At 68.0% G+C, this 57,671-nt stretch carries 36 protein-coding genes (2 of these 36 running past the window's edge); 16 read left to right on the top strand and 20 right to left on the bottom strand.

Features of this window, described 5'->3' with window-relative positions:
- A protein-coding gene (locus BO221_RS10450; RefSeq protein ID WP_073560215.1) for an aldo/keto reductase crosses the window boundary here: on the top strand, positions 1–293 show its final stretch. Its footprint begins 538 nt before the window's first position; only the last 293 of its 831 coding nucleotides appear in the window; the start codon falls outside the window, past its left edge; it ends in the stop codon at positions 291–293.
- Positions 294–350: 57 nt separating this feature from the next.
- A complete protein-coding gene (locus BO221_RS10445) occupies positions 351–1,361 on the top strand; it encodes a hypothetical protein (protein WP_143195360.1) in 1,011 nt (336 codons plus the stop codon).
- Between the two features lie 2 nt (positions 1,362–1,363).
- On the opposite strand, the gene BO221_RS10440 is transcribed toward BO221_RS10445, so the two are convergent.
- The 10 genes from BO221_RS10440 to BO221_RS10395 all read right to left on the bottom strand — a co-directional run bounded on the left by BO221_RS10440 (position 1,364) and on the right by BO221_RS10395 (position 15,078).
- Positions 1,364–2,065: a hypothetical protein gene (locus BO221_RS10440; RefSeq protein WP_073560213.1), complete on the bottom strand. Its 702-nt coding sequence runs from the start codon at positions 2,063–2,065 to the stop codon at positions 1,364–1,366.
- Positions 2,066–2,188: 123 nt separating this feature from the next.
- Positions 2,189–3,598 (bottom strand): FAD-binding oxidoreductase, encoded by a 1,410-nt coding sequence (locus tag BO221_RS10435; RefSeq protein ID WP_073560212.1) that lies wholly within the window; start codon positions 3,596–3,598, stop codon positions 2,189–2,191.
- Between the two features lie 35 nt (positions 3,599–3,633).
- Positions 3,634–5,184 carry an Ig-like domain-containing protein gene (locus BO221_RS10430; protein ID WP_073560211.1) on the bottom strand — a complete coding sequence of 517 codons (1,551 nt, stop codon included), beginning with the start codon at positions 5,182–5,184 and terminating at the stop codon, positions 3,634–3,636.
- A 158-nt stretch (positions 5,185–5,342) separates the two neighbouring features.
- Positions 5,343–5,483 (bottom strand): hypothetical protein, encoded by a 141-nt coding sequence (locus BO221_RS55410; protein ID WP_198956082.1) that lies wholly within the window; start codon positions 5,481–5,483, stop codon positions 5,343–5,345.
- A 503-nt stretch (positions 5,484–5,986) separates the two neighbouring features.
- Entirely contained in the window at positions 5,987–6,919 is a 933-nt protein-coding gene (locus BO221_RS10420) for an L-tyrosine/L-tryptophan isonitrile synthase family protein (protein WP_073560210.1), read from the bottom strand.
- A 126-nt stretch (positions 6,920–7,045) separates the two neighbouring features.
- Complete coding sequence (locus tag BO221_RS10415; RefSeq protein WP_073560209.1) at positions 7,046–8,314, bottom strand: cytochrome P450; 1,269 nt, start codon at positions 8,312–8,314, stop codon at positions 7,046–7,048.
- A 382-nt stretch (positions 8,315–8,696) separates the two neighbouring features.
- The gene (locus BO221_RS10410; protein WP_073560208.1) at positions 8,697–11,216 is read right to left on the bottom strand and encodes a DUF5916 domain-containing protein; all 2,520 of its coding nucleotides are present in this window, start codon (positions 11,214–11,216) and stop codon (positions 8,697–8,699) included.
- 64 nt (positions 11,217–11,280) lie between these two features.
- A complete protein-coding gene (locus tag BO221_RS10405) occupies positions 11,281–12,531 on the bottom strand; it encodes an MFS transporter (RefSeq protein ID WP_073560207.1) in 1,251 nt (416 codons plus the stop codon).
- Positions 12,521–13,846 (bottom strand): ATP-grasp domain-containing protein, encoded by a 1,326-nt coding sequence (locus BO221_RS10400; RefSeq protein WP_073560206.1) that lies wholly within the window; start codon positions 13,844–13,846, stop codon positions 12,521–12,523. The genes BO221_RS10405 and BO221_RS10400 overlap by 11 nt, the downstream gene beginning before the upstream one ends.
- 80 nt (positions 13,847–13,926) lie before the next feature.
- Positions 13,927–15,078, bottom strand: coding sequence for a KamA family radical SAM protein (locus tag BO221_RS10395; protein ID WP_083680906.1), 1,152 nt, complete (start codon positions 15,076–15,078; stop codon positions 13,927–13,929).
- A 460-nt stretch (positions 15,079–15,538) separates the two neighbouring features.
- Between BO221_RS10395 and cml the strand changes: the two genes are divergently transcribed.
- The gene (gene cml / locus BO221_RS10390; RefSeq protein ID WP_073560205.1) at positions 15,539–16,783 is read left to right on the top strand and encodes a CmlA/FloR family chloramphenicol efflux MFS transporter; all 1,245 of its coding nucleotides are present in this window, start codon (positions 15,539–15,541) and stop codon (positions 16,781–16,783) included.
- Between the two features lie 56 nt (positions 16,784–16,839).
- On the opposite strand, the gene BO221_RS10385 is transcribed toward cml, so the two are convergent.
- The 3 genes from BO221_RS10385 to BO221_RS10375 all read right to left on the bottom strand — a co-directional run bounded on the left by BO221_RS10385 (position 16,840) and on the right by BO221_RS10375 (position 27,019).
- Positions 16,840–19,947, bottom strand: a complete 3,108-nt coding sequence (locus BO221_RS10385; protein WP_073560204.1) for an HYR domain-containing protein — start codon at positions 19,945–19,947, stop codon at positions 16,840–16,842.
- Positions 19,948–20,147: 200 nt separating this feature from the next.
- A complete protein-coding gene (locus BO221_RS10380) occupies positions 20,148–25,418 on the bottom strand; it encodes an AAA family ATPase (RefSeq protein WP_073560203.1) in 5,271 nt (1,756 codons plus the stop codon).
- A 53-nt stretch (positions 25,419–25,471) separates the two neighbouring features.
- The gene (locus BO221_RS10375; RefSeq protein WP_255408449.1) at positions 25,472–27,019 is read right to left on the bottom strand and encodes an amidohydrolase family protein; all 1,548 of its coding nucleotides are present in this window, start codon (positions 27,017–27,019) and stop codon (positions 25,472–25,474) included.
- A 285-nt stretch (positions 27,020–27,304) separates the two neighbouring features.
- Here BO221_RS10375 and BO221_RS10370 point away from each other — a divergent pair, with 285 nt between their 5' ends.
- Together BO221_RS10370 and BO221_RS10365 are read left to right on the top strand one after the other, a co-directional pair.
- Positions 27,305–28,141, top strand: coding sequence for a class I SAM-dependent methyltransferase (locus BO221_RS10370; RefSeq protein WP_073560201.1), 837 nt, complete (start codon positions 27,305–27,307; stop codon positions 28,139–28,141).
- Between the two features lie 126 nt (positions 28,142–28,267).
- Positions 28,268–28,969 carry a hypothetical protein gene (locus BO221_RS10365; protein WP_073560200.1) on the top strand — a complete coding sequence of 234 codons (702 nt, stop codon included), beginning with the start codon at positions 28,268–28,270 and terminating at the stop codon, positions 28,967–28,969.
- A gap of 813 nt (positions 28,970–29,782) precedes the next feature.
- Here the strand turns inward: BO221_RS10365 and BO221_RS10355 are convergent.
- The 3 genes from BO221_RS10355 to BO221_RS10345 form a co-directional block, all read right to left on the bottom strand.
- Positions 29,783–30,691, bottom strand: coding sequence for an alpha/beta fold hydrolase (locus BO221_RS10355; RefSeq protein ID WP_083680904.1), 909 nt, complete (start codon positions 30,689–30,691; stop codon positions 29,783–29,785).
- Positions 30,692–30,782: 91 nt separating this feature from the next.
- Complete coding sequence (locus tag BO221_RS57290) at positions 30,783–33,860, bottom strand: sensor histidine kinase (protein WP_158079813.1); 3,078 nt, start codon at positions 33,858–33,860, stop codon at positions 30,783–30,785.
- Between the two features lie 18 nt (positions 33,861–33,878).
- The gene (locus BO221_RS10345) at positions 33,879–34,511 is read right to left on the bottom strand and encodes a response regulator transcription factor (RefSeq protein ID WP_073560198.1); all 633 of its coding nucleotides are present in this window, start codon (positions 34,509–34,511) and stop codon (positions 33,879–33,881) included.
- A 229-nt stretch (positions 34,512–34,740) separates the two neighbouring features.
- Here BO221_RS10345 and BO221_RS10340 point away from each other — a divergent pair, with 229 nt between their 5' ends.
- The 6 genes from BO221_RS10340 to BO221_RS10315 all read left to right on the top strand — a co-directional run bounded on the left by BO221_RS10340 (position 34,741) and on the right by BO221_RS10315 (position 39,848).
- Positions 34,741–35,112, top strand: a complete 372-nt coding sequence (locus BO221_RS10340; RefSeq protein WP_073560197.1) for a hypothetical protein — start codon at positions 34,741–34,743, stop codon at positions 35,110–35,112.
- A 136-nt stretch (positions 35,113–35,248) separates the two neighbouring features.
- Complete coding sequence (locus BO221_RS10335; protein WP_073560196.1) at positions 35,249–35,908, top strand: hydrolase; 660 nt, start codon at positions 35,249–35,251, stop codon at positions 35,906–35,908.
- 89 nt (positions 35,909–35,997) lie between these two features.
- Positions 35,998–37,854 carry an amidohydrolase gene (locus BO221_RS10330; protein ID WP_233165859.1) on the top strand — a complete coding sequence of 619 codons (1,857 nt, stop codon included), beginning with the start codon at positions 35,998–36,000 and terminating at the stop codon, positions 37,852–37,854.
- Positions 37,844–39,469 (top strand): MFS transporter, encoded by a 1,626-nt coding sequence (locus BO221_RS10325; protein WP_073560194.1) that lies wholly within the window; start codon positions 37,844–37,846, stop codon positions 39,467–39,469. The genes BO221_RS10330 and BO221_RS10325 overlap by 11 nt, the downstream gene beginning before the upstream one ends.
- The gene (locus tag BO221_RS10320; RefSeq protein ID WP_073560193.1) at positions 39,466–39,693 is read left to right on the top strand and encodes a DUF1427 family protein; all 228 of its coding nucleotides are present in this window, start codon (positions 39,466–39,468) and stop codon (positions 39,691–39,693) included. The genes BO221_RS10325 and BO221_RS10320 overlap by 4 nt, the downstream gene beginning before the upstream one ends.
- A complete protein-coding gene (locus BO221_RS10315) occupies positions 39,690–39,848 on the top strand; it encodes a DUF1427 family protein (protein WP_073560192.1) in 159 nt (52 codons plus the stop codon). The genes BO221_RS10320 and BO221_RS10315 overlap by 4 nt, the downstream gene beginning before the upstream one ends.
- 12 nt (positions 39,849–39,860) lie before the next feature.
- On the opposite strand, the gene BO221_RS10310 is transcribed toward BO221_RS10315, so the two are convergent.
- Positions 39,861–40,481 carry a DUF1877 family protein gene (locus tag BO221_RS10310; RefSeq protein WP_073560191.1) on the bottom strand — a complete coding sequence of 207 codons (621 nt, stop codon included), beginning with the start codon at positions 40,479–40,481 and terminating at the stop codon, positions 39,861–39,863.
- A gap of 175 nt (positions 40,482–40,656) precedes the next feature.
- Here BO221_RS10310 and BO221_RS10305 point away from each other — a divergent pair, with 175 nt between their 5' ends.
- Positions 40,657–43,059 (top strand): lantibiotic dehydratase, encoded by a 2,403-nt coding sequence (locus BO221_RS10305; RefSeq protein WP_158079812.1) that lies wholly within the window; start codon positions 40,657–40,659, stop codon positions 43,057–43,059.
- A gap of 78 nt (positions 43,060–43,137) precedes the next feature.
- On the top strand, positions 43,138–45,882 hold the full coding sequence (locus BO221_RS10300; RefSeq protein ID WP_073560189.1) for an Ig-like domain-containing protein: 2,745 nt from the start codon (positions 43,138–43,140) through the stop codon (positions 45,880–45,882).
- 27 nt (positions 45,883–45,909) lie between these two features.
- On the opposite strand, the gene BO221_RS10295 is transcribed toward BO221_RS10300, so the two are convergent.
- Complete coding sequence (locus BO221_RS10295) at positions 45,910–51,633, bottom strand: ATP-binding sensor histidine kinase (RefSeq protein ID WP_073560188.1); 5,724 nt, start codon at positions 51,631–51,633, stop codon at positions 45,910–45,912.
- Positions 51,634–51,756: 123 nt separating this feature from the next.
- The gene (locus BO221_RS10290; protein ID WP_073560187.1) at positions 51,757–54,783 is read right to left on the bottom strand and encodes an ATP-binding protein; all 3,027 of its coding nucleotides are present in this window, start codon (positions 54,781–54,783) and stop codon (positions 51,757–51,759) included.
- A gap of 282 nt (positions 54,784–55,065) precedes the next feature.
- Between BO221_RS10290 and BO221_RS10285 the strand changes: the two genes are divergently transcribed.
- Genes BO221_RS10285 through BO221_RS10275 form a run of 3 tightly spaced genes read left to right on the top strand, consistent with a single transcriptional unit; the run spans position 55,066 to position 57,193 of the window.
- Positions 55,066–55,359 (top strand): hypothetical protein, encoded by a 294-nt coding sequence (locus tag BO221_RS10285; protein ID WP_073560186.1) that lies wholly within the window; start codon positions 55,066–55,068, stop codon positions 55,357–55,359.
- Positions 55,356–55,643 (top strand): hypothetical protein, encoded by a 288-nt coding sequence (locus BO221_RS10280; protein WP_073560185.1) that lies wholly within the window; start codon positions 55,356–55,358, stop codon positions 55,641–55,643. Before BO221_RS10285 ends, BO221_RS10280 begins: the two co-directional genes overlap by 4 nt.
- Positions 55,640–57,193: a PepSY domain-containing protein gene (locus tag BO221_RS10275; protein WP_073560184.1), complete on the top strand. Its 1,554-nt coding sequence runs from the start codon at positions 55,640–55,642 to the stop codon at positions 57,191–57,193. Before BO221_RS10280 ends, BO221_RS10275 begins: the two co-directional genes overlap by 4 nt.
- On the opposite strand, the gene BO221_RS10270 is transcribed toward BO221_RS10275, so the two are convergent.
- On the bottom strand, positions 57,181–57,671 hold the final stretch of the coding sequence (locus tag BO221_RS10270; protein WP_073560183.1) for a TonB-dependent siderophore receptor. Its footprint extends 1,633 nt past the window's final position; 491 of the gene's 2,124 nt are visible here — the last part of the coding sequence; its start codon lies off the right edge, out of view; the stop codon is at positions 57,181–57,183. The two genes, BO221_RS10275 and BO221_RS10270, sit on opposite strands and share 13 nt — an antisense overlap.

Genomic DNA, 57,671 nt, shown 5'->3' with positions numbered 1-57,671 from the left:
GGCACAACATCGTCACCCAGTCCTGGAGCCCGCTCGGCCAGGGCCAGCTGCTGTCCGATCCGGTGATCGGCCAGATCGCCGCGAGGCACCAGCGCACGCCGGCGCAGGTGGTGATTCGCTGGCATATCGACAGCGGCCTGGTCGTCATCCCGAAGTCGGTGACGCCCGCCCGCATCAAGGAGAACTTCGATGTCTTCAACTTCAGGCTCGATGCGGAAGACATGGCGAAGATCGCGAAGCTCGATAGCGCGAATGGCCGCATTGGCCCCGATCCGATGACGGCGAATTTCTGACGCCGCGACGGGAGCATCGGCGGAGACCCATTCGAGAGCAGTGCTACCGTGTGGTCCATGAGACCACGAGCGTTGCTCTTCTCGGCGAGCCTGCTGGCCGCCCTCTCCGCCCGGGCTGGAGACCTTTCGCTCGAGGCCCGCGTTGACTCTGGGCGCTGGATGCGTGGGTCGTCCATCTCGCCACGCAAGGGAGAGGCCATCTCCCTGCGTGTGGCTCCCCGCCCAGACGCCACCATTCGCTGGTACCTCATCTACGCGGACCTCTCGCGCTACTACAAGAACGCCAACCATCCCTGGGAGCCCTCCCCGTACGCGTGGGTGGGCTGGGGGAAGATTCCCTATCTCCGCGAGGAGCTCCGGAGCCTGCGCGGCCGCTGGGAGATCAACCCGCTCGACGCCTCCGGGCGAATCCTCCGTGGAGAGGAGCTGGAGCCGCATCCGGCCAAGGCATCCCACTACGTGGAAGACGTGGGCACCTTCTGGTTCCAGGCCGAGGTGGAGGCAGGCGGCGCCATCTCGCGCTCCCCGGGGCTCGAACGGAGCGATCACCGAGGTCTTTCACCCCAGGTGTTCCGAATCTCCATCCGCGAGGGGGAGGGGTACCTGGGCTACCTCACCTCCTTCTTCAATGTCCCGGGCCTGTTCGGCTCCGTTCCACACCAGAGCTACAACTACATCGGCGTGGACTGTGCGGACGTGCTCATGGCCGCGCGCGCGCGCTGGATGGGCAAGCCGCTCGAGCGCGACTTCAACGTCGCCTCATTGGTGGAGGAGCTTCCCAGGGCGGCCACGGTCCAGTTCCGCCAGGGCGCGCCGGACCGGGCTCTCTCCATTGGCAAGGACGTCCGGCCGGGCGATCTGCTTGCCGTGCGGTACACCGGTAAGAGGCAGTTCCAGCACGTGGGGGCCTTCTACTCCGACGGGAATGCGAACGGGCTCCTGGACGCGGACGATCTCGTCTTGCATGCGGGGCCAGAGGCGCTCCATCTCTCTCGCCTGGGAGAAGGGGCGTTCGATGGCGAGGTGGCGATCTTGCGCCCGGAGCGCGGCCGTCCGCCGGGGCGCTGAGCTCAGGGACCGCTGCCCCCCACCGCGGCGGAGTCCAAACGCCGGTGTCCGGAGATCTTCACCTGCGTGCGGAAGCGCACCTTGTAGACGAACACGCCGCCCGAGCCCGCGAACTGGAGCTGGGTGGGATGCCGCTCGCAGGGGGTATCCGCGTAGTCGAAGTCGACCTGGAATCTGTCGAGCATGGCGGGCAGTACCGAGGGTGACAGGTGCATGGAGATGAGCTGGGCCGTCCTCGAGTCCACCACCGCCGTGCCCTTCATCCGTTTCTCGTTCTTCTCGCGCGGGGTGATCTTCACCGTGACCCATCCCTCGCGAGGACCCGGGGATTGCTCGAACTGGTATTCGTCGCGGACCCTGGGGTGGAAGGGGGAGAGCTGCCCGCGTGGATCTTCATTCTGATTCTGATCCCTGGGCTCGGCCTTGAGCTGGCCGACCAGCTCTCCCTCTTCCTTCTCGGAGAGCTTCTTGCGCGACAGCACCTTCGTCCCCGCGCGGAGCACCTCGTAACTGCGAGTGAGCCGCCCAATGCTCTTCCCCTTCTTGTCCAACTGCTCCGTCACCGAGCTCTCCACGAAGAGGCAGGCGGGAACAGCCAGCTTCTTCTCCTCGGCTTCTCCGAGCCGGTCGAGGAGCTCCTGCAAGGGCAGCTCCGCTCGGGCGGAGGCGGCAACGAGCAACATCAGGACGAAGAGGGCGCGCATGGCACGCCAACCTAGTCACTTCCGCCCAATCCCAGAGCAGCCCCAACGGGCCCTCTGGACAGGAATTGAGCGGTGTAAAACGGATGGGGCGCGAATCAGTGGATGGACGACGTTCCCAACCGGTTACGGCTCGATGTTCTTGTTTCGGTGGAAGACGTTCTCTGGATCCCACGTGCGCTTCAGCGCCCGGAGGCGCTCGTGCTTCTCGCGCCCGAAGTAGTCCACCAGGCGCTCCTTCGGCTCGTCTCCTTCGAGGAAGTTCGGATGGCCGCCGCCCGCCGAGAAGGGCCGCATGGCCTCCCAGAACGCCCGTGTCCAGGCGATGTGCCGCTCATCCTCCCCCGGCTCGCTCCAGGCGCTCTGGATTGCAAGGAAGAGGTGCGCATCGCGTCGCGCGACCGCGGTCGCTTCGCTGGAGACTCGACGGACCACGTCTCCGTTGAAGTTCGCCATCTCGACGATGGACATCGGTGACGTGAGCTCACGCGAGAAGCGGGCGAAGACTTCAATCGCCTCGTCCGGAAGGCCCGTGAGGAACTCGCACCGCTGGTATTGGCGGAGCCGCAGCGCGAGCATTCCGTCGAACAGGTGCTGAAGCGTGTGGTAGGGCATCGGACCGACACCGTCGAGCACCGGCTTCAGGGCCCGCCAGGGGGCCAGCCACGTCGTGGCAGCGGACTCGGCGCTTCCATGAAAGACAGGCATGAGCGCGATCCCTGTCTGTCCCACCAGCTCGTCGGGGAGCCCCATCCCCGGGGGGAATACCCAGCTGAGGAGCTGCAGGAGGAGTGCGTCCGGTGCGGTGGCGCATTGAGCGCGGAAGAGGCGGAGCACTTCCTCGGCCCGGTCCATCGGCCAGGCCATGAGGCCCGAGACGATGTCCGGGACCGGGTAGAGCCGCAGCTCGAGCTCGGTGACGACACCGAAGTTGCCGCCGCCGCCGCGGAGCCCCCAGAAGAGCTCCGGGTTCTCTGTCTCGCTCGCGGTCACGAAGCGGCCATCCGCCGTGACGAGGTCGATGGAGAGGACATTGTCGGCGCCGTGGCCTCGGATCCGGCTCAGCGAACTGAGCCCGCCGCCCAGGGTGACGCCGACGATCCCCGTGGTGGAGCACTGCCCTCCCACGGGGAAGAGCCCGAACGCCTCCGTGTCATGCTCCAGTTCGCCCCAGGTGAGCCCGGCCTGCGCGCGTGCCACGCGGCGGATGGGATCCACCCGGACGCCCTTCATGGGGCGCATGTCGAGGACAATGCCGTCATCGAGCACACCATTGCCGGCGACATCATGCCCGCCTCCGCGCACCGTCAGGGGCAGGCCGCGCTCGCGTGCGAAGCCAAGGGCGGCCATCACATCCGCGATGCCCGTGCAGCGGGCGATGAGCGCGGGCCGCCGATCGACGCGCGCGTTCCAGACCTGTCTCAGCTCGTCATAGCCAGCTTCACCCGGGAGGACGAGCTCGCCGCGGAAACGTTTCTTCAGCTCGTCGCGCGACGACGCCTCGATTCTTCTGGGAGACTGTTCTCGTGGACCCATCGTATGCCCTCGTTCGCGAGTCTGGCGCGGTGACTCTACTGCGAGCACATTTCCGCGCCATCCCCGTTGACGAAGGTGTTGCCGTACTCCGCGAGCGTGAAATCAGTGGTCACCGAGAGGCCCACCGCCACGCCACAGCTGGAGGAGTCTTGGATGAGCGTGTGGGTCATGAAGGCCCCGAGCTCGCCGAACACGTTCACGCTGCCTCCGCCCAGGGCGTCATAGAGCTTCGAGCCGGCATGGGAGACGACCACGTGGTCGAGCCTGCTGCCCGTGGCGTTCGTGGAGAAGTGCAGCCCGGACCAGAAACCCTTCGCGGGCGTGGAGGCGTCGGACACGAATCGGATGGGCGCGGCCTCGGTCCCCACGGCCACGAGCGCCCCCGGCTCGGACAGACCGGCGGTGAAGGCCGAGCCCGCGGTCATCTGGATTTCCGTTCCCGCCGTCAGGGTGAGCACGGGCTGGGATGCGCCTTCCACGGCAACATGGGCGGGGAAGCCCTCCAGGACACTGATGAGCCGGTAGGGCTGTGTGAGCTTCGGCCAAGTCTGGGTTTGCGAGATCATGCCGGCGGTGACCAGCACCGGGCGAGGGCTGTTCGCCGTGAGGACGGTGTCCGTGGGAATCGAGCCCACCTGGTTGGCCGTGAACCAGAGGTCCGACTGTCCATTGTCATGCACGTTCAGCCCGGTCGATCCCGGGCCGAGTGCGCCGGAGACGGAGACGACACCATGCGCCCGGCTCTCGCGGACCTCGACGTGGTCGACGACGACGGTCGGCTCCGCGGAGTCCTGCTCGTCCGTGGCGCCGAACAGGACCAGTCCTCCCTGGGGAAACAACTCGGGGGGGGCCGGCACGCCGCCAACGAGCTCGAAGCTTCCCCCCGCGTACTCGATGACGGCATGGGCCATGCGGCTGCTGGTGCCGAATGCTGGGTAGAGCAACACGCCGCCCCAGTCTCCGGGACGGGGAGTGCTCGCGCGCGAGGTGAAGCGGATGGGCGCGCTTGCCGTTCCCTCCGCCACGAGGCGCCCCGCCTTCTCCTCGTTGGCGCCCACGATCAGCGCGGCACCGGCCGCGAAGCGCACCTCGACGCCGGCCTCGAGGGTGAGGGTAGGCTTGCGACTGCCGGAGACGTAGATCGTGCGGGTGACCACGTGGGGATTGTCCGACGCGCGCCAGGTCTCATCCGCGGAGATGGGCGACGCGTGGAGCTTCTCGGGGACGGGAGTGACCGTGAGGAGCGCGCTTCCTTGTTGGCTGTTGCCTCCCGCCGTGGCACTCGCGCGCACCTGGAGCGACCCGACGGCTCGCGCGGTGGCCTTGCCCTGCGCATCCACCATCGCGATGGCGTCATCACTGGATGCCCAGGTGTAACCCTCAATGGTGAAGGCCTTGCCGTCCTGATCCAGGGCGCTCGCCGTGCATTGCGCGCTCTTGCCAATGCTCACCGAGGTGGGCTCACACGTCACCGTGACGGTGGTGAGCCGGGGCTCGGGCGCGGGCTCGGGTGTGGGTCCCGGGCACCCGGTGACCATCACCAACGACATGAGACCCAGGGGAAGCATCGCGAACGGACCGCGCATGAAACCGACTCTCCGTGGACGGGGGGCTCGTCAGGACGACGAGTGCCATGCGGACGAAGGCCTGCTCGCTTTATTCTGGGCGCGGATCTTTTCCTGGAGTGGGTGATGCGACTCACCGGACGCCCGTGAGTTCCAGAATGGCAGGGAGGTTCCGCCGCTCACCACGTCACCGGCAGATGGGCGGGGCAGCGGGCGATCAGCCCGGGCTCCCACGGCACCTCGTCGCCAGGGACTGCGAGCCGCATGATCTCGGCGTAGCCGGTCAGCAGCCACGCTTCACCACCGAAGGGCATCCTCACGCGGGTGACCGGCTCCTCCCGGTACAGCTCCGCGTACCGCGGGTGGAGGTCCAAGGCCCGAACGGATAGGGAGGCGGTATAGTGGGGAGCGCCTGAGCATCCCCACCATCGGAGTTCTTCGTGCTCATACGTGGACGGAGTGATGACCGCGCTCCGTGTGACACGTTGGTGGCCGTGGAAACGTCCCGGAGTTCGTGGAGAGGCCCCGTCCTCGAGCCCGTCGGCGCCGTCAGGGCACCGGGCTCCCGGGCCGGCAGGCGCCCCCAGGCAGGAGAGAAGGAGGCGAGCGTAACGCTCCCTCCATGATGGCGCACCGGGCCGCTTGCCGGGTGGGGGCCGGACGTCCACCTCGTCCAGCGTAGCTAAGCCATCGGAACAAAGTCCTTTCAGGGGTGAGAGAGTCCGCCTTCCGGGCGCGCTCTTCACGAACTTGTCCAACAGTTGGACAAGTCTGGCGAGACCGTGCCCGGAGGGGTCCCTCCCGCTTTCGAGCTGAGGACAGATCAGTCCTGCTGGAAGTGGCTGGGTTTGCCGTCGAGGTGCACCAGACGCCCGAGTCCCGCGGCCTTCTCTCGCGGCATGAGGGTCCAGGTACCGTCCGCGCGGAGCAGGGCCGCCGAGTGCCAGGGCGTGGTCCAGGCGTCGGGGGCGTCGAGGAGGCGGATGCCGAGTTTGGCCGCGCCGACGGGCTGGGGGTGGATGGACAGTCGTACGGCGTTCGGGTGGTGCTCGGCGATGAGGTTGCCCCAGGCGCGGCTGCGCTGGATGACCCCGTAGGCGCGCCACCGGCAGGCGCGTTGGAGCGCGGTGCGGCTGCCAGTCCAGTGGGCGGTGTCCTCGACGAGGAAGCGGGTGATGCCCCGGTAGAGGGCGAGGGTGTTGTCGTCGGCGTGGATCTCGGCGCGCAGGTCGTCCAGGGCGGGGGCATAGCGGTCGTGGACGTGGGTGCGTTTCGCGGAGTGCGGGATGTTGCCGAGGACGTCGCGCAGGTCGAAGACACACAGTCTCTTCAGGCCCAATCGGCCTATCTCCGTGCGGAGCTCGTCGGTGTAGGCGTCGATGTGGTCGTCGGGGACGCCGATGAAGTCGCCGAAGATGTGGCCGTCGGAGCAGATGATCACGCGGGCGCCGGGCGGGTGGAGCCGTTGGATATCCGTGCACAGGTTGTCCAGGAAGGTGAGGGAGAGACGTTCTCCCTGGTCGGGCAGGTGACCCAGGACCTTGGCCGGGTTGGGGGACTTGCAGGGGAAGCCGGGCAGGGTGAAGACGACGGGTGCTCCCTCGCGTACGAAGGCGGAGATGTGGCGCAGTTGGTGGGGGAACGCCACGGCGGGGGAGGGGGTTGGGTCGGTCGTGCGGTGGTGACGGAGGAGGAGGTTCAGGATCGAGGTGCTGATGCTCGTGGTGAGGGCATCCGGTACGGTCGTCATCTGCATGGCGGTTCTCCTGGGGACATGGCGCCGTGGCGGGATGCGGCCGGGCGCCGTCGGGTATCGGGTGGATCCGGTGGGCCGGGGCCGGGTAGGGCGGTGGGGCCGGACCCGGTCCGCCGTGGGCCGGTGTCAGAGGCGCCGGTCGTAGCCGACGGGCAGGTGGTGGGTGCCGCGGCCGAGGACGGCCGGGATCCACTCGAGGTCCTCCTCTCTGAGGGTCAGGTGCAGGCCGGGCAGCCGGGCGAGCAGGGTGCCAAGGGCGATCTGGAGCTCGGTGCGGGCGAGGGTGGCGCCGGGGCAGAAGTGGATGCCGTGGCCGAAGGCGAGGTGGGGGATGGGGCCGCGGTCGAGATCGAGGGTGTCGGGCTCGGGGAAGCGGCGCGGGTCGCGGTTGGCGGCGCACAGGGAGACGATCACCGAGTCGCCGGCGGGGACGCGCGTGCCGTGCAGGTCGCTGTCCTGGTCGAAAAAGCGCCAGGTGGTCAGTTCGAAGGCGCTGTCGTAGCGCAGGAGCTCCTCGACGGCGTGGGGCAGCAGGTCCGGGTTGCCGCGGAGGCGGGCGAGCTGGCTGGGGTGACGGAACAGGGCGATCAGTGCGGTGGTGAGCTGGTTGGTGACCGGCTCCTGGCCGGCGACGAGGAGCTGGAAGATCATCGAGCCCAGTTCCTCCTGGGACAGTTCACCGCGGTCGCGGGCCACGACGAGGCGGCTGAGCAGATCGTCCTCCCCGTGCTCGCGTTTGTGGGCGACGACGCCGGCGATGTAGCGCTGCAGGCCGTGCAGGCGTGCCTCGTACAGCGGCCGGCCGGGGTCGGTGGGGCCAACGGGCTGGACGACCTTTCCCCAGTCGCGGTCGAAGCGGCCCGCCAACCCGGGGGGGAGGCCGATGACTTCGGCGAGGACCTGGAAGGGGAAGCGGGCGGCGAAGCCGGTGACCAGGTCCGCGGGGCCGTACTCGGGGAGCCCGTTGACGAGTGCGTCGGCCAGTTCCTGGAAACGGGGGCGGAGCTGTTCGATGCGCCGGGACGTGAATGCGTCCGTCACGAACCGGCGCAGGCGGGTGTGCCGGGGCGGATCCTGGTGGAGCAGGTGCACCTGGAGCTGCGAGTGCTGCGGCTCCGGCATGATCGCGGCGCGGGCCCGCCAGCGGTCGTTGCCCCGGTCGTGGTTCTTGCCGAGGCGGTCGTCGTTCAGCGCGGAGCGCGCGGCCTCGTAGCCGGTGACGAGCCAGGCCCGGACGCCACTGGGGAAGAGCACGCGGTGGACCGGGCCGGCCTCTCGCATCCGCTCGTACAGGGGGTAGGGGTTGGCCTTGTAGGGGCAGCCCATGAGCGGGACCGGGTCGGGCAGGGTGTCCGTGTCCGGCTCGGTGGCGGGCAGGGGCTCGTCATGGGTCATCACGGGTGCTCCTCGGAGGGCGGGTTCGGGCCGGTAGGGGTCCAGCCAGAGGGAGAGGCCGACGACGCGTTCGAGGCGCGGGCGGTGGCCAGGCAGGCTCGTCGCGGCCTACATGGGTAGAGATGAGAAATGGGTTTGTGAGGGCCGTGGGTGGATGGCCCTCCAGCCGACCCGGGTGCTCGGTATTCGGGCAAGGCACGCCCGGAGCTCGCCAGCGTCGGGAGGGCGCGAGCAGCGCCCCGGGTGTCAGAGGATTCGCAGGGGGAGAGGGAGGGGGTGGCACCCCAGCAACCGGGGCGCCACTCCCTCGACCTGTTCCGGGGTTGAAGCGCGGAGGCCCGGCGTCAGCCGCGTTTCCGCATCCCCACTCACCAACACCCGCTCAGACGCTCCACCAATAGGACCACTTGAGGAGCAATGCGTCGTTGGCGGGCCCCGAGAAGAGGTTGGCGGGCAGCAGTGTCGCGGGCGGAGTGACCCCCCTGGGGTAGGGGCCCTCGTGCTGCGCGCGGCTGTAGACGAGGAACAGGGTGGAGCCCAGCCGGTACTCCCAGCGCAGCACCAGGTTCAGATTCAGCGCCGCGTCGTGGAAGCCGGCGGGGCCCACGTAGCTGGACGGCGTCAGATCCCTGTCCACCCGGATGGGCGCGCCACTGGAGCGGGCCTCGTAGAAGGCGCCATAGCGGCCGAAATCCGTGAAGAGCTGCGCGTACGCCTGGAGCGTCAGCTTCGGGGTGACCACCCACTGCTGCCGCAGGGTGAGCGAGGCGAACTCCGAGTGCAGCTCCCCGAAGAAGTATTGCCCTTCCTCTCCGGGTGCCACGTAGCGAGGCCCATGCACGGTGCGGTCCACGTTGACGCTCAGCCGTGTCTCCAGCCAGTCATTCGGCCGGAAGATGGCGCTCACGGTGGAGCCGTAACCCAGCTTCACGCTGCCATCCATCTGCTTGTTGAAGCCGATGGCCGCGAAGGTGTTCACGAAGAAGGACTTGCTCTCGTCCGTATTCCAGAGGACCGCCATGTAGAGCTCCGGCCGGCGGTAGAAGCCGAGGCCCGTTCCGGAGATCTCCCGCACGTCGTATCCGAGCAGGGTCATGCCCACCTCGGTGCCCAGGGTGTACCAGCCTGGGAAGACGCCGCGGACGTTGAGGTTCACCGCTCCGTTGCGCGGCAGGAGGCGGCCATCCGTGGTCCAGGACTGCGACGCGGTGAAGTCCACGTCGAAGCGGTGGAGCATGCCCACGCCATTGGGCCGCGTGTAATGCAATCCCAGTCCGGCGATCTGCTGATTCTGGCTGCGGAGGAACCCCACCGCGTTGAGATCCAAGGTGGGCGAGGCGTAGCGGTAGTTGACGTCGAAGCGGAACGGCTCGCCGCCCAGCTTTCCGGCGGTGACGTAGCCGCCGAAGCCTCCTGCCCCTCGATCCAGCACGACGCCGTCCAGCAGCGTTCGCGAGGGGGGCCCGCCCACCACCTGGGAGCCCTCCAGTTGCCCCTGGAGCGCCCAGGTGCCGTCCGCGGTGTGGAGATCCCAGTCCAGCGCGGCCGCGTTGCCGCCCTGGGCGGTGCAGGAGGGCGGCGGGGTGGGCAGGGCGGCCTCCGCCTCGGTGCAGCGGCCGGTGAGGGGAACCGCCGAGCTGACGCGCCCACCCACGGTGGAGTTGGGGCCTACCGCGCCGCGCACCACGCCCATGAAGTAATTCTGCGGCACCGGCAGGGTGGCGGGCAGCTCGTGGTCCGGGCCCAGGTGCAGCGGCCGCATCAGATTGAACCGGAGGGTGCGATCCGGCCGCGCCTCGTCCAGGTTGTTCCGTTGCGCGCCCGCCACGAGCACGTCCAGAAAACCCACGTCCAGCCCCTTGCCCACCGTCCCTGTCAGCTTCGCAGCTCCGAGGATGGGCGCATTCAGGCCGATCCGTCTCGAGTAGAAGAGCTGGTGCGGCGAATCCGTGCCCAGCACGGACTGGAACAGATCCATCCCCTGGATGAAGAAGGGCCGCTTCTCCGGGAGGTACTGCTCGAAGGTGGAGAGGTTGAGGATGAGCTGATCCGCCTCCACCTGTCCGAAGTCCGGGTTGATGGTGGCATTGAGCGTCAGGTCGGAGGTGAGCGCGGCCTTCACGTCCAACCCCAGATCCGCGGAGGGATCCAACAGGCGTGGATCGGGGATGGTCGCGTCGGAGAACTGTGGCCGCAGCACCATGCGGGTCGCGACGTAGGGCGTGAGCTCCAGACGCCGCGTATTCTGGAGTTGCTCCAGCCCGGTGAGGTGGCCCAACCGGGACACCTTGCCGTTGACGTCACGAGGGATGAAGACGGAGAGGTTCTCCTCGTAGAGCCGGGCGATGGTGCGCTGGGCGGCGAAGCCCCACGTCTGCACCGGGGCGGACGGGAACCGGAGGATCCGCAAGGGGATGACGATCTCCGCCGTCCAGCCGTCGGGGGCCATGGAGGCGGCGCCGTCCCAGACGGCATCCCATTCCAGCGTCTCCTTGTTGTCCTGGAACAAGAGCGAGTCGGCCTGCACCCCGCCCGCGGTCACCTTGAAGGCATAACCGGTGCGATGGTCATGCGCCGAGTCGATGATCACCTGGATGGCGTCCGAGTAGGGCGGTTGATCCCTCCGCCCCAGCTTGCGGATGATCTCCTCCGGCTGCGAGTCCTGGAGGTGGAAGCCAAAGTAGAGATTGTTCTCGTCGTACAAGACACGCATCTGCGTGCGTTGGGACGGATCGGCATTGGCCTTGGGAAAGGTCTGCACGAAGGCGTCGAACACCGGCGCTTGCTGCCAGGCGGGCTCGTCCAACTTCCCATCCGCCCGGATCTGCGCCGTGGTGTGAGTGGCCTGGATGAGCTGCTTCACCCCAGGCCCCTCCACCGCCGCCAGCGCGGGCAATGCCATCCAAGCCGCTATCAATCCCGCGAGCCTTGACACTGTCTTGCTTCCTTCCTGGGTGCTCAACGAGTCAGGATGCTTCGACGCCGAGCTTCGGACGGCGCCCCGCCGTGAGCAGGCGCAAGCCGATGATCGCGACCGCCAGTAGCGGCAAGCCGTGGAACAGCGAAACCACTCCCGCCGGGCTCATCCACTCGAAGAACGGCGCGGAGATCAGCATGCCAATGCCAAACCCCACCATCTGCATGAGGGTGAGCAGGCTGAAGATGGGCAGCCGGAGCTCGTCACTCGTCCGCTGGGCGCGGGACACCAGCGACACCTCGGCCAGCCCGTCACCCAAGCCGGCCAATGCCGCGAAGGGCAGGAGCAGCGGCAGGCCGTCCTGGCGGAAACAGAGGATGAAGCCGGCGGACATCATCACCACTCCGGCGAAGAACATCCGTTCCAACCAGGACTCCGGCCGGGGGGCGCGCCGGCCGAGGCTACTGGCCAGCCGGGCCCCGATGAACTTGCCAATGGCCCAGCACGCCAGCAGGAAACCCATTACCCGGGCGGCGCCCTGTGCATCGATGAGCCTGGCGAGTACCGGGAAGCCGACGTTGTGGGCGGCGCTCCCCAGGGTATCGAACATCGTCACCAGCAGCATGGATGCCAGGACCGGCAGCGCTCGCAGGCCAACGCGCAACTGCCGCCACTCGTCCAGATAGCTGCTCCCTCTGCTCCGGCTGCCGGCAGCGCTCCCATCCAACCGCAGCGGAAGGATGAGCAGCCCCGCCACCAGATAGGTCAGCACATTGATGGCGAATACCGCCTGATAGCTGGCCAGGGCGATGAGCAGACCGGAGACCAGGCTGCCCAGCACCATGCCCAGCGACGACACGGAGGTCAGCCAGGCGTTCACCCTCATGAGCAGTTCTGGCCGCACCAGTCTTGGCAACTGGCTGTTGAGGCCAATGGAGAACAGCGAGTTGCACAGCCCCAGTGCCAGGGCGATGAACGGCAGCATGGGCACATGCAGCTCCGAGGGCAGCAGGAGCAACAGGGCAATGGCGCCGGCACGGATGCCATCGAGCACCACGAGCGGGGCGCGGCCGGGGAAGCGGCGGAAGAAGACCGTTCCCATCAGGCTGGCGGCAATGCCTCCACCGACGCGGCAGGCGAGGAATAGCCCCACCATGATGGCGTTCTGGCTCTGCAGGTAGACGTAGGTGGACAATGCCACCATGTTGAGGAAGGCCCCCACGTCGGAGACGAAGCGGGCCGAGACCAGCAGCAGCGCGTTGGAGGCCGGCGGAGGGGCGCCGGGGGATTCAGGCGCCAACGTCCACCTCCACCGCTACCAGCGCCCTGATCTGCTCATCGATGCGGCGGATGTCGGCCACCGATTTGCCCTTGAACCAGGCGTCCACCACGAACACCTCCTCGTAGTCACCCCCCACGTGATCTCCAGGCTTGGCATAGCCCGCGATATCCACCATGCCGGGAATGGCGGACGCCTGCTCCAACCCGGTGATGTGCCGGAGCTTGCCTCCACGGCGTGGGTAGAGGGCCATCATGCCGTACAGGCCCTCGGGCTTCTGGACGACGGGCTCGGCGACAGGCTGGCCCACCGTCTGCCGGATGAAGGTGTCCGCGTAGTCGACATTCGCGAGCGTCTTGAAGCTGTCGCTCACCCGCATGCCACCGATGCGCGGGTTGACCTCGATGACGCTCGGGCGCCCCTGGCTGTCGTAGCGCAACTCGACGTGGCAGAAGCAGTTCTTCAAGCCCAGGCTGCGGATGACGTCGACGGTATAGTCCCGGACGCGCTGTTGCATGGTCTCGTCCAGCCGCACGGGCGGAGTGACCAGCAGATTCTCATAGGAGCAATAGGCCTCTTGCGTGACGTCGAGCTTGTCATGGATGAGGACCGGGTAGGCCGTGTTCTCGGTACAGAGGAACTCCACGCTGAGCTCCCAGCCGTCGATGGCCTCCTCCACCAGCACCTGGGCCAGTGGGTTGAAGCGCCGCGTGCCATGCCGGGGGTCCTGGTACTCATGGGCCGCGAAGAAGTGCGCGTAGTAGCCCTTGTGCACGTTCTCGAGGTAGTGCCGGAGCACCTCACGCGCCTGCTGCGGCGTGGTGCAGCGGGAGATGAAGCTGGAGCCCACTCCGACGAGGGGCTTGATGATCAGTGGGAAGCCCACCGTGCGGATCGCTTCATCGAGCTCCGCTTCGTTGGCGGCCAGCGCATGCCGCACGGTATAGACCCCCGCCTGCTGCAGGGTCTGGCGCATCAAATACTTGTTGTTGGCCCGCAGCAGGGCATCCGGGTTGTTGTGTGGCAGGCCATGCTGGCGTGCCAGTTCAGCGACTTGCATGCCCAACAACCCCTGGCCCGTGAAGAAGCCCAGGATGGTGTTGATGCCCACGATGTGGCGTGTGCTGGCCAGCTCCTGGTAGATGGCACCCAGGTTGGCGGACGACCAGTCATCGGTCCGAATCACCTCGAACGGCTGATCCGCGACCAGATGCGCGGGGATCTTCGTCGGTGCCACGACCACCACGGCGAAGCCCATGTCCACCGCTCGGCGGGCGACCGCGCGGGTCGAATAGAAGGAGAACTTCTCCAGAAGGATGATTGTCGGTTGGGGCATGTGAGTCTCTCGCTGAAGCGCGGGCCGGCCACGCCGCCAATCCCTATCGGGCGGCGGGTGGCCAGCGGCCGGGCTCTTGCTCAGTAGGGCAGGTAGGTGTCGTTGCCGTCGAGGTAACGGGACACGATGTAGCCGTTCTCGTCCACTTCATGGAGCTCGGGCAGGCTCTTCTTGCCGGAGAACGCAAGGAAGCGCTCGGCCTTGTAGGGCGAGGTCCTGCGGATATACCGCTTGCCGTCGATCTCCTCGTAGTCCAGCTTCATGCCCGGCGACACGCGGTGCTTGCCAACGGGCGTGACGTAGACGTAGGGCACCGAGTAGGTCCCGGAGAACTCGGCCAATTGCGCCAGGATGTCCAGCCCCCGCTGCACGCTGGTCCGCATGTGGTAGGTGCCAACCACATCCATGCAGTGGAACAGGTAGTAGGGAACGATGCCGGTGGCCAGGAAGTGATCCAGCAGGTTCTTCAGGATGGCGACGTCGTCGTTGATGCCTTTCATCAGCACCATCTGGCCGCGCACCGTGACGCCGCGCTTGGTGAACTGCTGCACCGCGCGGATCACCTCCGGCTGCAGCTCGTCGGCGTGATTGATGGAGACACCGATGGAGATGTTCTTCGAGGCCAGGGGCTTCTCGGGGTCCACCCGGTTGTAGCTGGAAATGCGCTCGGCCAGCTCCGTGGTGATCCTGTCGGGCTGGAACAGGATGTGCCGGCTGCCGATGCGAATCTTGGTGATGTGCGGAATCGCCGAGAGCTGCTCCAGGATCTTGTACACCAGCGCGGGTTTGGCCAGTGGATCTCCGCCGGTGATCAACGCCGTCGTGATTCGCGAATCCGCGCGGATGTACTCCAACGCGGCATCGATGTTTTCTTCCGCCATCACCTTGTTGTCACCGCCAAGGGTGCGGGTCTTCTTGAAACAGTAGCGACAGTAGGAGGCGCAGCCAAAGTAGGGAGTAATGACGGCGCGATCTTCGTAGATGCGCTCCAGGCCATAGATGCCGGAGTTGTCCTTGCCTTCTTCGAAGGGCTGTTCCTTGCCGAAATCCATCAGCTCATAGAAGCTGGGCTCGAACTGCTTGCGCACCGCGTCGGATTGCTCCATCAGGTTCTTGATGTAGCGGGTGGTGGCATAGCGGAAACGGGACTTCACCTGGTCGACCATCTCGGCATGGCTCGACTCTGGAACGGCGGACACGGTCTCGGGTGTGAACTTCGTGGGCGCAGTCATCTACTGCCTCCTCGTTGAGTGTCGCGGTGCTTCCACGCGGTTGGGTTGATGGAGTGCGGAGCGGTCGAAGGAAGGGCCTCACGCGTTCTTGGGGGGGGGGCGTGGGCACTACCTGTGGCTGTATACGAGATGGGCCTGACGTAGCCCCGACGACGGGGCATCCGGGCCGGTGTAGGACCCCGGCAAGGGATTGAATTTCCTGGTGTGGGGCTGGGTCGCCTGGCGCTCAGCCACCCCCTGTCAGGAAGGGCTCGGCGTCTTCGTCCCGTCCGGCCACGGCCGGGTGCTGGTCTGGACCCAGATTCGGCCTTCGTGTTCTGATTCTACGCACTGAGGTGACAGCCCGATGGGAACCACCGCATCCGCAGATGAGTGAGCCGCGGCGACACGTCAACCGTTGCCGCGGCCATCTGCCCCAGCCAGCTCATCCAGTACCCGTGGAGAGGCAGAGCGCCGCCAGATGTTCCTCATTTGTGCGGATGCAATCGTGCCTGACTCGAAAATCCTGTCGTGGAATCACTCCGTGCCAGCAGCGCTGTTGCTGATGGCTCCCTTCGATCTCCTGGCCTCGCTGGCCATGGACATCTACCTCCCCGTGGTTCCGGCCATGCCCGGAATCCTCGACACGTCTCCCGCCATCATCCAGCTCACGCTGAGCCTCTACATGGCTGTGCTCGGGCTCGGGCAGATGGTGTTCGGCCCGGTTTCGGATCGCATCGGCCGCCGCCGGGTATTGCTGGGCGGTGCGCTGTTGTTCGCGGCCGCCTCGTTCCTGCTCGCGGGGACCTCCGATGCCGTGGTGTTCGTCGGCCTCCGGCTCATGCAAGCCGTGGGCGCGTCCGCGGCCCTCGTCGCCACGTTCGCGACGGTCCGTGATGTCTATGCGGAGCGGCCCGAAGGCGCGGTCATCTACAGCCTGTTCAGCGCCATGCTGGCCTTCGTCCCCGCGCTCGGTCCCATCGCCGGGGCCTTGCTCGCGAAACATTTCGGATGGCGAGCCATCTTCATCACGCTCGGCATCCTGGCGACGGCGGCGATGCTGAATGCCTTGCCACGGTGGCACGAAACGCGCTCGTCCGGTGGGCCTCACCGCGGCGTGGCGTTCCAGCCCATCCTGCGCAGCGCCGCGTTCTGGACGTACACCCTGGGCTTCAGCGCGGCCATGGGCTCCTTCTTCGTGTTCTTCTCCACGGCGCCCCGGGTCCTCATCGGCCAGGCCGGATTCTCGGAGCTCGGGTTCAGCCTGGCCTTCGCCACCGCCGCGCTCGCGATGATTCTGACGACACGCTTCGCGAAGCGCTTCGTGGCCCACTGGGGGCTGGCGGGAAGCCTCACTCGCGGCATGCTCATGTTGTTGCTGGGCGCGGCGTTGCTGACAGCCGGGCAGCTCCTCGCGGCCCCGTCATTCTGGACGTTCGTCGTGCCGATGTGGGTCATCGCGACCGGTATCGTGTTCGCCGTTTCCGTCACCGCCAATGGCGCACTTCATGCCTTCGGCACCGTGGCGGGAACGGCGGTCGCGCTCTACTTCTGCGTCCAGAGCCTCATCGTCGGCGTCCTGGGCACGTTGATGGTCGTCATGCTCGACGGCGACACCGCGTGGCCACTGGTGGGGTACGCCTCACTCATGGCGCTGGTGACGTTGACCGCCCTGCGGCTCCTCGAACGCCGTCACCGCGCCCAACTCGCGGGGTGGGCCGCCTGAGACCAGACCCCGCGCCGGTGCGCTCCCCGGGGCGGGGAGGCACCGGCCGGAAGGGTTTACAGCTGAGCGGGGCGGCGGCGCACGCTGGCCATGGCCAGCAGTGTCAGCAGGCTCCAGAAGGCGCTCGCCCCGGGCCCGCCGGAGGTGCACGCACAACCCTCGGGCTTCGGCTCGGGGGCTGGTGCCTCGTGCGTCACCGTCACCTCGAAGGTGCACTGGCCGCGGTTGCCGGCCGTGTCCGTCGCCGTCACCGTCACCGCCGTGGTGCCCACCGGGAAGATGCTGCCCGACGCCCGTCCATACTCGATGACGGGGGTATCCCGGTCATCCGTGGCGGTGGCCGGGGCGTAGGACACCGCCACGCCGTTCGCGTCCGGCGCCGTGGTGGTGAGGGAGGCCGGGCAGGTGAGGACGGGCGCGGTGGTATCGGGCTGGAGCTCCCCCAACGGGAGGACACGCGGCTCGTGGCCCGCGACGAGGTCCGTCGCCGTGAAGACGAGCTTCTCCCCCAGGAGCACGAGGTTCGCTGGCGCCGAGGAGCCCGCGCCGGGCACGAGATCCTCCACCTGGCGGGTGCCCGCGGCGGTACCGTCCGTCACCCACAGCTCCTGCCCACCCGAGGCATCCGTTCCCCGGAAGAAGGCGAGCCCCAGCTCCTCCATTCCCCACAGCGGCACCTCCGCCTTCATTCCCCACAGCGGCGCCAGCATCCCTGTTCCGGACTCGGAGCGCAGGCCGCTGTCCGGACCGGTCCACACGTCCGAGAGCAGCGCCGTGCCCGCCGGGGTGCCATCCGTCTTCCACAGCTCCGCGCCGTGCGCCGGGTTGCGCGCCATGAAGAGCACCGTGCCGCCCACGTGCGTGAAGCCCAGGGGCATCCCATCGCCCTCCCCGGGGTTCACGTCCGCGAGGAGCATCGTCCCCGCGGTGGTGCCGTCACTCACCCAGGGCTCCAGGCCGTGCACGCCGTCGTACAGGGACAGGTAGAGCCGCCCCCCCGCCACCGTCATCCGGGAGAGCGAATCTTCGATGCCGGGGTTCACGTCCTTGATGAGCACCGTCCCCTCCGGGGTGCCGTCCGTCTTCCACGGCTCCAGGCCGTGCTCGGCGTCCCTCGCGCCGAAGTAGAGCGTCCCATTCAGCGAGACCATGAGGGGCCGTCCCTCCTCGTACTCACCGAGGCCGCCGGCCGTGCCCGGGGCGAACTCCTTGAACAGCACGGTGCCGGACGCGGTGCCGTCGCTCGTCCACAGCTCCATCCCGTGCGTGCCGTCATCCGCCCAGAAGAACAGCCGGTTGCCCAGGGCCGCCCCCTGCGCGATCCGGGAGCCGCCGGGGCCGGGATTCACGTCCTTGACGAGCACCGTGCCCTCGGCGGTGCCATCCGACTTCCACAGCTCCAGGCCGTGCTCCGCGTCCTTGCCCGCCAGGAAGAGCGTGTCGCCCACGAGCAACAGCGGCCATTGTTCGACGGAGGTGCTCTCGAAGGCCTTCAGCCGCGACGTGCCGGCCCCGGTGCCATCCGTCCGCCACAGACTGCGCCGCAGGTCTCCTTCGGCTGTCACGTCCAGGGACATGAAGAAGGCCGCGCCCGCATGCACCACCCAGGGCTCATTCGGGTCCACGAGAATCAACGTCGAGCCCTCGCGGAGGTCCTTCACCCGCACGGTGCCGGCGGGGGTGCCGTCCGTCCTCCACAGCACCTGCCCCTGCTCGTCGAACGTGGTGAAGAGCGCGAGCCCCCCCAGCCGGGTCATCTGGCTGAGGTCGGGGCCACGGGGCTCGGGCCGGGAGGACTCGAGCCGCATGGTGCCGGCCTCCGTCCCGTTACTCACCCACGGCCGCCCCGCATAGGTGAAGAAGAGCCGGCCCCCGGCGCTCGCCATGCCGAGTCCGTAGGTGGCGTCCTCCTCGGAGGGCAGTTGCATCACCTTCACGGTGCCGGCCTCGGTGCCATCCGTCTTCCAAAGCTGGACGGCGCCCGGGGTGTCCGTGCCCATGAAGTACAGGGACCCGTCCAGGGCCGCCATCGCGGGCAGGGCGCCGTCCGCTGCTCCTGGGAGGAGATCCTTCACCCGCCGCGTGCCCTCCGGGGTGCCGTCGGTCGTCCACAGCTCCAGGCCGTGGCTCCAGTCGGTTCCCAGGAAGAAGAGCTGACTGCCCACGGTCACCGAGGGACCCCACGAGGCGTGCGAGACCGCGTGAAGCGCACGGGTGCCGGCTGCGGTGCCGTCCGTGCTCCACACCCCGGTCTCCATCCACATCACCAGCCGGTTGCCGAGGACGACGCTCTTGCCCACCCCGTACGGCAGGTCCACCACCTTCACGGTACCGGCCGCGGTCCCGTCGCTCTTCCAGAGAGAGGACACGGAGGTGCTGGAGGTGACCCGCACGAGCAGCGAGCCGCCCAGCTCGTTGACCTCCTGCACGCCGCCGGGCGAGGGAGGCGACCACACCTCCACGGTACCGGCCTCCGTGCCGTCCGACTTCCACAGGCTCCTGGGCCCGATATCCGAGGGGGATGCGGCGAAGTACAGCGAGGAGCCCAGCGCCGTGAGGCTGTAGGGGAACGAGCCGATGTCACCCGGGGCGATGTCCTTCACCCGCGCGGTGCCCGCAGGGGTTCCATCCGTCTTCCACAGCTCCTTGTTGCCGCTGAACTGGGCGGAGAAGAAGAGTGTGTTGCCCACGCGCGCCTGGTCGGTGATGGACACGTCGGTGGGAATCTCCCCGTTGGGCACGGAGAGCAGGCGCACGGTGCCGGTAGGCGTTCCATCCGTCTTCCACAGCTCGGTGCCCAGGGTGCTTCCGCGGGCGGTGAAGAACAGAGAGCCATTCAGCTCCCCGAACAGGGAGGGGTTCGCGCTCTCCCGGCCTGGCAGCACCTCCTTCACGAGGACGGTGCCTTCCGGGCTTCCGTCCGACTTCCACAGCTCCGAGCCCGTCAAAGTGCTCTGGCCGGCGAAGTACACGGTGTTGCCCAGGGCGGTGAGGGGACCGTTGGTACCCGGGGTGGCGTCGTGTCCGGGACGGAGGTCTTGCAGCAGCGTGGAGCCGGCGGCGTGAGAGGGCCGTCCGGTGAGGCTCAGCACGGCGAGCGCGAGGCACGCCAGTGGCCGGCCCATGGGAAGCCGGGAGCGGTACGAGGATGAGAAAGAGGCCATGAGAAATGCGGCGGGGGTTGGATGTGAGTGCTGTGTCAATCGAGCCGCAGCCGCTGAACCCACAGCAACCGGCATGCCAGAAAGGGGCCGTGTCCCCGCGCTGAGCGCCATGTGCATGCGCCTTCACGGCTTTCGTGAGGCGGCGCGCTCAGGTGCGCAGACGTTTCGGTGCGAGGAGTCTGCGCCAGTGGGCCGCCCTGTCAGCGGGAGTGCGAGACAGGGAGTTCGAGTGTGGCCGTGGCGCCCTGGCCGGGACCGTCGCTCTCCAGAAGCAGGCGTCCCCCCATCACCTGTGCCGCCAGCGCGCTCGAGTGCAGGCCAAAGCCATGCCCCTCCTTGCGTGTGGTGAAGCCCAGCGCGAAGAGCTGCTTGCGGAGCTCCGGCGTGAAGCCCTTGCCGTTGTCCACCACCTGAATGCGGGCCACATTCCCCTGGGCCGTGAGCCGCACGCACAGGTGCCGTTGTCCCTCGGGGACCTCGGCCATGGCGTCCTTGGCGTTGCTGAGGAGGTTGATGAGGATCTGCAGCACCTTGTGCTTGTCCACCTGCACCCTGGGAATGGAGGTGAACTCGCGCGTCACGGAAACGCCGTGGCGCTGCAGCGCGGCCATCTGGAAGCGCAGGCTGTCCTCGATGAGCTGGGCGAGGTCCCACTCACCGAGGAGGAGTGCCGTCTTGGCGTAGTCCTGCTGCACCCGGATGATGGCGTGGATGTGCTCGAGGTGCAGGCCCATCTCGTTCAGGCTCGTCTGGAGTTGGGTCCGCTCGTGGCGGAGCTCCTCGGTGAGGGCCGAGAGGTAGTTCGGCAGGACGAGGCCACGCGGGTCTCGCGTCAGGAACCCCACGAGATCCTCCTCGTGCTCCTTGAGCATGGCGGAGAGCTGCGCCGCCCGATCGAAGCGCGAGGCCGCGACCGCGGAGCGCATCTGCTCCAGGTTGATGACGGCGCTGGTGAGGACGTTGCCCACGTTGTGCAGCACATCCGAGGCGACCTCGGCCATGCCCGCCGCACGTGCCGTGTCCACCAACTGGGCCTGCGCCTGCTTGAGCTCGCGCGTGCGCTCCTCCACCCGCCGCTCCAGCCCGTCGTTGGCGCTGCGCAGGGCGGCCTCGGTGCGCTGGAGCTCGGCGTACAGCCGTGCGTTCTCGATGGAGATGGCGGCCTGCGAGGCGAGCTGTCCCAGCAGCGTGATGCGCTCGGGTGTGAACGCCCCGGAGGCGAACCTGTTCTCCAGGTAGATCACTCCCGACAGCGACTCCTGGCGCATCAGCGGCAGGCACAGCACGGACCTGGCTCCACTGTGCTCGAGGTAGGGCTCGCCCGAGAACGGGTGGGGTGCCGCCGCGTCGCCGATGAGGACATGCTCGTGCGTGCGCCGGACGTAGGAGATGATCGTCCAGGGCAGGGCGGCGCCCGATGCGCTCTCCGTGTCGGCCACGGCCTCGAGCTTGTCACCGCGCGGCAGCAGCAGGGCTCCACGCTGGGCCCCCGCGTTCTCGGTGGCGACCCGCATGAGCGTGGACACCAGCCGCTCGAGGACGATCTCGCTGGAAACGGCCTGCTGGGCCTTGACCACGGCGAGCGCGTCGAGCTCCCGGGACTCCGAGGAGGAGGTGGTGGTGGCGGTGCTCGCGGGTGCCAACGGGCTCACCAGGGACGGCCACAGGGCGTCCAGCTGCTTGACCTTGCCGTGGGCCCCCCACTGCGCGTACGCCTCCCGGGCCTGGCGCGCGTAGGCCTCCGCGATGAAGGGGGCCTGCCGCTTGCGGTAGAAGTTCGCCGCCAGCTCGCACACCAGGGCCACGTGCTGGGTGAAGCCGTTCTCGCGGGCCGCGCGAAGGGCCTCCTCGTACGCGGGGAGTGCCTGCTCCAGGCGGCCCTGGACGCGGGCCAGCTCCGCGAAGACCAGCCGCTCGAGCGCGCGGAAGGTCTCGGGACAGTTGGCTGCCCACTCCTCGAGTTGTTTCCAGTGCGCCTCGGCTCCCGCGAGGTACCGCTGCCGTTCCTCCTCCGCCGCTCCCTCGCAGCACGCGGCCAGAGACAGGGCGCGGAAGAGGTAGAAGTCCAGGCGCGGGATGATGCTGATGAAGGACCAGATGAACGCAGCCGCCTTGTCCCCCGCCTCACGGGCCTCCGCGAAGGAGCCGCACATGAAGCGCGCCTGCATCTTGGAGAGCCAGTACTGGCACACCATGCTGCTCATGTGGGCCGGCGACAGCGATGCCTCGAGGGCCTTCTCGTCGAAGCCCTCCCCGTCCAGCGTGCCGAACGTGGGCGAGTGGCCCCGCAGTGTCTGCATGTAGCGCAGGACGATGAGGGTGGTATCCACCACCCCCACGAAGCCCGTCTTCCGCATGAAGTCCATCCGGGCGATCGCGTCCTGGTAGACGTCGTCCAGGGGGTGGCCCATGGCCTGCCGGTTCCAGACGACATGGCCGACGATGTAGCAGGCGTACAGGTAGTTGTTGGTCTGGACCGCGTGCTGGAAGGCGCTCAGGGCGTGCTCGTGTGCGACGGCCAGGGGCCGGCACCAGTAGCTGATCATCTCCAGGTTGAAGAGCGCCCGGACCCGCTCATGGGTCAGGTTGTGCCGGTCGACGAGCGCACAGGCGAGCATGCCGTAGGCATAGCCCTCCTGATAGCTCTTGAAGAACTGGCCGAGCAGCACTCCGAGCGAGCTGTACGCGATCACCGACTCGTGGGTGTTGCCGTAGCGGAGGCTCAGGGAGACCAGCCGGCAGACATGGAGGATGAGCAGGTTGTTGTCGGTGAGGTAGGCGGACGGGAAGAGGCGGGCCAGGACGCTCATCACCGGCTTCATGTCCGCGTCCGTCATCAGCGGCAGCTCGACGAGGCTCTCGATGGGACGGGCTCCCAGCAGCGCCTGGACCTCCTCACGGGCGGCCAGGGCCTCCTCCCAGGAGGGATGGGGGTCCATCGGCATGCCCAGCAGGGCCAGGCACTCCAGGAGGCAGGTGACGGAGGCCTCGATCTCGCCGGCGATGAGGTGCACCTCATGCCTCAGGCCGTACACGGCGGCGATGTCCCCCCGCCTCCGCGCGCGGGAGCGCAGCCCCTCCAGGAGGCGCCGCGTCTGGGCGAAGTTGCCGCTCACGAGCTCGCTGTTCGCCTGCGTGAGCTGCACCTTGAAGGCCAGCTCGGGGTCCGTCTCCCAGGGGTCGCCCGGGATGAGCGTGAAAGCCATCGAGAGATAGGCGGCGGCCGAGTCGTGTGCGCTCGAGGCCTGGGCCTTCCAGCCCGCCTCGGCGTTCAGACGCGCGAGGTGGTGGCGCTCCTCGTGGCCGCTGATCAGCTCCACCCCGGTGTTGAGCTGGCTCACGATCTCGAAGAGTTTCTCGCGCACCTCCTCGGGAGACAGGCGCTCCAGCATCAGACGCCCGATGCGCAGGTGGACCGCCTTGCGCTCTCCTTCGGGGATGAGGGCATGCGCCGCCTGCTGGATGCGGTCATGCAGGAACCGGTACTGCTCCGGGGCGCTGCGCACCACCAGTCCCTCCAGGAGCGCCGGCTCGAGGCCCCGCTCCACCTCGCCCGCCTCCAGGCCGGCGATGAGGGCCAGCATCCCGAGCGGGAAGCTGTTGCCCACGCACGCCGCCACGGGGAGCAGGTGCTGGGTGCTCTCGGGAAGCCGGTGCAGATTGCGCGCCATGAAGTCGACGATGTTGTCGGAGTACCCCCTGGCCCGGACGCCCTCGGCATCCCACCGCCATCCCCCTCCGGGTGTGCGGCTGAGGAGGCCATCGTGGTGCAACGCCAACATCAACTGGAGGAGGAAGAACGGGTTGCCGCCCGTCTTCTCGTGCACCTGCTCCGAGAGCGGCACGATGAGCTCCGCTCCCGCCCCGGGGAGCGCATCGCCCACGAGGTGCTGGAGCTGCTCCAGGCTCAGTGGCTCGAGCTGGAGGTCGGTCACCGGGACGTTCGCCTTTCGCACCTCCCCGAGCGTCATCATCAGCGGGTGGGAGGGGCTGACCTCGTTGTCCCGGTAGGCGCCGATCCATAGCACCGGTGGTGCGTTCTCCTCGGTGAGCAGGGATTGGAGGAGCCGGAGGCTGGCCAGGTCCGCCCATTGCAGATCGTCCAGGAACATGACGAGCGGCTGCTCGGCGGTGGCGAAGACGCCGAGGAACTGGAGGAAGACCTGCTTGAAGCGCTGCTGCGCGTCGGCGGGCGGAAGCTCCGGCACCACCGGCTGCGGGCCCAGGAGGAGCGCGAGCTGCGGAACCAGGTCCACGATGACCTGACCGTTGCCCTGGAGGGCTTCCAGCAGGCGCTCACGCCACCGGGCCACCTCCTCATCGGTACCCACCAGCAGGTGCTGCACCAGGCCCCGGATGGCCTGGGCCAGGGTGGCGTAGGGAACATCCCGCTGGAGCTGATCGAACTTGCCGCTCAGGAAGAATCCACGCCGCTGAACCACGGGCTTGTGCAGCTCGTGGACCACCGACGACTTGCCGATGCCGGAGTAGCCTCGGACCAGGATGAGCTCGGGCCTGCCTCCGCGCACGATCCGCTCGAAACCCTGGAGCAGGGTGGCGACGTGGGCGTCGCGCCCGTAGAGCCGCTGGGGGAGCTGGAAGCGGCTGGGGATGTCCCGCTTGCCCAGCACGAAGAGCTCGAGGGCGCCCCGGCGCAGGCTCTCCACGCATTCCGCGAGGTCGTGTCTCAGCCCCTCGGCGCTCTGGTAGCGCTCCTCGGCCACCTTGGCCAGACACCTCATCACGATCGCGGACAGCACGGGCGGGACGCTGGCGACGAGCTCGTGCGGCGGCCTCGGCATCTGGGCCATGTGCGCATGGAACCACTCGAGCGCGTCACGCCCCTGGAACGGCCGGGCGCCCGTGAGGAGCTCGTAGAACGTCACGCCCAGCGAGTAGAAGTCGGTGCGGTAGTCCACCGCGCGGTTCATGCGCCCGGTCTGCTCCGGGGACATGTAGGCCAGCGTTCCCTCGAGCAGGTGGGTCGGAGCCGCGTCCACGTGCTCGGTCCGCTGGAGGGTGGCGGCGCCAAAGTCGATGATGCGCGGCTCGCCGGAGGGCGTGACGATGATGTTGGAGGGCTTGATGTCCTTGTGGATGACGCCCCGGAGGTGAATCTCCGCCAGGGTCGAGGCCAGGGCGACGGCCAGCTCCAGGAAGCGGGCGATCTCGAAGGGTCTGCCCACCGCCTCGGAGAGGGCCACCCCATGCACCTCCTCCAGGACCAGGACGGGGCGGTCGTTGACCCGCTCGCAGCCATGGGGCCGGGTGACGCCGCGCACGCCCAGGAGCCGCTGCAGGATGCCGTGCTCCCGGCGATACCGCTCCTCCTCCCGCGGGCCCACGGAGGGGCCCGCCGGCGTCTTGATGATGACCGGTGAGCCATCCGTCTCGCGCACCGCCAGGAACAGCATGTTCGAGTCGGTGGCGCGGACCGGGCGGCGGAGCGTGTAGCCTGGGAGATTCAACATGGAGGGAGTCCACAGCCAGGAACTCCCTCATGCAAGTCCCTGGCGCCCCCCTCTCAGAAGAGCACTCGCTCGACTCCCGCCGCCCGGAGGAGGTAGTCCCTGGACGCCTCGAGGGCGGCGCGGAGACGGGTCCAGTTCATGTCGACCAGGGCTCCCCGCCACTTGCGGATCCTCCCCGCGACGATGACCGTGTCCACGTTGCTGCGCTCCATCAACGTGACGACGGCCCCCGGCACGTTGTTGAGCGGGGCCACGTTGAGGGCATCCGAGCGTAGCAGGAGGATGTCCGCCTCCTTGCCCGGCGTCAGCGAGCCGATCTTGTGGGCGAGCCGGGCCACCCGGGCCCCTTCGATCGTGGCGAAGCGAATCACATCGCGGCACGTGAGGAGCTCGGGCAGGTTCGTCTCGCCGTTCAGCGCGCGCTCGTTGATGAGCGCCCGCTGGAGTGTGAAGACGGTCCGCATCTGGGTGAAGAAGTCCGCGGTCATCGTGCACTCCACATCCGTGCTGAGCGCGGGCTGGACTCCATGATCGAGCGCGGACTGGATCGGCGGCATGCCGTGCCGCATGGCCATTTCGATGGGGGCGGCGATGGAGACGTTCACACCCGCCTGGGCGATCGCCTGCCAGGAGCCCTCCGAGATGCGGCTGGCGTGGATGAACACGAGGTCGGGCCCGAGCAGGCCTTCGCTCGCGAGCTGCTCCACGAGCGTTTCCTGGCCGAGGCTGCCGACGAGGTGCGTCACGATGGGCAGGCCATTCTGGCGCCCGATGGCCCAGTAGGTCCGGAAAGCGGGGTCGAACACCTCTCCGCCCATCGCCAGGGTCAGGAGCTGATCGGCCGAGGAGAAGTACCGGCTCCGGATCCGCTGGAGATCATTGGGGAAGATGTTGCCGGGGCCCACGCCCGGTGAGTACACGAAGACCGCGCGGCGGCCCGCATCCTGAAGCCCCCGGATGACGGCATCGGTGTGCGCCGGCGTATGGCCCACCTGCGACGTGTCGACGACCGTGGTCACCCCCGCGTCCAGCTGGCTGAGCGAAGCGACGAGCTCGGCGAGGTAGGCGTCCTCCGGCCTGAAGACCGGCGTGAGCCTCGTGTGGATGTAGTCGAGGTAGTTCTTCTCGCCGTGCGGCAGCCCATCGTTGAACAGCAGGCCGTCTGACAGGAAGCTCCGCAGCGCGGTCTGGTATTGGTGGTGGTGGGTGTCGATGAACCCTGGCATGACGATCATGCCCGAGGCGTCGATGATTGCCGCACCGGGAGCATGCAGGTTGGCCCCCACCGCGACGATCCGCTTGCCCTCGATGAGCACGTCACCCCGGGCGAAGTTTCCCACCTGGGGATCCATGCTGAGGACCGCGCCGCCTTTCAGCAGGTAACGCCGGTGCGAAGCACCTGTGTCCCTTGGCAGGTCATGGTTCCTGGCATCGCTCTCCGGCGACAGGTCACCCTGGGCGGACGCTGCCAGCGCCGGTAGGGGCGCCGAAGAGACCATCGCGGCACCGAGGGCGGAAGCTCCCCTGGCGAGGAACTCTCGACGGGACGCTCCTTCCTGGGTGGGCTCACCGTCATGATTCGAGTCGTTTCCACAGAGCATCCGGCACATGTCACGCTTCTCCTCTGGACTCACCAGGGTCTTTTGCAACAATGACTTCCAAGGATTCCAAGAATAGCGCGTGACAGGGGACAGCGTCGAGCTTCATCGCGAAGAGGCAGGGGCCGACAAGGATTGGCGGTGGGAGCCCATCCGTAAAATCATATACGTGAAATCACATAAGCACTGACGGTGCGCGCTTCCAGGCCCCATCAGTTCGAGCAATGCCGGTGCGTCACGTCTCTTCGCGCCGTGGCCTAGAGTGCGGGCGCGAAGGGGGACAGCACCATGAAGCGCATGTCACTGTTCGAGTTCGAGGACTTCCGCTGGTTCCCGGGAGGCCTCCGCGAGTGCCTGACGCTCTACATCGCCGCGATGCACCGGGTGCTCGGCACCGAGCGGATCCTGGCGCCCCTGCTGGCGAGGGCCCTGGAGGCAGCGGCCACCGACCGGGTCGTGGACCTCTGCTCAGGGGGCGGCGGGCCCCTGCTGCAAACCACCGCACGGCTCGAAGCCGACCACGGTCTCCGGCCAGACGTGACCCTCACCGACCTCTATCCGAACACGGACGCCGCCGCGCGCATCAACGCGGCGGGAGACGCGGCGCGGGTTCGCTACCTCCAGAATTCGGTCGACGCGGGCCAGGTCCCCGACACGCTTCAGGGCGTCCGGACCATGGTGTGCAGCTTCCACCACATGCCCCCGCCGGTCGCGCGCCGCATCCTCCAGGACGCGTTCGAGAAGCGGCAGGCGCTCTGCGTGCTCGAGATCAGCGACAACTCCCAGCCGCGCTGGCTCTGGTGGACGGCCATCCCCGCCGGCGTGCTGATGGTGCTCCTGCTGACGCCCCTCATCCGCCCCCTCCGGCTGCGGCAGGTGCTGCTCACCTACGCGCTCCCCGTGCTCCCACTGCTCATCGCCTGGGACGGGGCCGTGTCGAACGCGCGCACGTACACGGAGGAGGATCTGCGGGAGCTCCTGGCGGGGCTGGAGGCGCCGGACTACCAGTGGGAGATCTCCCACCCGCGGGCGCCCGGCGCCCCCGCGACGATGCTCACCCTCGTGGGGCTGCCACTCCGCACGCAGGCATCTCGTCCGGAGCCCGGCGTCCGGCAGGAGGCGTAATCACCCCGAGGCATCGACGTCTCTCCAGCGTCGGATTCCTGAGACCCTGCTCGATACAACCAGCGCGGTGAGCCCCTTTCCCGAGAGGAGCAATCGAGCGGCATGCCCGTTGCTCCACGGGAGGGCATGCACGCACTCCTCACCACGCTGCTCGTCGTCGTGTCTTCACAGGCCCCTGTCACCACCGTGCCCGGTGAGGCCTCGGTCCCGCGCCGGAGCGTCTGGATTCAACCCATTGGCACCGCCTTCGTGGGGCTGGCCATGGGGGAGAACTCCGCCTTCTACCTTCCGCTCGGCGCCAACCTGCCGCTGGGGGAGGACTCGAACACGAGCCTCGGGGTCGAGCTCACGGTGACGACGGGCTCCATGCGTGCCACCTCCGAGTACGGTGGTGGCGGCAGCCGAGCGGTGCCGAACTACTGGCGCGTGCTGGCCGCGGCCGGCCCCGTACTTCCCCTGGCGCGGTCGAGCAGACCTCTGTCGGGTCCCTTCCTGCAGCCCAAACTGATCACCAACGTCTCGTATGAGCCGGCGTATGGCTACGATGACGATGATCACGCTGGAGGCGCGAGCCTGGAGTTGCAACTGGGGCTGGACGTCGGGTGGCAGTTCACTGTTGGGAATGTCTACCTCGCGCCCGTGCTGGGGGTGAGCATGGGTTATGGCTTCAACATGCCTGGCGGGGGCAGAAGCACCCTGTCGGGTGGCCCTGCCTTCGCGCCCAGCCGCGTCTTCCATCCGGAGTTCGTGGGCTACGAGCCCAGACGGGGCCCGGCACCGGTGCTGGGCATCAACCTCAACCTGCTGCGCCTGGGCTCGGCTTTCTGAGCGGCCCGGCGTCCCGGCACGGGTTGGATGATATTTCCTGGAGTCTGATAGTCTGGCGAAGCGGCCAGGGCGCATTGCCTCTTGTCGCCTCGAGAGCAACAAAGCCGGCGGGTGCCAGGGAATTATGACAGTCCTTTGTCCTGGCTTGTTGCCTCTGGCGCAACGAATTGAGAGGGAATCGAGGTGACTCAACCGTTGTGCGCGCAAGGAATTGACGTGCATCCGTGCGGTTTGTACGGTGAATGCCAGACCCGCTGACAGGAGTCAGGCATGAAGAAATCCCTGCTCATTCTTGCAACGTTTGTCGTGACCGTTGTGTCTGGCTGTGGTGGCACGGAGCTGGAGCACGGCGAGGGCCTTCTGGGACAGAGTGAGAGCGCGCTCTCCACCTGTTCGACGACCTGTCCGAACGGAACCCCCCTCTCCTGTCAGGGGACGTCTTGTTCCGCCACGGATGGCCAGAGCGTCACGTGTGATGGTCTCACCCAGACGTGTGGGCTCATCATCGATCCCGTTCCGACCTGCTCCTCGAGCAACTCCTGCACGAATCTCAATGGGACGACGTGCTCGACCATTGGTTCCACGCGGAGCTGCTGCGTCGGCAGGTCTGTCGCGGGGACCTGCAGGTGCCTCAGCAACCGGAAGTGGTCGTGCCAGTCCCTGGTCGATCCCGGCCCGTTCGATCCCACGCCGACGAACCCCGGGCCGCTGTACCCCGGGACGAAGTCCCCGTAGGTCCACGGGCAGGCCCGAGGCGGCGGGCTCGAGTCCCGCCGCCTCCACTGCGTCTACCGGGGACTCCGATACCTCGAGCTACCGCGCTGCCTCATCGAGGAAGGGCAGGGCGGTGGTGACGATTCGGGGATCCGCGAAGATGTTGTAGTGCGTGAGCCCGGGGAGGATCGCGAGCGCCGACTTCGGCCGGCCCGAGCCGTCCCATCCGCCGTCACGCTTGCCGCCGCCGAGCAGGCCGAACACCTCCACCGCGTGCGAGGGCGGGAAGAGGTCCGAGTCCGCCGCCATCACCAGCACTGGCGCCTGGAGCTGCGCGACCTGCTTCGAGAAGTCGAAGTCCTGCTTCATCGTCTCGCCAATCTTGCTCAACAGCCGTCCGAAGTCCTGCGGACGCGGCGCGATCGCGACGTAGCCCTGGTACATCGGCGTCTGCTTCATCATCTCGAGAGCGCCCTCGTTGACCTCGCCCTGCTGCGCGAGGATCTCCGGGTGGTACGCGCTTCGCCGGATCACCGCCGAGATCGCGACGACCTTGTTCACCACCACCGGGTGGCGGATCGCGGTCAGGAGCGCCACTCCGCCCCCGAGCGAGTAGCCCATCACGTCGGCCCGCTCGAGCTTGAGGTGTTTGATCAACGCGGCGATGTCATCCGCCATCAGCTCCACGCTCAGCGGGCGATCGATGTCCGCGGTGCGGCCGTGGCCCTGCAGGTCGACGGCGATCACCTGCCGGTGTTTGGCGAGCGCACGAAGGTTCTCTCCGAACATTCCGCTGGAGCCGAGGCCGCCATGCAGCAGGATGAGCGGCCGGCCAGAGCCGTGGATCTCGTAATAGAGCTCGAGGCCGTTCACCTTCGCGTACTTGCCGGGGGCATTGGGTTTGGCCGCCTTCGGGGCGGCGACGGCACTGGCGGCGACGACGAGCAAGAGGGTGGCGATGAGCTTCGCGGACACGGGGTTCCTCCAGGAGGCGATGTTTTGACTCATGGACTCCCCCTGGCCGCGGAACTCATCGGTCGGTCGTTCGAAATCGTCGCCGGCTGCGTAAGTGACTGGAATCCCTACGTTTGGGGCGTGCTCATCGCCCTCGTCCCAGGCGGGCGGCACCCTTCAGCCTGCGCCACCAGGTCGCATTCGGCTTCCGCTGGTAGATGATCGCGGCCGGGACCTTCAATTCCACTTCCGTGCCGGCATTGGTCCGGCTCCACACTTGGAGTGTGGCTCCGATCCTCGCCGCGCGTTCGTGCATCCCCGCGAGGCCCCAGTGCCCCGGACGGCCGCCCATTTCGAGAATCTCCGGGGCCACGCCCGCGCCGTCGTCCCGGATCCGCATGCGCAATTCCTCGGAGTCGTAGTGGAGCTCCGCTTCCACGGCCGTGCCCCCGGCGTGCTGGAACGCGTTGAGCAGGGCCTCCCGGCCGATCAAGAAGATCTCCACCTGCACGGCCGCGTCCAACTCTCGCGGTACGCCTTCCACGACCAGACGGAACGCCGCCGGGATGTCCTCCGCCAGTTCTTCCCCGACCTGCACGAGCGCGTCCGCCAGGTCGCGGTCAGCATGGGCGGACGAGCGCAGCTCCATCACCCGGTCGCGGCCCTCGGCCAGTACCTGGTCCGCGCGGTCCAGGGCCTTCTCCATCGCCTGCCGTGCCGGCTCGTGCGAGGGGAGTTGCTCGGCGACGGCCTGTAACCGGAGCACCAGCCCCTGCACGCTCTGCAGCAGGGTGTCATGCAGCTCCCGGGCGATCCGCTCGCGCTCCGCGTGCCGCTCCTCCAGCCGGCCGCGCATCTTCGCGGTCAGTTGGCGCAGACGCAGCAGGTACAGCAACCAGAGCAGCAGCAGTCCGGCCGCCACGCAGAGCGTGCGGAACCACCAGGTCTGGTGGAGCGCGGGCGGGACGACGAGCTCGAGGCTCGCGCCGCGCTCGTTCCACACGCCGTCGTTGTTCGATGCGATCACCTGGAAGCGGTACCGCCCCGGCGCCAGGTTGCCATAATAGGCGGTGCGCCGCGTACCGACGTCCTGCCAGTGCTCGTCCACGCCTTCCAGCCGGTAGCGGATGTTCACGCGCTCGGGGATGGACAGGCTGAGCGCGGTGTAGTCGATCTCCAGGTTGGCTGGATGGATGGGAAGCGTCACGTCCGACGCGGGCGCGTACCGGCGGCCATCGGCTCGCACAGCGAGGATGGACACCGGTGGAGGCATGGGATTGCGGGCGATCCGCTCGGGATCGATCCAGACCACGCCGTTGCTGGTGGCGAACCACAGGCGCCCATCATCGCCCGCCACGGCCGTGGGCAGCGGACGCAGCTGCGTTGGCCTGGCTGGGAGCCCGTCGAGGAAGTCGAACAACTCGTAGCGCACGCGATGGCTGGGATCGCCCACCGCCCGTTGGACCTCCTCCGCTGGAATGTGGAAGACACCCGGCACGGCATGCACCCACAGGCTGCCGTCGGGGCGCTCGATGATGCCACTCACGTTGCGGAACGGCTCGTCACCGCCGGCGACGAGTGGACGAAATCGCTGGCCGTCATGGAAGACCAGCCCGAACTGGCCGCCGACCCACACATACTGACGGCCCGCGGTCAGGGCGGTGACGACCCCCAGCCGGAGCCCGTCTTGCTCGGTGAACCGCCGGACCTCGTCGCCGTCGATCCGAGTGATGGTGCCCCGTTTATGGCCCAGCCATACCCGCCCGTGAGCATCGGTCATCGCGGTGTGGATGCGCTCTTTCTCCGAGAGTCCCAGCTGCTCCGTGACCGGGTTCCAGCGGCCATCCTTCCACTGCATCTGTGTGTGGCCCGTCAGGGATACCCAGAGTGTGCCACGACGATCGCGAGTCATGGCCTGCACCTGCGAGCGCGGAACCGGCAGCGGCGTGACATGACTCAGATGGCCGTCCTCCACCCGCCACAGGCCGTTGTCCGCTCCCAGCCAGATCACGCCCTCCTGGTCGCGGTAGGTGGAGCGGACCGGGGCGCCGAGCTGTTCGGACGAGACCTCGCCATGGTGCAAGCGCATCAGCGGGCGGTTGGTGGTACCCGCCCAGATCTCGCCGGCATTCCCCGCGACCAGGGCGAAATCGTGCGAACCGCGCGGGAACTCGGCCAGCACCATCGAGCTGACGCGGAAGCGATCGAGTCCGCCGCTGGTTCCCACCCAGAGATTGCCCTCGCGATCCTCGAGCACCGGCCACGCGTAATCTCCGCTCAGGCCGTCCTTCTCGGTGAACGACTCCACCGTCCCGGGCACCGCCGCCACGTCGCCGGCCGGCAATCGCTCGGGATGGGGGATGCGGCGGAGCCCATCACCCAGGGTGGTGATCCACATGCTTCCGTCGCGGGCGAACTGCACGCCCGCCGACTCCGCGTGCAGGGTGGGGGGATTCTCCGTCTGTCCGTGGCCGGGCACCGGAATCGGCCTCACGTCACCGCCTGATTCCGTCATCCAGATCCTGCCATCCGGCGCCTGCCTCAACTGGAACACCCACCCGACGCTGGCGCCCGTGGGAATGAATCTGTGCGCGCGGTGAGGCAGATACAGCAGGGTCTTCTCGGCGGCGACCCACAGCGTGCCGTCCCGGTCCACGAACAGGTACCGGGTCTCCCTGCCCGAATATCCCCAGGACTCTCCGACCCGTTCCCAGCGCGTGCCGGACAGACGGAACAGTCCTCCAGACAATTCGGAGACCCAGACGTTGCCGTCCCGGTCCGAGGCGAAAGCGGAAACCTGCCTGGCCGGTGCGCCCTCGGTGCCGCGATACCACCGGGTCAAGCGTCCCTCTTTCAGGAACGCGATGCCTCCCATCTGGAAGCCGATCCACAGCCCACCGCCGGGCGGGGCGTACAAGGTCTGGATGGTGGAGAAGGGCTCGTCCGAGGGCGGCTCGAACCGCTCGAAGCGGACGCCGTCGAACCGGTACAACGTAGCGGCGGCGCCGAGCCACAGATACCCGTCTTCCGTCTGGGCGAGCGCGGAGATCTGGCCGGGAGCTCCTTCCTTGATCGTCCACCGGGTGTGGTGGAACTGCGTGAGGCGCCGGTCCTGACTGAACGCCAGCGCCGTATCCGCGGAGGACGAAAGCACCGTGACGAGCACGAGGAACAGCGTCTGGCGCCACACCCTGACGGGTCCCTTGAGCCTCGTCACATCCATCGGTCCCCGCATCCACGCTCAGATGTCGATGATTCCCCGCTTCAGCGCGACGACCACCGCATGCGTCCTGTCCCTGGCGCCGAGCTTGGTCAGGACGTTCTTCATGTGCGTCTTGACCGTTTCCTCGGAGATGCCCATCCGGGCAGCGACTTCCTTGTTGGCGCTGCCGAGGGCCACGAGGCGCAGGACGTCACATTCCCGTGCCGTCAATTCGTCGTCCGCCACGTGCTCGGCCATCTCGGTGGCGATGTCCGCGGCGATGCGGCGGCGTCCCGCGTGCACGCTGCGGATGGTTTCCACCAACTCCTTGCGCAGCATGCTCTTGAGCAGATATCCGGATGCGCCCGCCTTGATGGCGCGCAACGCCTGCATGTCGCCCTTGTAGGTCGTCAGGACGATGATTCTCGCGGTGGGGAACCCGGTGCGGATCGCCGTGATCGCATCGATGCCATTCATGGTGGGCATCTGCACGTCCATCAGCGTGATGTCTGGCTGGTGTTCGCGGAAGGCTCGCAGGGCCTGCTCCCCATTCTCCGCCTCGGCGACCAGCGTCATGTCCGGTTGCCCGGCGATCAAGCTGCTGAGCCCTTCGCGAAGCAGCGGATGGTCGTCGACAATCAGGATGCGAATGGGTGGGTTCGTGGTGCTCATCGTTCAGAGCCCCTCCGCCGGGCGGCCAGCGGTCCTGCCGCCCCGCGAGGCAATTCCACCGGGAATCATCGCGCTTCGTCGTGGAAACATCGGCTTCATCCCGTTGGCTCGGCCAGCGAATGAACGCTGGATACCCGTCATCGACATCGTTGGAATCCCCCGAAATGGGGAGGCCGGGCTCCCTTATCCCAGATATAACCAGGGTGCACCAGGGAGGTAAGGTGGACGGGTGCAACGCCTCTTCTCCATGTTTCCCGAAGGTGGCCCCGGGGCCGGACTGCTGTTGCTGCGCCTGTCGGTTGCCCTGTCACTGCTGCTCCACCCCTCCGGTGGACCGCTGATGCATGCGGTGCTCGCGCTCCCGGCCCTCGGCCTCTGCCTGGGCGTGCTGACACCGCTCCTCGCGGCCGTGTGCGGCCTGTTCTCTTGCTACGACTTCATGGTGATGGGCGGCGTGACCCTGCCTGAAGTGGGTATCAAGCTGCTCACCGCGGGTGCACTGGCGCTCCTCGGGCCCGGCGCGCACTCCCTGGATGCGCGGTGGTTTGGAAGACGTGTCATCACCCTGCCTCCGCGCAAGAGCACCAGCGTTGAGGAGTAGTGGGCCGGTGGGCGCCCAATCCCTCTTTTGGGGGAGCCGTTTCATGGGCTTTTGGGTGTTTTTCAACAAGTCCTGACGCCCTATTCTGTTTGGCGTAAACGGAGCTGAAAACCCCAACCCGAAGAGGAGTCATTCCATGTCGCTCAAGGCTACCCCTACGCCCGGAAAGGGCCTGCTGTCTCCCACCGACCATGCCCTGATCCTGATCGATCACCAGTCGCAGATGACGTTCGCGACGCATTCGATCGACATCGCCACGCTGCGCAACAACACCGCGCTGATCTCCAAGGCCGCCGCTGGCTTCCGCGTGTCGACCCTGCTGACCACGGTCGCGGAGAAGAGCTTCTCGGGGCCGCTGTTCCCGGAGATCACCGAGGCGTTTCCTGGCGCGAAGGTCTATGACCGCACCAGCATGAATGCCTGGGAAGACAAGCAGGTGATCGCCCAGATCAACGCGTTCGAGAAGGAGCGGCTGGTGTTCGCGGGACTGTGGACCGGCGTGTGCATCGTCGGCCCGGTTCTGTCGGCGATCGACCAGGGCTTCAAGACGTTCGTCATCACCGATGCCTGCGGCGACGTGACCGACGAGGCGCATGAGCGCGCGGTGCAGCGGATGATCCAGGCCGGTGCGGCTCCGATGACCAGCCTGCAGTACCTGCTCGAGCTGCAGCGCGACTGGGCGCGGGAGGCCACGTATGGCCTGACCACCGGCATCGCCAAGACCCACGGCGGTGGCTACGGAATCGGCATCCACTACGCCAAGACGATGTTCGGCGCGTCCGAAGGCGGTCACTGATGGCCATGCGGCCATCGGAATGCCGTAGGCGATAACGATTGTTTCCGGCTCGAGTCGCCGGAATGGGAAGGACTGTACCGATGGCCGACATGATCGTCAGAAACGCCCGGATCACCACCCTGGACCGGGACAACCCATCGGCGACGGCGTTGGCCGTCGCCGGTGGCAACCTGCTGGCCATCGGCGGCGATGCCACGGTGATGGCACATGCCACCGCGGGGACCCGGATCATCGACGCCGGGGGCCGGCGTCTGATTCCTGGTCTCAATGACAGCCACCTCCATCTGATCCGCGGTGGCCTGAATTACAACATGGAGCTGCGTTGGGACGGCGTGCGCTCGCTGGCCGACGCGATGGCGATGCTCGAGGAGCAGGTGGCTCGGACACCGGCGCCGCAGTGGGTGCGCGTGGTGGGCGGCTTCAGCGAGCACCAGTTCGCCGAGAAGCGGCTGCCAACGCTGCGGGAGCTCAACGAGGCCGCACCGGAGACCCCGGTCTTCATCCTGCACCTGTACGACCGGGCCCTCCTCAACCGCGCCGCATTGCGCGCCGTGGGCTACACCAAGGACAGTCCGGATCCTCCCGGTGGGCGGCTCGAGCGGGACCAGGCCGGCAATCCCACCGGATTGCTGCTGGCCAAACCCAATGCGCTGATCCTCTATGCGACGTTGGCGATGGGTCCGAAGCTGCCGCCGGAATTCCAGCTCAATTCCACCCGCCATTTCATGCGCGAGCTGAACCGGCTGGGCATCACCTCCGTGATTGACGCTGGCGGAGGCTTCCAGAACTACCCGGATGACTACGAGATCATCCAGAAGCTGCATGCCGATGGCGAGCTGACGGTTCGCATCGCCTACAACCTGTTCACCCAGAAGAAGGGGGGCGAGCTCGCGGACTTCGACAAGTGGTCGCGGATGCTGACGCCGCTTCAGGGCGACGGCATGCTGCGCCACAACGGTGCTGGCGAGATGCTGGTCTTCTCGGCGGCGGACTTCGAGGATTTCCGTGAACCGCGCCCGGAGCTGCCGCAGGGGATGGAGGGCGAGCTGGAAGACGTGGTCCGCCTGCTGGCGCAACGCCGCTGGCCCTTCCGCATCCATGCCACCTACGACGAGAGCATCAGCCGTGTGCTCGATGTCTACGAGAAGGTGAACCGCGAGGTGCCCTTCGACGGATTGCACTGGTTCATCGATCACGCCGAGACCATCTCCGAGCGCAACATCGAACGCGTGCGCGCGCTGCGGGGCGGTATCGCCGTCCAGCATCGCATGGCGTACCAGGGCGAGTACTTCGCGGAGCGCTACGGCAGTGAGGCAACCCGGAACACGCCGCCGGTGCGCAAGATGTTGGACGCGGGCGTGCCGGTCGGCGCTGGCACCGATGCCACGCGCGTGGCCAGTTACAACCCGTGGGTGGCGTTGTACTGGCTGGTCACCGGCCGCACGGTGGGCGGTCTGTCGATGTATGGCGAAGACAACAGGCTGGAACGGGAAGAAGCGCTGCGCCTGTATACGCACGGCAGTGCGTGGTTCTCCCATGAGCAGGATCGCAAGGGCCTCCTGAAGGTGGGCCAGTATGCCGATTTCGCTCTGCTGTCCTCGGATTTCCTCCGTGTGCCGGAAGAAGCCATCCAGGACATCACCAGCGTGTTGACCGTGGTGGGCGGCAAGGTGGTGCACGGCAGCGATGACTTCGGCCCGCTCGCTCCCGCGTTGCCCAAGCCCATGCCGGACTGGTCGCCGGTGAACCGGTTCGGTGGCTACCAGGGCGGCACCCAGGCTCAGGCCCGTGCCATGTTCGCCCGGGCGCAACGGCATTCTCACCCACCCGGAACGTCGTGTGCCGTGCATGGTCACGGCAAGGATCACGCCGCACACCACCCCACGCCCGGCGGCGGGCTGCGTGACTTCTGGGGTGCATTGGGATGCTTGTGCTATGCCTTCTGAAGCTCCAGCGGTGGGTGCATGGGCCCCGCTTCGCAACTCCGGGTTCCGTTCGCTCTGGCTGGCGGTCCTGGCCAGCAACATCGGAACCTGGGTCCAGGATGTCGCCGCCTCCTGGTTCATGTCGGAGCAGACGGGCTCTCCGCTCATGGTCGCGGCCGTGCAGTCCGCGACGACGCTGCCGGTCGTGGCGTTCGCGCTCGTTGCCGGCACGCTGGCGGACATCGTTGACCGGCGGCGATACCTGATCGGCGTGCAGCTGTGGATGCTCTTCGTGGCCACGCTGGTCGCCCTGGCGGCACATGCCGGCCGGCTCGATGCCTGGTTGTTGCTGTGTCTGACATTCGCGCTCGGCACGGGCGCGGCGATGGCGATGCCCGCCCAGGCCGCGCTCACCGCCGACATGGTCCCGCGCGAGGCGCTGGCACCGGCGGTGGCCTTGAGCTCCATCGGTATGAATATCGCGCGCTCCATCGGCCCCGCGCTGGGCGGGCTGGTCGTGGCGCGATTCGGAGCGGCCTGGGCGTTCTCCCTGAATGCGCTGTCGTTCCTGGGCCTGGTGTTCGTCCTGTGGCAGTGGAAACCGTCGAAGTCCGCCTCGGCCCTGCCGGCCGAGTCCTTCGGCGGCGCACTGCGCGCGGGGTTGCGCTATGCGCTGCAAGCCGGTGAGTTCCGGTCGGTGCTGGTCAAGGCGGCCTGCTTCTTCGTGTTCGCCAGTGCCGCACCCGCGCTGCTGGCGATCGTGGTCCGGCAGGAACTCTCCGCCGGAGCGGGCACCTACGGAATGTTGCTGGGATTCATCGGGGCGGGTGCCATCGGTGGCGCCATCGCCTTGCCGAAGCTCCGCAAACAGTTCGATGCCGACAAGCTGGTGCCAGCCGCGACCCTGCTCTACGCCCTCAGCATGCTGGTCCTGGCGGGCATCCGCGACACACGGATTCTCTGCGTGGCGATGCTGGCCAACGGCATGTCGTGGATCACCGTGCTGTCATCGCTGCAGACCGCCGCGCATGTCTCGGTACCTGGCTGGGTACGCGCCCGGGCGCTGTCGCTCTACATCGTGGTCTTCTCCGCGGGCATGGCGGGGGGCAGCCTGATCTGGGGAACGCTCGCGCAGCAGGCTGGCACCGGGGTGTCGCTGACCGTGGCGGCGGTCTCGACGGTGCTCGCGGGTATCTTCTCGCTGCGTTTCCGTCTGAGCGTGGCCATGGCACGGGATACCACTCCGTCCGCGCATTGGCCTCAGCCGGCCGTGGCCGCGGAGGTGAGCCATGCCCGGGGTCCGGTGCTCGTGACGGTGGAGTACCTCATCGATTCGCCGGATCGCGAGGAGTTCCTGCATCACATCCACCTGCTCGGAGGCACCCGCCGGCGCGACGGGGCGGTGCAGTGGGGAGTCATGGAAGACGCGGCGCAGCCGGGCCGCTTTCTCGAATATTTCATCCTCGATTCCTGGCTGGAGCACCTCCGCCAGCATGAGCGTGTCACCCACGAAGAGCAGCACTTGCAGGACAAGCTTCGCGCCCTGCATCGCGATGCGCAGCCTCCGGCCGTGCGCCACTTCGTCGGAGCCACACCCTCGAGCCCTCACATCGTCCCGCTGGAGCACGTTCCTTGAACTGGAAATTCTGTATTGGCCTGCTGCTCGGTCTCGCTATCGGTCTGGGTTGCCGCTGGCTGGGCATTCCGGTCCCCGCGCCGCCCATGCTGGTGGGGGCGTCACTCGTTGTCGCCATGACGAGCGGCTACCTGCTGGCGGACCATTTCATCGCGACGCACCCCGCGAAGCATCGCAACGACTGCGGTGGGCCCAGCGGTGAGGCCCGGGAGACGCGCACATGATGCACCTCATGGTCGGTCCTGTCCTGGCGTTGGCCATCGGTGCCGGCTGCCGCCTGCTCGACATCCCCTTGCCCGCACCGCCAAAACTGCAAGGCGCACTGCTGGTGCTGGCCATGACCGTCGGCTATCTGCTCGGCGATCATCTCCTGCGCTGAGCAGCCGGGAGCTCAATCCGTGCAGACCAGCACGGTGTTCCCGTGCTCGGCGGCCGTCAGGTAGAAGGCGCGGAAGCGGTGGAAGTGTTCGCGGAGCCAGATCCACTCCTGCTCGTTGGCGTGGCTGGCGAAGAACTTGTAGACCCCCGCGGCTTCCATTCTGTCCGGGACGCACTGCTTCTCGAGTGACTCCCATGTCATCGGGGTGAGCACCCGGGCGATCTCCGCGACCCGCTCGGGGGGCGTGTAGCGCACCGGCACGCCCTGTCCCGAGCGCACGTGTTCGGCGATGAGGGACTCCCCGCGTACCGCCACATCGAGCAGCGCGTCGGTCTCCGAACCCGGCTCGCCTCGACGGTGGGCGGACAGCACGTAGTGGAGCTGGTCCCACCTCCGCTCCAGGTCGCAGTTCCGCTCCTCCAGTCCTGGTTGCTGCTCGAGGAGCGCGTGGACGCGTTGCCACAGTTCGAGCTCACCCGGATCGGGTTTCCCCGGCGCCAGGGCGCCGCCAGGTCCCTTCCGGAACCACATGGGCACGAGCCCGAGCCACTCACCCAACGAGGCGTCTTCTCGCGCCCGCTCGATGAGGCCGGCCGTGGCGGGGATGGCCTGATAGATGCGGTCGAGTCCCATGAGCCCCCCAGCCTAGCCGCTCCGGGGGCCACCATTGTCAGCCCTGTGTCCGGGGAGCTAGAAAGTCCGGACAATGCCGAAGAGCGCTCCCGGACATCTGGTCCCCCTCTCGAATGGCTGGTCTCTCTGGAAGGACTTCTGCGTTCGTGGCGCGGGATTCCCCGCGTCGGAGGTCTTGAAGCTCGCCAGCCGGGAGCTCGCCTCGGCGGTGGACGCGTGGTTGGACCTCGAGGAGCGCACCCACGCGCTCCGTCAAGAGCTCATCGCCTCCCTCGATCGTGTACGGCAAGGGTTGCCCCCGGACGAGGCCCGCGCGCTCAACGGCGCCATCAAACGTCTGGCCCGGGGAGGGATGCCCCAGGAGCTCCAGGCCGGGGACGAGGCCCGCACGCGCTTCGAGGCCCTGCGCTCCAGCCTGGCGGAGCAGGAGGCGGCCCGGGCCCGTCTGGACACGCTGTTCGAGCGCGAGAGCACCCGCCTTGGTGAGATCCTCCGGGCCCAGGCTCGCGAGAGCCTGTTCCGCGAGGCGCTCGTGTGGCAGAACCGCGCCGCGCTCCACTCGGCCATCGAGCCGTTGCTGCGCAGCCCGCCGGATGAGCGCAGCGCCAAGAGCCGCACCCGGGAGCAGCTCGTCGCCAACTACCTCCAGCGCTACACCGTCAAGAACGACTCCATCGGCTTCTTCGGCCCGCTCGGCTGGGGCACCTTCTCCGAGGAGGGCCCCTCCGTCTCGGCCCTTCCCGGCCCCTCGCTCATCGATGGCCGCCGGGTGTCCCTCGATTTCTGGCCCATCGAGGCACTGGCCCAGAAGTTCTCCAGGTTCCCCGGCATCAGGCCGTGGCTCGCTCCCCGCCTCATGGCCTATGCGCGCATCGAGGGGCGGACCTTGCACATGCCCCTGGGCAGCGAGGAGCTGTCTCCCACGCCGCTGCGCCTGCTCACGTTGAGTGATGGCGAGCGGATGGCCCGGGAGATCGCCACCACGGTGATCGCCGAGGGTCTGTTCTCCTCGGAGGAGGACGTCTACGCCGCGCTGGAGGAGCAGAGGTCCCGCGGCGTCCTCGTCTGGGAGCTGGAACTGCCCACCCGGGCGCACGGGCGCGAGGTGGTCCTGCGGCAACTGCTGGAGCGGATCGGCGATGAGGCCGCGCGCTCCACGGCTCTCGCCGAGCTCGCGGAGCTGGTGGAGGCCCGCGAGGCCGTCACCCGCGCGGCGGGAGACCCGGCCGCGCTGGACCGGGCCCTCGGCGAGGTGGAGAGCCGCTTCAGCCGCCTGACGTCCATGGGGGCCACCCGCAACGCCGGCATGACGTACGGCGGGCGCACCATGATCTACGAGGACTGCCGCCGGGGTCTCGACGTGACGTTCGGCCCCGAGCTGATCGAGCGCATCCGGCGTCCCCTCTCGCTGCTGATGCTCGCCGGGCGCTGGTACTGCTACCAGATTGGTCTCCGATGCCATGAGACCCTGGTTGGGCTCTTCCGCTCCATGTGCGAGCAGCTGGGGACGGACACCGTGGAGGGCGTCCTGTTCTGGCCCGCCACCACCGAGATCTTCCCAGAGAACGTCAACAAGCCCCCCGCCTTCGCCGAACCCGTGTTGGCCGACTTCACGGCCCGCTGGTCCCGCATCTTCGGCCTGCCCCAGGCTCCTGGGCAGCGCGTGCTCGAACTCTCCTCGGAGGCGCTCGAGCCCCTCGCTCGCGAGCTCTTCGCCGCCCCTCATCCAGGCTGGCCCAACTCGCGCTACCACTCGCCGGATCTGATGATCAACGCCAGGAGCCTGGAGGCCCTCCAGCGCGGCGACTATCAGGTCGTCCTGGGCGAGCTCCACTTCGCGGTCAATTCCCTCGAGCAGGAGTTCTTCATGGACTCGCACCCGGAGCCCTCGCGGCTGCTGGGCGCCATCGCCGAGGACGTGGGGCCGCGCTTCTCTCCCGTCGTGATGAAGGGCGACATCTACAGCGCCCGCGGTGTCACCCCCCTCGCGGAGCACCCCGAGGACGTCATCTTCGAGTTCGGTGCCTCCCGCTCCTGGCGTCCCCGCTCCCAGGTGGTGGCGCTCAGCGACCTGGTGCTGAGGATGGTGGACGGACGGCTCATGTCCTGTACGCGTGATGGCTCCCGGTGCTGGGACGTCATGCAGGTGGCGCAGGTCATCCTCCCGGTCATCACCGTCCCGCTGCTGCCCCCGCTGCCGTACATGCCACGCATCACCCTCGACGGCCTCGTGGCGGCGCGCGAGGCGTGGCGTTTCCAGGTGGCCGACCTGCCCTTCGTCCAGGCTCCCACCACCGTGGAGCGCCTCATCGGCGTGCGCCGCTGGGCCCGTGCCCACGGTCTGCCCCGCTTCCTCTTCTTCAAGGCCTCCTCGGAGCGCAAGCCCAGCTACCTGGACCTGGAGAGTCCCCACGCCGTGGACAACTTCCTGCGGATGCTCCAGGGCGCGAAGTCGGTGTTCGTCTCGGAGATGCTCCCGGCGATCGATCACACCTGGCTGCCGGATGCCGAGGGCCACACGTACACGGGCGAGTTCCGGATCGTCGCGGTGGACCCGGAGCGCTGGCGGCCGGACTGAAGTGGCTGGAACGATCCACTTCTCCAGGATTCCTTCAATACACCAGGAAACCGTTTCCGACTCCCGAGGGGGAGATCCATGCGGCTCCTGGTCACATTGCTCGCTGTTGGATTCGTCGAGAGCACGCCTCCGTCCGTTTCGCTCCTCAACCTTCCCCCCACGGGCGCGGCGATCGGGGATTGGACCTACACGATCTCCGCGGAAGCCAGCGACGACTCCGGGGTGAGCCAGGTCGAGTTCTTCGTGGATGGAGCGTCACTCGGCATCGCCACCGCTCCTCCCTATAGCGCCCCGTGGGACGGCCGGACGGCGGCCAGCGGCGAGCACACGCTGACGGCGGTCGCCACGGACATCCACGGCAACGCCGCCACCTCCAACCCGGCGATCGTGACGGTCGACCGTGCGCCCCCGGCCCTGTCCGTCATCTCCCCCACGGCTGGGGCGACGCTCAGCGGCATCATCCCCATGCGGGTGGACGCCAGGGACGATGCCGCGATCAACATGGTCTCCTATTCCTGGGATGGGAGGTGGATCGCGCACCCCACCACGCCGCCCTTCAGTCTGGACTGGGACAGCACCGCGGAGGCGGACGGCCCCCATACCCTGGCGGTGACGGCCTTCGACAGGCTGGGCAATTCCGTCACGAGCACGTTCACGGTGAACACCCAACAGCCCGTGAGCGCCCGATATGACAGCTATCTCGAGGTGCCCGTGTGCGCCACGCTTGCTCCCTTCTGCGACACCACGAACCTCGTCAGGCTCTCGGATTATTGGGAGCCCCATACTCCCAATACGCTCAGACCCAGATGCCACGACGGCTCGATCGCCTACCCCTACGATCAGGTCCGCCGGATCAAGGTGTCGACCCTCAGTGGTGCGGCCTTCGCGACAGGCGAGCGGGTGCGGATCGATGCCCACGTCGGCATCGACCGTGTGTTCCCCCTGTTGGACCTGTTCGTCGCGAGCGATGCCAGCGAGCCATCGTGGACGTTGCTGGCCACGTTCGAGCCAGGGCAACGGGGAGACCAGGTGTTCTCGGCGGAGTACGTCCTGCCCCCGGGCAAGCTCCAGGCGGTGCGAGTTCAACTCCGGTCGGGGTATGCCAACTCCCCCACGCCGTGCAGCGTGGGTTCCAGCAACGATCGTGACGACGTGGTCTTCGCGGTGGAATCACCTCCGCAGGTGAAGCTCACCTCTCCCGGCAACACCTCGCGGCTCGACGGACGGGTCACGGTGTCCGCGGAGGTCGATTTCTTCCATCCAGTGACGAAGGTCGAGTTCTACGACGGCACGACCCTGTTGGGCACCCGCACCAGCGAGCCCTATTACATCGTCTGGGACACCGCGAGCGTGGCGGATGGGGCCCATACGCTCATCGCGAAGGTCTACGACACCGCGGGCCGCGAAGGGACTTCTCCCGCGGTCGGAGTGACCATCGACAACACGCCACCGGATGTGGCGCTCATCTCCCCCTCGCAGGGGGCATTCCTCCGGGGCGCGGTCACGATCGAGGCCACCGCCTCCGACACCGTGTCCGTCCCCTGGATCGAGCTCTACGTCGACACGACGCTGCTGGACGCCGGTTCCGGTGGGGACTTCAGACGGGGCTGGAGCTCGTGGACCGTGCCGGACGGGCTCCACACGATCACCGTGAAGGCCCATGACCAGATCGGCCACGTGAGCACCGCCTCGGTAGAGGTGAGCGTGGACCACACCGCGCCAACGGTGGCCCTCACCGCGCCGCGCCTGCCGAGTGGCACCTATCTCAGGGGACCCATCCAGCTGAGTGCCACCGCCAGTGACAACCTGGGGGTCGCGCGGGTCGAGTTCTACAGGGGCAGTGGGATCCTGATCGGCTCCGTCACCAGCGCGCCCTATGAGCTGAGCTGGGACAGCACCACCGTGGCGGATGGGTCCTACTTGATCTCCGTGAAGGCGTACGACCACGCGGGCAACGTCAAGGCTTCCGATTCGTCCTCGGTGCGCATCGACAACAGCCCGCCAGCCGCGGCGTTCGCCTTCCCCACGCAGGGAGCATTCCTCCGGGGGACGGTCACGCTCCAGGCCGCCGCCAGCGACAACCTGTCCCTCGCGCTGCTGGAGTTCTACGACGGCACGACGCTGCTCGGCACGGCGTCCAGCGGCCGCACCACGCTGACCTGGAATACGGCGGGCGCGGCGCAAGGGCCCCATACGCTCACGGTGAAGGCCCATGACAAGGCCGGCAACGTCCACACCTCCGCCGCGGTGGAGGTGTTCATCGACAACGTCGCGCCGGCGACGGCCGTGAGTGCTCCCGCCCAGAACGCCTGGCTGAGGGGAATCGTCCCGGTCAGTGCCACCGCGAGCGACAACCAGGGCGTGGCGCGAGTGGAATTCTACGCGGGCACGACGCTGCTCGAGACCGTCACCACGGCGCCCTACACGGTGAGCTGGGACACGAGGAGCGGGCCCGATGGCAGCGTGACGTTGACGGCCCGGGCCTACGACGCGGCGGGCAACGTCACCGTCTCCGCGGGCCGCGCCGTCATGGTGGACAACTCCGGCCCCACCGTGGCCATCACCTCTCCGGCCAACGGCACTTCGTTCTCCTTCCTCACCTTCAGCACCACCGTCCAGGCCAGCGCCAGTGACAACGTGGGTGTCACCCAGGTGGTCTTCTACGACGGCGCCACCGTCCTCGGCACCGACACCACGGCCCCCTACAGCGTGACCTGGAACCTGGTGGGCGCGGCCAAGGGCACGCACACGCTCACGGCCAGGGCGTATGACGCGGTGGGGAACGTGACCCTCTCCGGGCCCATCTCCGTGACGGTGAAGTGAGGCGGGCCCCCGGCGGACCCGGGAACCTCACGCGTGTCCGACGGCGTGTGGGGCACTGACTCCGAGGGTGGGGGGGCCGGACCGCGGGAGATGGACGGTGAAGCAGGTGCCGGCCCCTGGCGTGCTGTCGACGTGGATGGCGCCGCCGAGCGCCGAGACGAGCTCGTGGACGATGTAGAGCCCCAGGCCCAGCCCGCCGTACTCGCGTGCGGAGACGGCGCGCTCGAAACGCTCGAAGATGTGGGGAAGCCTGTCCGGCGCGATGCCGATGCCGTGGTCCTTCACGGTGAGCCGCGCGATGCCATCGTTGGCGGTGACGGCCAGCTCGACGGGCTTGCGGTTGCCGAACTTGATGGCGTTGGAGAGGAGGTTGGTGATGACCTGCTCGAGGCGCGTCCTGTCCCAACGGCCGATGACGGGGGAGCCGGTCTGGAAGACAAGAGGGGAGGGGCCGGACTCCTCACGGAAGTGCTCGACGAGCTCGCGGGTGAGGGCGGCGAGGTCCACCTCCTCGAGTTGGAGGTGCACCTGGTCGGCCTGGAGGCGGGAGACGGAGAGGAGCTCGTCGATGAGGCGGGTGAGGCGGCGTATCTGGCGCCGGGCGTTGTGGGAGATGCGGGAGACGGCCTCGGGGGAAGCGGGAGCGGTCGCGCGCGTGAGCCCCTGCATGGAAATCTGGAGGGAGGTGAGGGGGGTGTACAACTCATGGGAGGCGATGGAGAGGAACTCGTCGCGAAGGCGGATGGCCTCCCGGGCTTCGCGGTAGAGCCGGGCGTTGTCGATGGAGCTCGCGGCACGGCGTGCCAGTTCCTGCGCGAGGGCGAGGTCGGCGGGCCCGTAGCGGCGTTCGGGCGTCACGCCCATCAGGCTGATGGAGCCGATGCTCTTGCCGTGAGCGATGAGCGGTACGGCCATGCCGGAGTGGATGCCGTAGGAACGCAGCAGCTCGAGGTGCTCGGCATCCACGCTGATGGCCCGGAGCAGCTCCTCGGAAATCTCTGGAACGACCTGCGGCTCGCCCGTGCGCAGGGCCACCACCGCCGGCAGCCGTGAGTCCCATTCCATGGGGTGTTTCCGCTGGATTTCGTGCAGGAGCTCCTCCTTGGCGCGGCTGGCGCAAGTCAGGGCGACGCAGTGGATGGTCTGGGGCTCTTCCGCGACGAGGACCAGGCAGCAGTCGGCGAGGGTGGGAACGGCGAGGCGGGCCACGCGGGAGAGGGTCGTCTCGTAATCGAGGGACTCGGCCATGGCCATGGAGGACTCGGCCAGGAAGCGCACGGCGCGCTCGGCCCGGCGGCGCTCCTCGACCTCGGCGTGGAGCTTCTCGAAGAGGAGGCTGTTCTCCAGGGAGATGGCCATCTGGGAGGAGAGGTGCTGGAGGACCCGGACGCGGCCGGGGGCGAAGGCACGGGTGGCGAGGTTGTTCTCCAGGTAGAGCACGCCCACGGAGCGGGCCTGGCGGCGGATGGGGACGGCGAGAGCGGACTTGAGGGCGTGGGTGGTGATGTAGGAATCGGAGGAGAAGGGACTCCGGCGGGCATCGGAGAGAATGACCACGTCTCCGGAGTCGTAGGCCCGGGCCACCATGGCGGAGGGCACGTGCTGGGAGGCGCGGAGGGGCGTGCGCTCGAGGGAGACGGGCTCGGAGGTGGAGCCGAGGGCGCGGACGAAGAGGGCGCCATCCTCGTGGAGCAGCAGGGCACCGCGCTGCGCGCCGGCGACTTCCAGGCACACCGTCATGAGCTTCTCGAGCAGCCGGTCGAGGACCACTTCGCTGGAGAGGGTCTCCGCGGCCCGGAGGATGCTGCGCAGGTCGAGCGCGGCGCCGCGTGCTTCCTCGTGTTCGCGCGTGGTGGGCGTCTTCCAGGGCAGCGCCTCGGTGAGGGTGAGTTCCGGGAACTCCTCTTCCAGTGCCACGGCCTTGGCCCTGGCGCCCCAGCGAGCGAAGCCCTTCACGGCGGCACACAGGTAGAGGGCGGCGATGCGGCGGTGGCCGAGGGCGTAATAGAAGCGGCCCGCCAGATCATGCGCGAGGGCCTCGTCCTGGGGGAACTCGCTCTGGTGAGCGGAGTCGATGGCCGAGTCATACAGGCGCATGGCCTCGCTCTGGCGGCCCTCGAGGCGGGCGAGCTCGGCGGAGACCAGCAGGTGCTTGTGGCGGAAGTTCCCGGGGCAGCCGTGGGCCCAGGTGCCGAGCCGGTGCAGGTGCTCCTGGAGCCCGGCCAGGAGGGAGTCCTTCTCGGAGGAGGGCGCCGAGGGGTAGCAGGCCGCGAGCGTCAGCGCCGTGTAGAAGGCGTAATCGATCGACGGGAGGAGGGGCCGCACGAGGTGGAGGTGGGGGACCGCGGCGCGAGACATCTCCAGGGCATCGGCGAGGTCTCCCAGCAGGTAGGACGTCTGGACGCGCAGGATCTGGTACTCGCAGAGCACCAGCGGGCTCGAGCGGATGGAGTCCAGGTACTCCGTCTCGGAGAACGAGGCATCCTCGTAGCGCGCCCATGGGTGGGTCCGCTCCTGGAGGCACCGGATGGCCTGGCGGTATCCGAGGAGGAGGCTCGCCATGTCCCGATGACCGGCCTTCCGGGTGAACACCAGGCTGGCCTCGCATTCCGCGTGGGCGCGGGAGAGCTCGGTGCCCATGGCGAACAGGACCTCCACCACTTGCGTGGCGGCGAAGCCGGCGAACATGAACTCATTGCCCTCGATCCCCGCGGCCACGGCCCGTCGCAGCAGCGGGAGGTTGAGCCGATAGGGCACCCGCCAATGCGCCACGCTCCCGGCGAAGGTGGTCAGGCACCGGCTCTCCTGCCTCGGGTCGGCGTAGCGCCGGCTCAGCTCCACCCCGGTCTCGCCGAGCATCATGCCGGTGTCGTCGCCGTCCGTGGGCACCTCGAGGGTCATCGCGTAGGCCACGTAGGCATGCGAGGAGTAGGCGCTGTGGCCGTGCTCCAATGAGAGGCGGAGCATCCGCGCCTGGAAGAAGGTGAACAACCAGGGCTGGTCCGCGAAATACGTGGCCATGACGACGCTCGACATGAACCGCATGAGGGCGAGGAGCCGCGGATCCCTCATGGTGGAAGCCGCCAGGAGCTCCTCCCGGGTGCGGCCCCTCAGCAGCTCGTTCACGGCGGCGGATTCCTCCGCGAGGGCACGCTCGAGCGCATGCTCCGGTGGAGCCTGCCCCATCAGCCGCAGCCCTTCTCTTCCCCACGCGAGTGCCTCTCGGAGGTTCCGGGAGATGGTGTAGGCGATGACATGGATTTCGTAGAGGCCCACCTTCTCGAGGTCCGAGGTGACATGGGGCAGGGCGGCCTGGATGAGCGCCTCGGCGAGGGAATGATCTCCGGTGAGGTGCGCACACTCCGCCGCCTTGCGGTGAAGCAGGAGCGCCAGCTCGGGGTGTGACCGCCACGCCTCGCGCGGGAGGCACTCGAGGCCATGCCGCAGGTAGACGAGCGCGGAGTTGAAGGCCGAGGCCGCCTCGGCCTTGCCGCCGGCTTTGCAGTAGAGATCGGCGAGCTGGATGCGCTCGGAGGGCTCCAGCTTCTGGCTCGACGCCTGGCCCATGTCGAAGTGGTCGGCCACCTCGAAGATGCGCTCGTCGAGCTCCTGCTCGGAGACTCCTTCCATCAGCCGGGTGCCCACCTGGCGGTGGATGTGTCGCTTCTTGTCCTCGGGAAGCAGCGAATACACTTCCTGCTGGATGCGGTCGTGCGCGAAGCGGTAGGTGGCGGCGGGTGCCGCGGGGCTCTCCGAGGCCAGGCGCCCGCCCCGCGCGAAGCGGGGACCCTGGGTGGCGGGGAGGAGGAGCCCTTCCTGGATGGCGCTCCAGAGTGCTCCGGCCGTGTCCTCGATGGAACTGCCCGCCACGGCGGACAGCAGCCAGAGGTCCACCCGGCCACGAAGACAGGCGGCGATCTCGAGCAGCCGCTGGGTGAGCTCGGGGAGCCGGCGGATGGCCGGGAGCATCAGCTCGATGACGTTCTCGGTGACTTCCACCTGCTCGATACGTTCCAGGTCCCAGTTCCACCGCTCCTGTTCGGTGTCGAAGGTCAGGAGCCCGGATTGGTGGAGGAACCGCAGGAGCCGCTCGACGAAGAAGGGATTGCCGGCCGTCTTGAGCAACAGAAGCCTTGCCAGAGGCTCGACGTGCCGGGGCGCACGGTGAAGGGTGCCGCTACAGAGTCCGATGAGCGCGTGAAGGCTCAGCGGGGGCACCTCGAGGGTATGGAGGGGCGCCCCCGAGGCGTGCACCGCCCCGAGAACCCGGGTCAGGGGATGGTCCGGGCCCACCTCCTTGGAACGATAGGCGCCGAGGAGCAGCACGTGGCGGAGGTCCGGTGCCGTGGCCAGGCTCTGGAACAGCCCGAGCGAGCCCGTATCCGCCCACTGCATGTCATCCATGAAGAGGACGAGGGGATTCTCGCGGGTGGCGAAGACCTGGATGAAGGCCTGGATGGAGAGCTGGAAGCGGCGCTCGGTCCCCATGGCTCCCAGCGGGGCGGGGGAGGGCTGTTCCCCGATGAGCCGTGTCAGCTCGGGGATGAGGCGGGTCAGGATGCCGCCGTTGGGGCCCAGCGCGTCCCGCAGGCGCTGGCGCCAGGAGCGGCGCACGGCGGGTGGCTCCTGGAGCAGGCCGCGAACGAGCCCGCCCAACGCCTCCACCAGAAAGGCATGGGGCACGTGGCCGTGGAGCGGATCGAACTTGCCGGGGAGGAACCGGGCCTTGCCCGCGAACCGCCTGCGCATTTCGTGGACGAGCGAGGTCTTGCCGGAGCCCACATCGCCCGTGATGAGGACGGCCTCACTGGGGCCCGAGCCGGTCCGCTCGAGCGCGCCGCGCAGCCAGGCCAGCTCGTGCTCACGCCCGTGGAGTCTGCCGGAGATGACGAGCTCACGCGCCCGGTCATGCCAGGCGAGCGTGAAGGGCGCGATGGTGCCGGTGTCCTTCCTCTGACGCCGGGCCTCACGCAAATCCAGGGCGAGGGCCTCGGCGCTCTGGTAACGCTCCTCGGGCATCTTGGAGAGCAGCTTGAGGACGATGCGGGAGAGGACCTGGGGGATGGAGGGGTTGAGCTGCTCCGGGGGAACGGGCGACCTGGCCAGATGGGCGTGGACGAGCTCGACAGGGTCCGCCGAGACGAAAGGGGGAATGCCCGTGAGCATCTCGTAGAAGGTGGCGCCGAGGGAGTAGAGGTCGGCCCGGTGGTCGACGAGCCGGTTCATCCGTCCCGTCTGCTCGGGCGCGATGTACGCCAGGGTTCCCTCGGACGCTCCCGCGAGTCCCGTGGCCCTGGTCGCGGTGCCGAAGTCGATCAGCGTCAGCCGCCAGGTGTCGGGCCGCACGACGAGGTTGGAGGGATTGATGTCCCGGTGGATGACGTTGCGCTGGTGAAGGTGGCGGGCGATGTCCGCGGCCTGGATGGCCAGCTCGAGGAAAGACCCGAGCTCGAGCGGCTTCTGTCCCAGGCGCTTCTCGAGATCGAAGGGACCGGCGTCCTCGAGGACGAGCGCCAGGTCTCCCGTCACCTCCAACAGCCGGAGGGGCCGCACCACCCCTGGAACGTCCAATCCACACAGCATCTCGTGCTCGTGGCGGAGCGAGCCGGTGGCATGGGCGGCGTATGGCCCGGGCTGGACCCTCTTGATGATCCAGGATGTGCCGGTACGCTCCTCCCGGACACGGAAGACGGCGTACTGGCGTCCCCAGTGGATTTGTAGAACGTCCTGGTAGCCAGGAATCTGGAGCAAGCGACCGCCCCCCCGATGAAGCGACTGGAGCACAGTCCCCGAGACCACCATGGAGGTGGACGGGAGCCTTCAGAAGCATCGGGAGGAGGGGCCAGCGATTGCTCGAACGCGTGGCCTCCAGGCTCAGGCCTGGGCCTCTCCGGACATCCTCTCCGGAGCGAGCGGCAGCTCGACGACGAAGGTGGCTCCACCGCCGGCGGTGTCCGCCACGTCAACCGAGCCGCCGTGTGCCTCCGCGACCTGCCGTGTCATCCACAACCCCAGACCCAGGCCGCCATAGTGGGTCACGGACACGGCGCGCTCGAATCGCCCGAAGATGCGCTCGTGCTCCTCGGGGGGGATGCCGATGCCATGATCCACCACCCTCAAGCGCGCCAGCCCTCCCGCCAGACTGATGCTCACCTCGATGGGTTTGCCCTGCCCGAACTTCATGGCGTTGGACAGGAGATTCCGCACCACCTGCTCCATGCGTTCGCGGTCGAAGTGGCCCACGACCGCCGCGGTGGCCGTGAGCGTCAACAGATTCCCCGCCACCGTCATCTCCTCACGCATCCGGCGCACGCTCTCGGTGACGAGGGTGGCGAGGTCCAGTTCCTCGAGGCGCAGACGCAAGTGTCCGGAGGTGATTTGCGAGACGTCCAGGAGCATTTCCACCACGGATGCCAGCCGCTGCACCTGCCGGTGCGTGACGGACAGGCGCTCACTCAGGTGTGTCCGCGCTTCGGCACCCAGGGCGCGCTCGAGCAGATCGAGCTGTAGCCGGAACGCGGTCAGGGGAGTCTTGAGCTCGTGGCTCGCCACGGACAGGAAGTCGTCCCGGGCGCGGACTGCCTCCTCCAACATGGCTTCCCGGGCTTCATGCGCCGCTACCTGACGGCGCACCCGGGCCATTTCCAGCTGTGTGCTCACACGAGCCACCAGCTCGCGTGCGCTGAAGGGTTTCACCAGGTAGTCGTCCGCGCCCGCCTCCAGGCCCTCGACGTTCGCCTCCTCTCCCGCCCGGGCCGAGAGAAGGATGAAGGGGATGGCGCGCAAGGAAGGGTCAGCCCTCAGCGCGCGCAACAGGCCGAAGCCTCCCAGGATCGGCATCATCACATCGGAGAGGATGAGGTCTGGCTTGCGCGCCCGGGCCGCCTCCAATGCCGCATGTCCATCTCCCACCGTCTCCACCAAGAAATGGGGAGCGAGGAGGCTCTCGAGGTAGGCGCGCAGGTCGGCGTTGTCGTCCGCCACCAGCACGCGGGCGCCGGACAGCGGCCGTCCGGTGCGTGCCTCCGCGGGTACACCCTCCGAGGGTTCCGCCGCCAACCAGCTCGCCACCTCCTGCAGGTGTCCCTCCGCCCGCTCGAGACTCCCATTCGCCGGCAGCGCTTCCTGCCGTACGTGCTCGGATGGCAGGTGGGAGTGTCCTCGAGGAATGCGGACCGTGAAGGCCGAGCCCTGGCCGAGCGTGCTCTCCACGCCCACGCTGCCTCCGTGCAGCTTCACCAGCTCCTGCACCAGCGCGAGGCCGATGCCACTGCCTTCGTGGCTCCGGCTCCTGGCGCCCTCCACGCGGTGGAAGCGCTCGAAGAGGTGGCTCAACTCCTTCTCGGGAATCCCCGTGCCCGTGTCCGCCACGCGCAGCACCACCTCCGCTCCCTCCAGGAAGAGGGACACCGTGATGCCACCCTCGAAGGTGAACTTGAAGGCATTGGAGAGCAGGTTGAAGACGACCTTCTCCCACGAGGTACGATCCACCCACACGGGCTCGGGGAGGGGAGGCGCATGCCGCGTGAGGGCGAGGCCCGCACGTCTGGCCGTCGACTCGAAGTGGCTCACCAACTCCCGGGTGAAGGTGGACAGGTCCACCGGTTCGAACGAGGCCTGCGCGCGTCCTGCTTCCAGGCGGCTGAACTCGAGAAGCGTGTTGACGAGCTTCAAGAGGCGCACCGCGTTGCGCCGCAGAAGCACCAGCCGCTCGCGTTGGCGAGGGCCCAGGCCTTCCTCGGAGTCGGCGAGCGCGTCCTCCAGGGGCCCCATCATCAGCGTGAGCGGTGTCCGGAACTCGTGGCTGACGTTGCTGAAGAAGGTGGTCTTGGCCCGGTCCACGGCCGCGAGCCGCTCGGCCCGTTCGCGCGCTTCCTGCTGGGTGCGGGCGCTGGAGGCCATCCGCACCATGGCCCCGGCCGCGAGCTCGAGGAAGCTCAGGTATTCACCATCCGGGACCAGCCGGCGGCTGAGTCCCACGACCAGGAAGCCGAAGGCGCTCTCTCCTTGCGCTGTCGCCAGCGGAACTACGAGCGCGGAGTGGGGCGCGCCCAATCCGTTCGGGTCCGGCAATGCGCGGAGCCGGGTCTTCAGGTCCGTGAAGAGCTGGGCCCGGCCGGTGCTCGCGACGGGGGCCAGCATCCATCCCGATGGATCATCGGAGGCCACGCGCAAAGCCACGCGTGACGGTAGACCCGCGCTCTCGGGCTCCACGCCACGGGCGCCCACCCGTGAAGCACTCGAGCCATCCGCGTCCGTGAGATACAGCACCGTGAAGGGCACGTCCGCGGAGTTGTCCCCGAGCGCGTTCAGCGCCTCACGGCACGCGGCCTCCACGGACGTGGAGCCCGCCGCCCGGTCCACGATGGCCTGGAGGGTGCGAAGGCGGCGCTGGCCCAGCACCTGGCCCGTCGTCTCCATGGCCGCGGTGTAGATACCGGCGACCCTCCCGGCGTCGTCGAGGATGGGACTGTAGGAGAAGGTGAAGTAGCGCTCCTCGGCGATACCGTTCCGCTCGAGCGGCAGGAGCTGATTCTCCGACCACGTCGGCTGTCCCGTGCGTTCGATGCCGTCGAACATCCGCTGGATGACGTGCCAGATTTCGGGGAATACCTCGCACACGGGTGCCATGGCCGTGTGCGGGTGCCTGTCTCCCATGATGGGAATGCCAGCGTCGTTGTAGAGCTGGAAACGCTCGGGCCCCCAGTAGATGAACATGGGGAAGCGGGTCGACAGGCACATGCCCAGCGCGGTGCGCAACGGCTGGGGCCAGGATTCAATGGGCCCGAGCGGCGTCTGGGACCAATCCCTCGCCAGGATTCGCCGTCCCATCTCGCTGCCGTTGTCCAGGAACCAGGGCCATGCACGCGATGCCGAGTCAGGGGGGAGTGAGTCCTTCATGGCCGCACCTCACGGGTCATACGACCACCGTTCGAAGATGGGTCCCCCCCACACCGCCGAAGGTGTCAGATGCCTCGTAGGGCTGGAACAGGTCTCACATGTAGATGTCTACAAGGGGTGTCGTGTTTCCGACGCAAGAGAACGCATAGGACGGATAAGGATGCTTTGCGGGGGCCCCTGGCCTCCAGCCGGGCCCATCCGAGGCTTGACGGGTGAGGGGGCTGGGGTGAAAATGCAAATCATTCTCATGTTCTGGCGACGGGTGCATCCAACGGAGTGGCGGTGTTGAGTCTCGCGGCGCTCGCCTTTTCCGTGTCGGCGGTGTCGTTCCTGAGCAACGGGGAGCGGGGTTCCTCGCGGTGGGTGGCGGCGGTGGCGGCGCTCGCCGCGGCGGCGTCCTCCATCGCCGCGTACGGTGCCGTGCAAGGACTCCTCGTGACGCTCGTCCTCGCCATGACGGTGGCCTCGGTGCTGGTGCTCGTCCTGGCGCCCCGGCCCGGGCACGCGCGGACGGTTGCCATCGTGAGTGGGCTGTTCGGGCTCGTGCCCGCGCTGCTCGCGGGAGCCATGGGGTGACGGTGGTGGCCGAGAGCAAGGCCGCGGGACACAGCCTCGCGCGGACACTCGCCGCCCTCCTGGGGGCGCCCCTCGCCGCGTTCGCGGTGGGCGCGGGCCTGGTGGCGTTCCTCCCGGTGTCTCCGGAAGTGGCCTATCTGATCGGATTCCACGTGATGGTGCCACTCTGGGTGGTGCTCGCGTGCGCGCTGCCGCTGCTGAGGAACGGGCGCGTGGCGTGGGGCGTGTGCCTCGCCCTCTCGGGGCCTGTCGCCATCGCGCTGATGCTTCGGAGGCTCGGGTGAAGCTCGCCCCGCGCACCTTCCGCATCCAGTGGGACCTGCACGCGTGGGCGGGCGTCGTCGCGAGCCTCTTCCTGTTCGTCATCTTCTTCTGCGGCGTCTTCTCGCTGTTCCGAGAGGAGCTCGAGGTGTGGCAGGAGCCCGCGCTCCACGCCGCCCCCGGCGGAGGTCCGGCCCCGTCCTTCGATGCGCTGATGGCCCACCTGACGAAGCAGGGCCCGCTCCCGCGCGGCGCGCATGTGGGCTTCCTGACGCACGAGGAGACACGCTTCGTCACGGCCTACGTCTTCCCGCCGGGCGAGCCGCGGGAATTCTGGCTCGATCCCGTCACCGGCGCGGAGCTGACCCCACGGAGCCGCCTCTCGAGCGAGCTCTATTGGATGCACTTCTTCTACCGGGTGCCGCGAGGCATGGAGCTCACGGGCCTGCTCGCCATCGCGTCGCTCGCCGCGCTCGTCAGCGGCTTGTGGATCCACCTCAAGGACCTGCGCCAGCAGTGGTGGCGATTCCGCCCCTCCCAGAAGCCGCGCTTCTCCGCGTCCGATGCGCACAAGGTGCTCGGCGTCTTCGGACTGCCCTTCACCGCGATGATGGGCTGGACGGGCGCCGTCCTGTGCCTCTCGGCGCTGGCGGGGCAGGGGCTCACGGCCACGGTGTTCGACCGGAACCCCAGGCGGGTGAGCGAGCTCGCGGGCTACGCACAGCCCGTCCGGGAGGCGGCCCACGCGGACGCCGTCATGCGCCCCATCGACGAGCTCGTGTCCCGTGCCCGTGCCGCCGTGCCCGGAGCCACGGGGACGCCCCGCTACGTCGAGCTCCAGCTCCACGGTGACGCGAACGCGTGGGCGGGTGTCTTCTTCCAGCTCGAGCCGCTCGGTGCGGACCACTTCGCCTTCATCGACTCGGTGAGCGGCGCTCCGCTCTCCACGAGCCGGGAGTACGCGACCCCCTCCTTCTCCTTCGAGCGCGTGCTCTTCGACCTGCACTATGCGCACTACGGGGGGCTGCTGCTGAAGCTGCTCTATGCCCTGCTCGCGTTCGCCATGTGCGCGGTCATCCTCACCGGCAACCTCATCTGGCTCGAGCGGCGGGACAGCCAGCGCGAGCACCTGGGCAACCGGCTCCTGGAGCGGCTGACAGTGGGCGTGTCCGGAGGGCTCGTCTTCGGGACCTCGGTCTACTTCGCGGCGAACCGCGCGCTGCCGGAGATGCCGCGGCGGGCTGATTGGGAGTTCGGCCTGTTCCTCGGAGCCTGGGCGCTCGCGGCCGTTCTGACGCTCGTGCCTCGGGCGTCGTCACGCCAGGCGGGCGTCGTGCTCTGCATGGGGGCGGCGGCGCTCTTCGGCGGAGTCGTCGTCGCGGACGTGGCCTTCCGGGAAGCGAACCTGTTCACGGCGATCTCGCGAGGACTGCCGCCCGTCTTCATCTCGGAGCTGCTGCTGTGCGCGCTCGCCCTGGGGTGTGGAGGCCTCGCGAGGGGCCTGGCGAGGAAGCGTCCACCGGAGGCCCTTCGGGCACCCCTCGGGACGCCTCCCCATGGCTACCAGGTGTAGCCGACCTTGAACGTGGCCCGGCGCCGGTCACCGTAGAAGCAGGCCGTCGCGGAGCTGCAGGCAGAGACGTAGGTGTCGTCCAGGAGGTTCGAGGCGTTGAGCGCCGCCTGCCAGGGGCCCTTCTGATAGTGGATGCCCGCGTCCACGAGCGTGAAGCCCGGCACCTCCAGGGTGTTGTTGCGATCGGCGAACGACGCGCCTACGTGGCGTGCACCCGCCCCGATCCCAAGGCCCTGGAGCACTCCGCTCTGGAGGGTGTAGTCGAGCCACAGGGAGGCGAGGAGCTGGGGCACTCCCACCGGAACCTTGCCCACCTCGAAGTCAGCGCCCTGGGTGATTTCCAGCTGGTAGAGCGAGGCGGAACCGATGAGGTTCAGGCCCTGCACCAGGCTCGCGTTCGCCTCCAGCTCGAGGCCGCGCGAGCGCACCTCGCCGATCTGCAGCTGGTTGAAGGCGCCATCCGTCGTCAGGAAGTTCT

This window comes from Archangium sp. Cb G35 (assembly GCF_001896145.1).
GTDB lineage: Bacteria > Myxococcota > Myxococcia > Myxococcales > Myxococcaceae > Archangium > Archangium violaceum.
The sequence above is the reverse complement of the archived record's forward strand: the minus strand, read 5'-3'. Positions and strand labels throughout refer to the sequence as shown.

Bases quoted from the DNA above. Each gene is read 5' to 3' on its own strand.
- BO221_RS10400 (WP_073560206.1), bottom strand. From the start codon at position 13,846: ATGCCCCAACCGACAATCATCCTTCTGGAGAAGTTCTCCTTCTATTCG.
- BO221_RS10375 (WP_255408449.1), bottom strand. From the start codon at position 27,019: ATGCTCTGTGGAAACGACTCGAATCATGACGGTGAGCCCACCCAGGAA.
- BO221_RS10395 (WP_083680906.1), bottom strand. From the start codon at position 15,078: ATGACTGCGCCCACGAAGTTCACACCCGAGACCGTGTCCGCCGTTCCA.
- BO221_RS10330 (WP_233165859.1), top strand. From the start codon at position 35,998: ATGATCGTCAGAAACGCCCGGATCACCACCCTGGACCGGGACAACCCA.
- BO221_RS10380 (WP_073560203.1), bottom strand. From the start codon at position 25,418: ATGTTGAATCTCCCAGGCTACACGCTCCGCCGCCCGGTCCGCGCCACC.
- BO221_RS10440 (WP_073560213.1), bottom strand. From the start codon at position 2,065: ATGCGCGCCCTCTTCGTCCTGATGTTGCTCGTTGCCGCCTCCGCCCGA.
- BO221_RS10290 (WP_073560187.1), bottom strand. From the start codon at position 54,783: ATGAAGGACTCACTCCCCCCTGACTCGGCATCGCGTGCATGGCCCTGG.
- BO221_RS10325 (WP_073560194.1), top strand. From the start codon at position 37,844: ATGCCTTCTGAAGCTCCAGCGGTGGGTGCATGGGCCCCGCTTCGCAAC.
- BO221_RS10335 (WP_073560196.1), top strand. From the start codon at position 35,249: ATGTCGCTCAAGGCTACCCCTACGCCCGGAAAGGGCCTGCTGTCTCCC.
- cml (WP_073560205.1), top strand. From the start codon at position 15,539: ATGTTCCTCATTTGTGCGGATGCAATCGTGCCTGACTCGAAAATCCTG.
- BO221_RS10410 (WP_073560208.1), bottom strand. From the start codon at position 11,216: ATGGCATTGCCCGCGCTGGCGGCGGTGGAGGGGCCTGGGGTGAAGCAG.
- BO221_RS10430 (WP_073560211.1), bottom strand. From the start codon at position 5,184: ATGCGCGGTCCGTTCGCGATGCTTCCCCTGGGTCTCATGTCGTTGGTG.
- BO221_RS10365 (WP_073560200.1), top strand. From the start codon at position 28,268: ATGCACGCACTCCTCACCACGCTGCTCGTCGTCGTGTCTTCACAGGCC.
- BO221_RS10415 (WP_073560209.1), bottom strand. From the start codon at position 8,314: ATGACCCATGACGAGCCCCTGCCCGCCACCGAGCCGGACACGGACACC.
- BO221_RS10370 (WP_073560201.1), top strand. From the start codon at position 27,305: ATGAAGCGCATGTCACTGTTCGAGTTCGAGGACTTCCGCTGGTTCCCG.
- BO221_RS10355 (WP_083680904.1), bottom strand. From the start codon at position 30,691: ATGAGTCAAAACATCGCCTCCTGGAGGAACCCCGTGTCCGCGAAGCTC.
- BO221_RS10420 (WP_073560210.1), bottom strand. From the start codon at position 6,919: ATGCAGATGACGACCGTACCGGATGCCCTCACCACGAGCATCAGCACC.
- BO221_RS10300 (WP_073560189.1), top strand. From the start codon at position 43,138: ATGCGGCTCCTGGTCACATTGCTCGCTGTTGGATTCGTCGAGAGCACG.
- BO221_RS10315 (WP_073560192.1), top strand. From the start codon at position 39,690: ATGATGCACCTCATGGTCGGTCCTGTCCTGGCGTTGGCCATCGGTGCC.
- BO221_RS10445 (WP_143195360.1), top strand. From the start codon at position 351: ATGAGACCACGAGCGTTGCTCTTCTCGGCGAGCCTGCTGGCCGCCCTC.
- BO221_RS10385 (WP_073560204.1), bottom strand. From the start codon at position 19,947: ATGGCCTCTTTCTCATCCTCGTACCGCTCCCGGCTTCCCATGGGCCGG.
- BO221_RS57290 (WP_158079813.1), bottom strand. From the start codon at position 33,860: ATGGATGTGACGAGGCTCAAGGGACCCGTCAGGGTGTGGCGCCAGACG.
- BO221_RS10345 (WP_073560198.1), bottom strand. From the start codon at position 34,511: ATGAGCACCACGAACCCACCCATTCGCATCCTGATTGTCGACGACCAT.
- BO221_RS10310 (WP_073560191.1), bottom strand. From the start codon at position 40,481: ATGGGACTCGACCGCATCTATCAGGCCATCCCCGCCACGGCCGGCCTC.
- BO221_RS10435 (WP_073560212.1), bottom strand. From the start codon at position 3,598: ATGGGTCCACGAGAACAGTCTCCCAGAAGAATCGAGGCGTCGTCGCGC.